Origin of the sequence: Ruminococcus sp. B05, from assembly GCF_003628495.1 — a bacterium.
Lineage (GTDB): Bacteria > Bacillota > Clostridia > Lachnospirales > Lachnospiraceae > Schaedlerella > Schaedlerella hominis.
Genome location: NZ_RBZR01000023.1, coordinates 1 through 51,407 on the forward strand (window position 1 = coordinate 1; position 51,407 = coordinate 51,407).

Sequence of the window (51,407 nt, forward strand, 5' to 3'; positions counted from 1 at the left end):
TTTTTCTCCTGATTTCCAAATAAATCCAACTGCACGGGAATATCATCTAACACAAGATCCGCAGCTCGGATTCCCAGGCTTCTAATGGGATATTCCCATTTGTAATTATCTTTAAATAGCTGAAATGCTGCAGTTACAATCTCGTTTGTAATATTCGTTGGCTGTCGTAAATGTATCTGTCTGGAAAAACTATACAATCCATTATCTCGAACTGTAATTTCTACTGTTTTGCATTTAAATCCATGTTTCCGCAATCGTGCAGCTACACTTTCTGCCAATGCTATTTGAATGATCCAGACATCCAGATCATTTTCCAGATCTCTCGGTGTTGTAGTGCTATTACCTATCGACTTTACTGGTGCTTCATATCCTTCCTTGCAAACCGGATCTTCATCCCAGCCATTTGCGAAAGCCCATAATACATTTCCTATTTTTCCAAAATGACTCTCTAACAACTTTTCGTCTGATTCCGCAAGTTGCCCGATTGTCCGGATTCCAAGTTTTTGCAATTTCTTATTTGTCTGTCTTCCGACATAAAGCAAATCTGACGCTGGAAGCTGCCATATCCTGTCTTTATAATTTTCTCGATTAAACTCTGTGATTGCATCCGGCTTTTTATAATCTGAACCAAGTTTCGCATAAATCTTATTCCAGGAAATTCCAATACTTACCGTTACACCCAGTTCGTATTTAATCCGATGGCTGATTTCTCTTGCAATCGTCATTCCGCTTCCTTTCAGATTTCTGCTGTCCGATACATCCAGCCAGGCTTCATCAATTCCATATGGCTCGATCTTGTCCGTATACTCCGAATAGATTTCTCTTGCCATCTGTGAAAATCTCAAATACAAATCCATCCGTGGTGGTACAAAAATAAGTCCCGGACAAACCTGTTTCGCCTGCCATAATGCCATTCCGGTTTTTACTCCTTTTTTCTTGGCAATATAATTTGCTGTCAGTACAATTCCATGTCTGGCTTCCGGATCGCCACCGACTGCCAGAGGCATTCCGGCAAATTCCGGATGATGTAGCATTTCTACACTGGCATAAAAACAGTTCATATCACTATGCAGGATCACACGCTCACTCAAACTTTTCACCTCCCAGCTGTTTTCTTCAACATAATGTCTTATCAATTTCTGTATGTTTAGTATATATCGACATTCCGGAGACAGTCAAGTGACATCTTGGTTGTATTTTCTCCATTTTGGAGATTATTGTTGATTTTATTTCTAACATACGGTATAATGCATATAGAAAATTCAAATAGAAATGAGGCGAACAAATGCGTGATTTCGGGGAAATATTAGCAGAAAATAGAAAAAAGAAAGGATACTCTCAATCAGATCTGGTAGACCTGCTTTCTCAGGAAGGTATTCAGGTTACTACAAAAGCAATCTCCAAATGGGAGACCAATGCACGAGAACCAGCTTTACATGTTTTCCTGACACTTTGCCAGTTACTTGATATCGAAGATATATACGAATCCTTCTTTGGAGAAAACCCATATAACATTATGAGTGGATTGAATGAAGAAGGCAGAAATAAATTGATTGAATTTGCTGATATTTTGAAAGCTTCTAAAAAGTTTTCTCCACTGTCTGCAAAGATTATCCCATTCCATCATCCTGTAGACATTACCTGGGAACCTGTTTCTGCTGGTACTGGAAATTATCTGGAAGATTCTGTAAAAGAAACCTATGACGTAGGACATCTTGCTCCTGAGCAGACTGACTTTGGTGTACGGATCTCCGGTGACAGTATGGAGCCACTTTATCACACAGGCGATGTCGCATGGATTCAGAAAAAAGATTCTCTTGCTAATGGTGAAATTGGAATCTTCTATCTCAACGGCAATACTTACATCAAGGAATTACACGATGAGCCAGATGGTGTTTATCTGATCTCTTTAAATCAAAAATATCGTCCTATCCAGGTTTTGGAATCTGACTCTTTTAAGATTTTTGGAAAAGTAATCGGGAAATGCAAAGGTGCAGAAATTCCGGGATTTCATTAGATTTCAACAGCAGGTTCATGATCCTGCTGATAACAATAAGCAAAGGAAGTGATTGAATGGCAATCAATAATACACTAAAAGATATTCGTGAAGAACGGAATCTCATTCAAGCAGATTTGGCTGAAGCCATAGGTTCCTGCAGCCAGACTATAGGCCGCATCGAACGTGGAGAACGTAATCCTTCTCTTGAGATTGCAATCCGGCTGGCACATTACCTGAAAGTGCCTGTAGAAGATATTTTTCAAATTGAAGACTGAAGTACAACAGCCAGAAAACCGAGGAGTAAAATCCCCGGTTTTCCTTTTTGCTCAAAAATTAGTGTAATCCTTTTACGAAGTCCACTGCGTTTTTCATATCTTCTTCATTAGGATGGTCTTTAGCAATACCTCCAACCAGTTTAAATGGTCCGAATGTGTCATATCCTTTGCACCCAAATTTTCCTATCACTTTAGAATGCTTCTTGTCCAAAATCTGCTCTAAGGATTTATAATTCGCACTTCCACCATAAGTACAAATCAGAAATATCTTTTTGTCATCCGGTAGGTTCTTCTCTGCAAATCCCAATATCGACTGATGAAATTTTGAAAAATAGATTCCTGATGCAAATCCAATCATATCATAACTGTTCAGATCTGCATTTGGCTGTTTTACAGCATCAATCAAATCGACCTGACACTCTTCTGCTATGCTTTTTACTAATTTTTCTGTATTTCCATGATGGACAGATGCATATACGATCGCTTTTCTCATTTGTTTTCCTTTCTGCCTGCTCCATCAATCAGGTCATAACTCATATCCAAAAAGTCCAGTATCTTTGCTTCACTGACCGAACCTTCCAGTAAAATCGTGATCCAGTGCTGCTTATTCATATGGTATCCTGGTAAAAATCCATAAGTCTGAATAATCATGCTGATCATTTCTGGATCGCACTTTACGTCCATGATGTCAACCAGATCATTTCCCTCTAATCCCAATTCCGATTTTTCAACCGTCATGATCACTGCATACCATTTTCCATTTTCATGTCGGAGTACTGCACTGTCCGGTAGTTTACTCCATAAATATTCCGGCATTGTGCCATACTGTTTCTGCACATATTCAAAAATTTCTTCTTTCTTCACAATCTATTCAACTCCTGATTCTTCTGATATCCTGCCCATAATCATACCACATTTTCGTATCCCGTACTACCTGCAAAATTCTTTTGCATTTTCCCGGTTCTCCTGACTTTAACTAATAGAGGGGTAAAACAGCAAGGACAGGAAGTGAGGATACACTTCCGGAAAATCCCAATTTAGGGTACCCTGCCCTAAATTGAAAAACGCTGAAAGCAGCGATACTACTGCCCTCTCAGAAAGGAGAAATTACCAATGGCTGAAAGAAAACGAAACAAAGAAATTCATTTTTATGTCACAGATGAAGAGCGGAAGCTGATCCGCAGGAAGATGATAGAATCAAAGACCAAAAACATGGGAGCTTATCTGCGGAAAATGGCAATCGACGGTTACATCGTCAACACCGATACCACTCCACTGAAGAAACAGTATGAGGAAATGCACAAGATTGGCGTAAATATCAACCAGATTGCGAAGAAAGTGAATACCACCGGAGATCTGTATCCGGAAGAAATGCAAGAACTGAAAGAGATGGTAAAAGAGATATGGCATATATTAAGATCTTCCCAATCAAAGTAACGGACAAAAAAGCTCTGGACTACATTACCAATCCTGATAAGACTGATGAAAAACTATTGATTTCTAGTTTTGGCTGTTCTCCTGAAACAGCTGATCTGGAATTTGCCATGACGAGAGAACAGACAAAAAAGAACGGAATGGATAAAGGTGATAATCTGGCATTTCATCTGATTCAGTCCTTTAAGCCTGGTGAAACAGATGCAGAAATCGCCCATCGCTTAGGACAACAATTTGCAAACGAAGTACTGAAAGGAAAATATGAATATGTGATCAGCACCCATGTTGATAAAAATCATATCCATAACCACATCATCTTTAATGCAGCAAGTTTTGTTGATCATCACAAGTATGTTTCCAATAAGCGGAGCTACCATAAAATCTGCCGGATCAGTAATCGCATCTGCCAGGAAAATGGACTTTCCACTAGTATGCCAACCGGAGAAAAAGGAAAAAGCTATAAAGAGAACATGGAATATCATCGTGGCACCAGTTGGAAAACCAAGCTACGTGTTGCAGTTGATAAGGCAATCTGGACTTCCATTAATTATGAGGAATTTCTACAAAAAATGCAGTTAGCCGGATATGAAGTCCGCCAAGGAAAACATCTGTCCTTCCGTGCACCGGAGCAGAAGAATTTCACTTATATGAAATCTCTCGGAAGCTATTATTCAGAAGAAAATGTCCGCATCCGCTTGGCTAAAAATCGTAACAAAGTGAAAACTCCAAAGCATCTGTCCAGAGAAGCTCGCCTGTATATCAATATCTCCACGTATGTTACAACCGGCAATCGAGAAGGATTTGAACATTGGGCAAAAATAAATAATCTAAAAGAGGCAGCCCGCACCTTCAACTATCTTTCCGAAAATAACCTGTTGAATTATGAAGATTTCAGGCAGCATGTATCTGACATTGAAGCTTCTGTGAAAGTTGCCGACCAAAGAATAGCACAAATCAACAGTGATCTGAGCACACAGAAAATCATTCAAAAACACTGTGATTCTTATCGGCTCTGCCGAAAAGTGATTGAAGATTGCAAATCTGCTAAAAATCCGAAAGCATACCGGACCAAACATCAAGCAGAATACCAACTGCACGATTCACTAAAAAAAGAGCTTCAGGATCTCGGTGTTACCAAAATACCAAGCTTTAATAAAATTCAGAAGCGTATAGAAAATCTTGAATCTGAACAGACTACTACTGTTCGGGAAAAACAAGAATTACAGAAAAAGCTGAAAACTCTGGAAATCATTCAGCAGAATTTCACAGCACTGCTCAATGCTCCGGAGATACAAATTCCTGTATCAGAGAAAGAGCCAACTCTTTAAAAAGAAGAGGTACCTATGTAACGGTGCCTCTTCCCTTTCCATCTAATCTGTTTTATTGTGGTAAAAACATCTAAAAATACCAAACACGTCTATAAAATTAATTTCGCCACCGCAGTAAACATATGCAGGGCATATCTCAAACACGGCGGTGATGAAACAGAGACCATGCTTCTCATACAAAAGTATCTGACACCTGTCAGGTACAATCGAAAATATCCTATCCACCTCAGTCCAAAGAGAAATAGGGATTTCATGTATCGGGTTGCATAAATCTCGTTACCATTATACTGCGTTATGAGGCAGATATGCAATCTGTCTTTTTGTCATACACAAAAAATACAGCATTTCTTAACTGAACAGTATTTTCAATGCATGAACGCATATGATATGCTGTTTTCATCATAAAAAACCTTATCTAAATGACATTGATTATCTAATTAACTACATTATTTTCTGTCTAAAATATCCATAAATTCGTCACCTGTAATTGTTTCCTTCTCATACAGGTACATAGCCAATTCGTCCAGTTTTTCCCTGTTTTCGGAAAGGATTTTTCTTGCTTTTTCATGCTCTGCTTTTACGAGCTGCACGACTTTTTCATCAATTTCCTTCTGGGTATCTGTGGAACAGGAAAGAGACGTATCGCCGCCAAGATACTGGTTGGTCACGGTTTCCATTGCCACCATGTCGAATTCATCTGTCATGCCGTAGCGGGTGATCATCGCTCTTGCAATTTTTGTTGCCTGTTCGATATCATTGGAGGCTCCTGTCGTGATCTCACCAAATACGATCTCCTCTGCCGCACGTCCGCCTGTAAATGTAACAATCTTATTCTCAAGTTCTTTTTTCGTCATCAGATATTTATCACCCTGCTCAACCTGCATAGTGTAGCCGAGTGCACCTGAGGTACGCGGGATGATCGTAATCTTCTGGACCGGTGCTGAATGACTCTGCAATGCAGCTACCAGAGCGTGTCCTATCTCATGATATGCAACAACCTTCTTCTCCTGATCTGAAAGAACCGCATTCTTCTTCTGATATCCTGCAATAACCACTTCTATACTTTCTTCGAGATCAGATTCATTTACAACGGTCCTTCCACTACGGACAGCACGTAATGCTGCTTCATTTATAATATTGGCAAGCTCCGCACCGGATGCACCGGATGCCATACGTGCAATCGTATGCAGGTCAACATCATCAGATGCTTTTATCTTCTTTGCATGAACCTTTAAAATTGCTTCACGGCCTGCAAGATCCGGCAGTTCAACCGGCACACGCCTGTCAAAACGTCCCGGACGTGTAAGTGCCGGATCTAACGACTCCGGACGGTTCGTTGCAGCAAGAATGATGACACCATTATTTCCTTCAAATCCATCCATCTCTGTAAGAAGCTGATTTAAGGTCTGCTCCCTCTCATCATTTCCGCCCATTTGTCCGTCACGCTTTTTACCAATGGCATCAATTTCATCAATAAACACGATACATGGTGCCTTTTCCTTTGCCTGTTTGAAAAGATCTCGAACCTTGGAAGCTCCCATACCGACAAACATCTCTACGAATTCTGATCCGGACATTGAGAAAAATGGTACATTTGATTCACCCGCAACTGCTTTTGCAAGCATTGTTTTACCAGTTCCCGGAGGTCCTACAAGAAGGACACCTTTTGGCATAGACGCACCTACATCGGTATACTTCTTCGGATTGTGAAGATAATCAACGATCTCTGAAAGGTTTTCTTTCGCCTCATCTTCTCCTGCAACGTCTGAAAAACGGATTCCCTCACTGGATTGCACATAAATCTTCGCATTGCTTTTTCCCATTCCAAAAGCCATCGAATTTTTTCCTCCGGCATGCTCCATCAGTTTCTTCGCCATATAATTTCCCAGTGCGATAAATAGGATCAATGGCAAAACCCCGGTCAGCAGGAAGCTGATGATCGGTGACATCTGCTTATCGATATCTTTTGCGAATACTGCTCCACATTCATATAGCCTGTCCGTCAGGTTCGGATCGTTCATCAGACCTGTTTTATAAATATTTTTTTGATCTTTATCTGTAAAGATGATCTGATTGTCCTTAACTTCTACTTCACCGATATTCTTCTTCTCGATCATGCTCATAAAAGTTCCATAATCCGTTTCCTTTACCTGATGCTCCATAAGGATTGGTGTGACAACCAGATTAAATACGATCAGCACTATTAACACAATCCCATAATAATATGCCAGTGGTTTTTTCGGTGTTTTAACTTCTTTCATGGTCTTTCCTCCTGTTGTTCTGCGATATGCTTTCTCCGTGCATTTTCGTATTATTTATTCTGCCATCTGACTTCGCCCTTGGACAGAAGCGGATAACAGATCAGCTGATCTGAATCCAGATTTTCCGCATGCATGTCAACCGCTGTGATCTGATGATTATCATAAGTCGTATAATAATAAATACCTTTTGCTGTATTACAACAGGACGTGTATATCGTGATCTCATATTTGCCTTCTGTCACCTCACAACATCCACGCTGCTGATCTACAGATCCTAAGATATGGAAGAACTGGCTTACACTCTCACCCTCTTCTTCACCGGAGATCGAATTTAATTTTGTAAAGGCAACTTTCACAAATCTTGACTGGCTGGAAAGATCTCCAGGTATTCCCATTCCACCCATTCCTCTGCTATATGCATCAAGCTGTAATACTCCTGCAAAAGTACTCTCCGGCTGTTTTCTGGATACTCCGGCATAATTATTCAGTGCAAACATCTGACTCAGGAATGGTGGATTATTGGTAAGCACTCCTACCGGATTATCATATACATGCAGCCCATCCTTCATAGACTCAACAACGATACAGGCGTCTTTGTCTGCAATGATCCAGTGAAGCTGTGCTGTCGGCAGCTGTTCACTGAATGCTGTGCCTGTCAGTCTCATTGCTGCCAGCTTCTCTCTCGCCTCTGCTACAGTAGCACACTGTGTAAGGATCCATGGGATGAACTCGAACTGTGCCACCTGGCTGACTTCTGTTTCATCTTCCGGCAAAGCCTCTTCATATGCCGCATTGCCGACAAAATTAAGACCTGCCATTCCAAGGCCTTTTTCATTAACAGCATCATAATAAAGCGGATAACCTCCTGCAACAAATGCCATTCCGATCAAAGCATAATGGCTTTTTATCTTCCCGGCAAACCGGAAATCAAATTCGTAATTTCTTGGCGTTATCGTGATCTGTTCCCCATAGGAAAATTCATAATCAAGCGTTCTGCCCATATAAAAATCTTTTGTTTTGTAAGTTGCTGCTGTACACATATCGAACACCTCTTCTTTCTGCTGCAGTAAACATATGCAGGGCATATCTCAAACACGGCGGTAATGAAACAGAGACCATGCTTCTCATACAAAAGTATCTGACACCTGTCAGGTACAATCGAAAATATCCTATCCACCTCAGTCCAAAGAGAAATAGGGATTTCATGTATCGGGTTGCATAAATCTCGTTACCATTATACTGCATTATGAGGCAGATATGCAATCTGTCTTTTTGTCATAAAAAACCTTATCTAAATGACATTGAATGATTTATTTTCTATCTAAAATTTTATTAAACCGACTAAAGACTCCATAGTTTGTGTGTTTGACTTACTGTTTATATCTATCTTCTCCTAAATATTTTTCTAGTCATTGCAATATAAAATTGCTTATACAGTCTCTCCCTTAAGCGTCCTGGTATTCTGGATAATATACAGAGCGACCGATATGACCATCATTATAGCGCACAAACCAATCAACAGATCTGATACCATCGGTGTAATTTGGAACCATATAATATCCCTATTTGGTATGTAACTTGCTTTTACTAATCCATGGCGTACCAGATCGGCAATCCACTCTGCATCTTTTACATCCGTCTTACGTCCGGGAACTCCTTTGATATGCTACGCATTCACAACCATGATCGGTATCTGTTCTTCTTCAAATATATTATATACAGGTTTCCAATAAGAGCCCGTACTTTCCATGGCAGCCATCTCACAATCTGTTTCTTTCAGCCACGAAACTAATTGGAGATCTTGCAGGCCTCCTGGATTCTATCGACCAGCTTTTTGGAAAATATAATGCTTTTTTATAATCTAATAGCTTTTGAAAATCTAATGCTGCTATTTTAAATCCGAAGAATAACCGGGTACGTTTTTTGCCATGCACAGGTATCTTGTCCACATGATATCTTCGACGAAGAAGAGAGGGAATTGCTTCTACTCCATTTCTAAATTTTGCATATTCAGAAAATTCTTCCGTCTGCATGTACTGTAATTGTTTTGCATGACCAACGGATTTCCAAGATACTTCCTTTCGAACTCGTGTTTTTAGAAAACGCGACTGACACCGTTCTTTGTAAGGACATCCTTCGCAGTCACTTATCCGAAAATACGCAACGGAACGCTCATTGCCCGGATCATAGATACAGTCTTCAGGTACACGATTATTCTTACATTTGATGAGATATTTTCCATCATCGGTAAAAACAAAATCAGCATATATTTCATCTGGTTTGCGTCCTGTGAAATTGGTTGTAACAAGTTTTAGATTATGTTCAGATGCTAAACGTGAGTTCTCTTCTCCGCTGTATGCCCCATCGGCAACAATAAAAGAACCATCAGAAAAATCTTTTTTCTCATTAAGATAATCTTTCATAAACTGATTATCTGCGTAGGTATTTTGCTGGTAATCGTAGACAATGACCAGACTGCTTTTTTCTCCGACAGCTTCAACTACGTTTCCAACGTATCCAAGATGTCTGCCACCTGCTTTATAGCGGAAAGTGGCTTCTGGATCAGAAGGATTAAGCAATACTTCTGAAGGATTTTCAACTTCCTCTTTTTTGTCGAAGCCGCCTTGAGCCACCATCATCAATGATTGTGCGTTCCTTTAATAGGCGAATAAGAAGCTGATATTCACTTGTATCATCAAAATCACCGGTTGAATCACAAATCTTTATCAAGATATCTGCATCTTTCATCACAACAACGTTTCTCTCAGTTGCATCCATATCCCGCTTGTGATAAATGCATTTATTATAATCATCTTTTTTAATATAATGATATTGTTCATCCGGAATTTTTGTTCCACGCTCATCCATTATTTTGCAAAGATTAGCAACACAAGTATAAAACAATTCAAGCAATGAGAGGTTTCTGATATTTGCAGCAACCATTAAACTGTCCATACGTTGTTTATCCGGAGTGATATCCATAAAATCAGATATTTCTTTTGCCATTTTTACAACACATTCATGAATAAGATCAACATCATGCTCTGTTTCCTCTTGCTCTAAACCTGCTGAGGGTTCTGTCACTAATTGGCTGCTCTTCAAAACTGGTTGTGTGCAGTGCATACTGATAGCGGATATCAAATGCCATAGCTTCAACGATCTCATTGTCAGTAACATTAAGAGCTTCTTTAAGAATCAGTGCCCCAACAATCACATTGACCGGAGTATTAGGTCTGGATGCTTTTTTACTGTAAAGAACAGAAAAAATATTTTCATCAATAGCAGGAAAAACTTTGTCTGCAAAAATTTTTGCCCATGATTTTTCTAACATTCGTTTTTCGCGTTCTGTAAGATTAAAAGTACTGTCTAAAACAGTAAGCTGTTGATTATCATTTTTAACAAAAGACATATAGATCACCTCATAAAATGCTACCTACATTTTACCAAAGAATCCAATGTTTTTACATATCGTGTTAAGTTTTCAAGGTACAAATTTATATCAAAGGCTATAAACCTTTTGACACCTTAATCTTTTATTTTATCTTCTCCGGAGCAGTTTTTTACACTGGCTTACAGGTGCATCCGATTCCCAGTCCATCCGGACCGATATGACAGGACAAACCGAAGGAAAGTTTATCACACATGACTTCCATTCCCGGGAAACTTTCTTTAATCTGGTTTACCCATTCTTCTGTCACTTCATCGGTACTGCTGGACGCCGCCATCAGGTACACTTTACCCGCAGCATATTCTTCTCGGAAATTCGTTTCCAGCTCATGCTTCATTGCATCGATCATAACTTTACGTGATTTCTTCATACCACGGCATTTCTGGTAGATATCAAGCTTTCCTGTGCTGAAATGCATAACAGGTTTGATATTCAGGACATCTGCTGCCAAAGCTGTCACAGAGCTGACTCTTCCTCCTTTTTTGAGATATTTCAGTGTGCTGAGCCCGATATAAATTGTCATTTTTTCTCTGGTTTCTTCAAGAATTTTCTTGATTTCGACTACACTGTATCCTTCTTCTGCCATTTCTACTGCATCAAGAACAGAACGATGCATCGGGGTTGCCACACGACCGTTATCTACGACAAACACCTTACCGGCAAATTCATCTTCATTTGCCATGGCTTCTGCTGTCATACAGGACCCACTTAAAGCACTACTAAGAGGAATATAAACAATCTCCTCATATTCTTTCAGCATCTCTTTCCACATATCCATAACTTCTGTTGGTGACGGCTGAGATGTAGATACATCTACGCCCTTTCGAAGCATATCATAAAATTCATCTCTGGAAAGATCTACTCCTTCACGATACACTTTCTCTCCGATATAAAAGGGCATCGGTAGTACCTTAATTCCGAGTCTCTGCGCTTCTTCGCTCAAAATTCCACTGTGGCTGTCTGTCATGATTCCTATTTTCTTCATAATATCTTCTTCCTTTGTAATCTATTTTTATAACGTCTTAATAATCGGCATTACACTTCATTTATATTTGTATCATCTCATTATTTTTCATTCGGCACAATAAAGGATGACGCAATTTCCTCCTCCGCATACTCTTCCACATCCGTTCTCGTTACTCGTTTTATATGTTGTTTTTTTAGGCGCAGATATACGAACTCCCGGAATATAGTATAAAATACCGATACAAGTGGAATGAAAATCAGCATACCTATAATTCCCATAAGATTTCCGCCGATTGTAACTGCCGCCAGTACCCAAATTGATGGAAGTCCTACTGATCCGCCAACCACATGAGGATAGATCAGATTACCTTCTATCTGCTGCAAAAGCAGAAAAACTATAATAAATAAAACTGCCTGTTTTGGATTTACCATAAAGATCAGAAAACTTCCCACGGCACAGCCAATAAAGGCTCCAAAGATAGGAACCAATGCGGTAAACGCGATCAAAATTCCAATTAAAAGTGCATATGGCATTTTTAAAATACTTAGCGTGATAACAAACATCATTCCGAGAATTACTGCTTCCAGACACTGCCCTGCAAGAAAATTTGCAAATGTCCGATATGTCAGCGAACATATGTTAAGAATTGCATCTGCTTTTTGTTTTGGAATAAAAGCGAAAATCACTTTTCTTACCTGTAAATGTAATTTTTCCTTCTGAAAAAGAATATAGCATGCAAAGGAAAACGAAATAAAAAAGGTCGCTAATCCACTGGCAATGGAACCTACTGCTGACATCGTCGTATTCATCATATTTCCGACTCCGTTTCCAAGAAGACTTATTCCCCATTTAATTGCCTGATCAGGCTGAAACTGCAGCTGATCTACCAATTTCATAATATCCTGATTATCATGTGAAAATTCTCGAATCCAGTTTTGCATCTGTGGAATAAAATCTGAAATACTCGTCATCAGATTTCCCATAGTCTGCGTAAGCTGTGGAATCACACCAAACATTACCAATACCATTACACCTGCTGCCAATATAATTGTAAGAAGCAGGCTTATCGGTCTCGCAGCCTTTTTTCCTATTTTATTGTTTTCTTTTATCTTTCCGAGCATTTTCTTTTCCAGGAAACTCATTGGTTCATTAATCACAAAGGCAATTACACCACCAAGCGCAAAAGGAAACACAATTTTCCATATTGACTTCAGCACTTCAATCACCACATCGAATTTCCACAAAGCAACTACAAGAAATGCCGTAAACACAATCAGTTCTCGAATTTTTTTCATAGAACATCTACTTAAGTCCACTATCTTTCCCCTCTTTTTCTTAGTTTCATACGTATACACTTAAGTAATTGAATAATCAGAAGGCTTGCAAAAGCATATAAATATACACATCCAAGCTGCATCAGATTCAAAGTTTCCACTTTAAATAAGTTATGGAAACCAGGAACCGTCAGTACTGTTGTAATGAGTACTGCACCTAACACAAATGCTCCCTGAAGCCACTTGTTATGAAAGAGACCTTTTGTAAAAATGACCGGATGATCTGATTTGCAATTATATCCATGAAACAAACGTGCCAGACAAAGAGTTCCAAAAGCATACGTGCTTCCAAGCAATGTACCATTCTGGTTGTATCCTGTCAAAAAACTGATCATTGTCATTGCTCCAATTACCAAACCTTCCAGACCGATTTTGCTAAGAAAATCTTTTGTCAATATCGACTCATCTGCCAATCTCGGTTTTTCACTCATCACTTCACTTCTATCCGGCTCTAAGCCTAACGCAATTGCCGGAAGACTATCCGTCAAAAGATTAATAAAGAGTAAATGTACTGGTGCAAATGGCACCGGAAGTCCTGCAACCGATGAACAAAGAACGGTTAAAATTGCTCCGAAATTTCCTGACAAAAGAAACTGTATCGCATACTTGATATTCTGATATAAGTTTCGTCCATTTTCCACTGCTTTTACGATTGTTGCAAAGTTATCATCTGTAAGTACCATCGCTGCTGCATCTTTCGCAACTTCCGTTCCGGTCATTCCCATTGCAACACCAATATCTGCCTGCTTTAATGCCGGTGCATCATTGACACCGTCTCCTGTCATTGCCACAATCATTCCTCTTTCCTGCCATGCCCGAACAATGCGAATTTTATGTTCCGGTGACACTCTTGCATACACAGAAATATTTGAGACAAATTCTTTGAGTTCCTCGTCACTCATATTTTCTATATCTGCCCCTTCACAGGCTTCCGATAAATCATGTAATATGCCAACTCTCTTTGCAATTGCTGCTGCTGTAATTTTATGATCTCCGGTGATCATAACCGGTCGAATTCCCGCTTTTATACATTCCGCTACCGCAGCTTTTGATTCTTCTCTCGGAGGATCCATCATCGCAATCAAACCAAGAAATACTAAGTGATCCTCATCTTGTATCGTTAATGTGTGATTCTTAGGAATTTCACGATAGGTAAAAGCCAATACTCTTAAACCTTCCATCGAAAATTCCTGATTTTGACGTTGTATTTTTTCTTTATCTTCCTCAGTAATTTTTCGAATTCCCTCTTTCGTCCAGATTTGCTCTGTACGTTCCAGGAGCTTGTCGACTGCACCTTTTACAATCATTTGATTTTTACCATCTATCAGGTGAAGTGTTGACATCATCTTTCGATCACTGTCAAATGGCAGTTCTCCATTTCTTGGATAAAGCTTTCTTACGCTTGCCGCCTCTATCCCATATCGACTTCCAAGATTAATCAATGCTGTTTCTGTTGGATCTCCAATTTCTACTCCATTTTCATTTGTCGAATCATTACATAGAATACTGTAATTTAAAAGACATTTTTGTGCCTGATCTGATATATCAATTGCCTCTGCTGAAATTCTTTTTCCATCTATATAATAATCTTCAACCGTCATTTTATTCTGTGTGAGCGTTCCTGTCTTATCCGAACAAATAATAGAAACACTTCCAAGTCCTTCTACCGCCTGTAGTTTACGAATGATTGCATGCTCTTTTGCCATCTTCTGTGTTCCGAAAGAAAGTACAATTGTCACGATAGAACTTAGCGCTTCAGGAATTGCTGCTACTGCAAGTGCTACTGCAAACATAAATGCACTGCTGATCTTTTCACCGCGGAACACATTTATTGCAAATAAGAGTCCACAAAATACCAGAATCATAATAGAAAGCTTCTTTCCAAAGACTTCCAAACTCACCTGAAGTGGTGTCTGTTTTTCCGAAGTTGACTTCAAAAGTCCTGCAATCTTTCCGACTTCAGTCTGCATTCCTATATCCGTTACAACAGCTTTCCCACGCCCATACGTTACAAAACTACCGGAAAATAACATATTTGTCCGATCACCAAGTGGCGCTTCCGTCAATATTGTATCCATGTTTTTCTCAACTGCAAGACTTTCTCCTGTAAGAGCACTCTCATCAATCTTAAGACTTGCATTTTCAATCAGTCTTCCATCAGCCGGAATCATATCTCCTGCTTCAAGCAGTATCACATCTCCAACAACCAGTTCTCTTGCCGGAATTTGAACGACTGTACCATCACGCAATACTTTTGCCTCCGGGCCAGAAAGATTCTTTAAACTCTGCAGAGATTGTTCTGCTTTTACCGTCTGTATTGTTCCCAAGATTGCATTGATCGTAATAACCGTCACGATAACTGCCGCACTTTCCACATCTCCAAGCATACCAGATATGATTGCTGATGCAATTAGAATCAGTACAAGAAAATCCTTATACTGTTCAAAGAAAATCTGCAGGATACCTTTCTTCTTTCCTTCTGTAAGTTCATTCCACCCACACTTTTCTCTGGATCTTTTCACCTGTTCACTCGTAAGCCCAGATTTCTTGCCATTCACCCTTTCAAGAACCTCTTCTACCGTCTGCTGATAAATTTCCTTCATCACTTCCGCCTCCTCGTTCTCCTAAATATTTTTCTAGTCATTGCAATATAAAATTGCTTATACAGTCTCTCCCTTAAGAGTCCTGGTATTCTGGATAATATACAGAGCGACCGATATGACCATCATTATAGCGCACAAACCAATAAACAGATCTGATACCATCGGTGTAATGTGGAACCATATAATATGCACCGCTGCAGTTCCATATAATAAAAAGGTTACTATCTTTCCATGCCAGTCTGCACCATGTACTTTTCCTGTCTTTCGTATCACAAGACATCCACTGACTACCATATACAGCTCCTTACCTGCCATTATTACGATTAAAAGAAGCACATGCGGAAAACGAGTAAACAGACAGATTAACATCGCTGCCTGTGTCAGCTTATCAGCCACCGGATCAAGTATTTTTCCTAAATTACTAATCCTATGGAATCTTCTTGCGATATATCCATCAGCAAGATCCGTAAGACCAGACAGCAATAAGATTTCACCAGCTAACAGAGGATTATTCTTTACACAATAACTCCATATAATTACCGGAATCAGACAAAGCCGAAAAAAAGAAAGAAGATTAGGAACCGTAATAATTCTATTCAAATTTTCTTCCTGATTCACTTCACTCTGCATGTACAGTCACTTCACTTTCCTTTTTTTTAGACATAAACCAATAAAATATAACACAAAATGCTAAAGCAAACACAACACCAAAAACATTTTGAATCACTCTAAGACTAACCGCTCCTTGTAGTCCATAAGTCTCTGCAGCAATGGCTAAAGCACCAAATGTGTTAAATACTGCCTGCCAGCCATATTGTGCTGAAAATCCTACACCGATTCCACCAAGAATTCCTATATATGCATAGATTGACGAAGGAAGCAGAAAATATAATACTGTAAAACATATAACACCTGCAATATTTCCGACAATCCTTTTACGGACTCTGTAGTGCATATCTTCCATAAACGGCAAAATCGCGGACATGGCCGCAATACCAGCCCACATTGCACGTGGCATATTACAAAGTTCTGCAATGCAAAGGACAATCGGTACGCATAAAATCTGACATATCTGCCATTTTGTTCTGGAAGAAGTGATATCAAATTCTTGTATCAAATCTTTCAGATTTCTTTTATAAGTTCTGTTTTTATGATTTCGATAAAATACGAAGCAGGTAAGTGCTGCACCTAAAGCCATTCCGACTAATCGCATCTGATAGCTTTTTCCCGTAACATCATAACCATATAGCAGCAGATACCCAAGAACCAATGTAGATTGATTAAACATGAATGGATTATGGCATCCGAACAGAATCAACACAGCCAGTGCCGCAATATTTAACAGCATTCCCAATACCGGTGAAAACTGATTTGCTAAATGCGGACATACAGTCATAATTACAAAGAACAAAGCCAAAAGCATCGTAGATTGTCCGGTGTGGATCCCCAGATCCGCATTCCGAAATACCATAAGGCATAATAAAACTACTACACCCACAATACTATTCTCATTTCCAAATAAGATACTGAAAATAGTAACAAATAAAAAACAAAATGCCATTGTAACGGCTATCTTTACCAAATATACCAGTATATGATATGATTTTTCTTTCACTGTTTCACTCTTTTTCAACAGATTTTTAGAACCTGCCTGATTTAACTGCAATTCCTGATAAAATGTCATGTAATTCCTCCTCTATCTGTTTTTCTTAAACTTATATGGCCTCATCTTTCTGTATCGGAAGCTCTACAACAAATCTGCATCCACCATATTCACGGTTTTCTGCTTTGATTGTTCCTCCGGCACTATCTACAATCCGTTTTACAAGTGCAAGACCCAGGCCATTTCCTTCTGCTTTATGAGATCCATCTACCTGATAGAACTTGTCAAATATTCTGGATTTTACATCATCCTCTATTCCTGGTCCTTCATCTTCCAGAATGAACTTAACAGAATCCTGTTCTTGTTTCAGAAACATCGTAATTGTCCCCTTTGAAGGACTGAACTTAATCGCATTATCCAAAAGATTTATCCAGATATGCATAAAAAGTCCTTCATTCCCAGTATATTTAACTTCCTCCAATTCTACCTGAAAACCAATTTCTTTTTCTGTCCATTTTGTTTCCAATGAAAGAAATGCCTGGCGGATCTGTTCATCCAGACGATATTCTGTTTTTTTCATTGGTATATTCTGATTCTCTAACTTGGATAACAGCAAAATATTACCAACCAATCCGGAAAGTCTTTGGGTGTTAAATAAGATTTTTTCTACATATTCCTCTTGATCCGGAGACAGTTCTTCTCCCTGAAGCAGCATTGTATATCCTTCAATGGCATTAATCGGGGTCTTAAACTCATGAGAAACATCAGATACAAAATCCATCTGCAGCACCTCTGTTGCACGAAGTTCTTTTGTCATAACGTTAAAACTTTGATAAGATTCTCCAACTTCTGCTATACGGCTGTTCGTTTCCAAATGCTGTTCAAAATCTCCCTGAGAAACTTCCTTCATTGCTTTACTAAGTCTGGTAATTGGTTCCAGTAACTTTGCATTGATAAAGGAAGTGATCAGCCCTGCAATCAATGTATTGAAAATCAAAAGCCAGCCAAGCACAGGTATGCTGCCCGGCAGATTAAAAAAATGATTCAAAAAAGCAAATAATAAAGCAGATATGACTGTTGAAAATACAAGTGCCAGCCAGATTGCACCAGTCAGACAGGATCGGATCCGCAATCCTTTTTCTTTCTTTTGTTCCATTATTTTTTCACCACCTTGTATCCAATTCCACGCATTGTTACGATTTCAAAATCAGGGTTATCTTTAAAACGCTCCCTGATCCTTCCTATATGTACCTCTATCGTATGTGGGTCTGCCTCCGTCTCGTATCCCCATACTTCATCCATCAACTGTTGTTTTGTAAATGTTCTGCCTGGCGAAGCTGCAAGCTTATATAAAAGCAGGAATTCTTTTTTAGGCAAAACAAGACTTTCCTTATCAGTTGTAACCGTCATTGCATCATAATCAAACTCTGTTGAACCGATCACAATTTTGTGTTCATTCAGTATCTGTGCACGGCGAAGCAGTGCTCCGACTCTTAAAACCATTTCATTCACATTTACCGGTTTTACCATATAATCGTCACTTCCCGAAAGAAATCCCTGGCGCATATCATCAAAGGAACCTTTCGCAGTGATCATAAGTACCGGTATCTGATATCCTGCTGAACGGAGTTCCGACACCAGTTCATAACCATCCATAACCGGCATCATAATATCAGAAATGATCAGATCAATATATTCCTTATCCAATACTTCTAATGCCTGTGCTCCATCCGATGCACTTTTGACTTGATATCCATTCTTCTCAAGCACTTTTTGGAATAGCTGGCTTAATTCTTTATCATCTTCTACAATCAATATTTGAAACACGTTTTCCTTCCTCCTTATTAAAACAGATACCTTGCCCATCCAAGCAGATGCTGTACCAAAAGTATGTTTCTCTGACGTTTCTTTGTTAATTCGATTGGCTCTACATGATATGGATCACGATAGGTTCCATCTTCCAATACCTGGCGGGACACTCTTTCATATTCCATCATGCCCTCTTCCAACTGTTTATTAATATCTTTACTGCGAATTACAAGCATCAGTTCCGTATCCAGATATGCACTTCTCATGTCCATATTAAAGGAACCGATTACAGACAGATCATCGTCAATCAGAATACTTTTTCCGTGGTATGAATAACCGCCTTCATATTCCCAGATATTAATTCCTGTACTTAAGATTCTATTTCTGTTTTTCGCATAATCGGCAGCCCCAAATGGATTCCCATTATTCGCAACTGAATTTGTCATGATAGAAAAATCTGAAACGTTCTCTGCAATCTCCTCCCATGTATTATACATCATATCATTACAGATAATATATGGCGTGTGGATCTTCACACGATTTTTTGCATTTTTCATCAATTCTCCCAACTGATACCACACTACTGGTTCTTTGGAACCTGTGTGAATAGGATTTGACACTAATGCAATCTTTTCTGTCTCAAAAGTTTCGTCCGTGTAATCGGTATCGCAGATTCTTTCCTTATTCTCTTCAAAATATTTCTGATAGCCGTTCTGCAGCTCTAAAACTGCGTTCTTTACAGATTTTCTATTTGCCAGTTTTTTATTGTCATGAAAATAACCACTGTCTTCTTGTTCCCATATCGTTTCAAAATACTCTAACAACTGGTTAACTGAATTTTTTTTCTCAGGTTCATCGCAAACCACTAACACGTCTCTGTCATAGTTCTTATGTCCCGGAAAATCACCCAGGAAATAATTGTATGTATTTCTTCCCCCAAGAATATATCTCTTTCCATCTGCAATCAAATATTTATCATGCATTCTACCCATCATCTTCCATGGTTTCAACGGATTGGCCTTATTATATAGTTTAATTTCAACATTCTCATGAGAAGATAATCCATAGAAATACGGATTTCCTTCCATATCAATCCAGCTCTCCATTCCATCTACTAACAGACGAATATGTACACCTCTGTCTGCCGCATCATGCAGTGCTCCTAAAATCAATTTTCCACTTTCATCGGATTGAAATGCAAAAGTAGAAAGAATAATTTCCTTTTTTGCATTCTTGATCAAACGCACTCTTTGTAAAAGCGCTTCTGGATTCTTTTCTATGATTACTGCCCGTTCTGTATTTTCACTGCATTCATTCCATGACCCATTTTTTGTTTCTTTTTTGGTTGTATTGGACACTTCCGGCTGCTTTTTATATGCAACGCAGATTCCGAGCAATTCATAAAAAGCCACACATAAAAAAATTGCCAGTATAACAAGAAGAATTTTACATATTTTATGCTTTTTCATTGTACATCACCTGATTCCTTTTTATTTCATACTTATACAATACAAAGTCAATCTCAATTTAACCTCAACAAAATTTATTTTTCATAAAAAAATATGACAGGCTTCTTTTTAAAGAAACAGTCATATTTTTATTCTAATATATGAAGGAGCTTTTCTTACTCCGTTGTATTAATCACTATTTTATTTCTTCCATAAGCTGTCGGATTTTTCTCAATGTACACCGTGTAACTGCCAGGTCATCTTCTTGTATATTCGATATGATTTTTTCATAAGCTTCTATCATTTTTTCTTTCTGACAATTACTTAATTCAATTGCCTTGTTCGTCAAAACAAGGTACGTTCTTTCTTTTTTTTCATCTAATTTCCAGATAATATATCCTTTATTTTCAAGACTTTTTACCATCTTAGATGTTTCTGGAATCGATAATTTCATGTATTCTGCCACTTCTGAAAGATATACTCCTTCATGACAGTCTGATTTTTCAACACATTCCTTTATACTATAAAGGAACAAATAATCTGTTCTTTCAACAAATTCAAATATACTTTCAACATTGATGCTCTTTAAAAAAAACTCCTCTGCACTGGTTCCTGCTCCCATATTATCGTTCCTCTCTTTCTATATATTCTTTTTTGCTGACTAGACTCTTATATGCCGGGCGAATGATCTTATCTGTAGTTATCAATTCTTCCAGGCGATGTGCACTCCAACCAGCAATTCTTGCTATCGCAAATAATGGCGTGTACAATTCTCTTGGAATATTCAACATGTCATACACAAAACCACTATAGAAATCTATATTAGGACTTACTCCTTTGAATATCTGACGCTGCTTTGCAATCAACTTAGGTGCAATCTTCTCAATATTGTTATAAAGGGTCATATCTTTCTCACGTCCTTTATCCCTTGCGAGTTGTTCTACAAAGCCTTTGAACACCCTTTCTCTCGGATCTGAAATAGAATATACAGCATGTCCCATTCCATAAATAAGTCCTTTCTGATCAAACGCCTCTTTCTTCAAAATCTTACTCAGATATGATGCAATTTCCTCTTCGTCTTCATAATCTTTCACATGACTTTTAATATCATCCATCATATTCATTACCATCAGATTTGCACCGCCATGTTTTTTTCCTTTTAAGGATGACATTGCTGCTGAAATAACAGAATAAGTATCTGAACCTGAAGATGTTACTACCCGTGTAGTGAATGTAGAATTGTTACCACCACCATGTTCCATATGTAACAATAATGCTATATCCAGTACTCTTGCTTCCAGTTCTGTGAATTTTGTATCTGGTCTTAATAGGCGCAGGAAATTTTCAGCAATAGATAAATCTTTTTCAGGTCTATGAATATACATACTTTCGTTTTTTTCATAATGACAATAAGCATGGTATGCATATACTGCTAACATAGGAAATGCTGCGATCAACTGCATACTCTGCCTTAGCACATTCGGAATTTCAAGACTTTCTTTCTCTTTATCGTAAGAGCCCAATGTAAGAATACTTCGAGTCATAGAACCCATAATATCTGATGTAGGTGCTTTCATAATGACATCTCTGGTAAAGTTAGTCGGTAGTTCCATACAATCAGATAGTCTTCCCTGAAATTCCATTAACTGTGTATCAGTTGGCAATTCTCCGAATAAAAGAAGATATGCTCCTTCTTCAAAGACAAACCTTTTTCCTTTACTTCCTGTTACTAAATCTTTTATATTATAACCACGATAAGATAACTCGCCATCACATGGACTCTTTACTCCATCACGATATTCAAAAGCTTTTATATCAGAAATATTTGTAAGCCCCGTCAACACACCTTGGCCTTTTTCATCTCGTAAGCCTCTTTTTACACCATACTCTGAATACAGATTCTTACTAATGCTATCATTTTGTTCACAAAAAATTGCTTGCTGTTTCATATAATTTTCCAAATTGCTCATTTGAATCGCTCCTTTCATTCTGTTACGAACTTACATACTATACTCAGATATTCTTGTTTCCAGAGCATTCAGCATTGTCTGTTCTTATTCTTATTCTTATTCATTAGCAATACAATACAATACAATGAAAAACTCAATTTAACCTCAACAAGGTTTGTTTTTTCATCCATGCAAAATCTTCTTTGTACAACAGACTGTTAGATATAGCAAAAACGGCCTTTCAAAAACAGTTAACTTCTAAATCAACTGTTTTTTGAAAGGTCGTTTCATCAGATTCTTATAGCAATCCAGCAAATAATCTCATAAATAATTGTCCCAGTCGCAAATATGCACTTCGTCCGGTTTGATATTGGTCTGTCACATCACGACATTCTCCCATCGTTCTTATCAGATCATTTTTTATTTCCACAACTGCCTGACAATCTGCCATAAAACAGCCGTTTTCAAAATGGTGATATAAACTTCGATAATCCAGATTAATTGTTCCACAAGTTGCCATACAGTCATCTGCTACACTCATTTTTGCATGACAGAAACCAGGAGTCCACTCATAAACACGAACACCATGTTTAACTAATCCATGATAAAAAGAACGAGTTATATTATAAATAAATTTTTTATCAGGGATACCAGGTGTGATAATTCTTACGTCTACCCCTCGCTTAGCAGCCAGACATAACGCATGCGTCATTTCATCTGTTATGATTAGATATGGAGTCATAAACCAACAGTATTTTTCAGCTTTATTTATCATACTGATATAAACTTCTTCTCCTACTTGCTCATTATCCATAGGGCTGTCTGCATAAGGTTGAACAAACCCAGTTTGCTGTGCCGCATAATCATAGTGGAAAAGGTATTTACTAAAATCAGAATCATTAGCATCCTTATCACTTACTGCATTCCACATTTCCAAAAATGTCACCGTAAGCGACTGAACAGCATCTCCTTCTAAACGAATACCTGTATCTTTCCACTGTCCATACGGGTGTGTGTAATTAAAATATTCGTTTGCTAGATTATATCCACCTGTAAATCCGACTTTTCCATCAATAACTGTTATTTTTCTATGATCACGATTGTTCAAAAACAGATTTAAACCTGGCATAAACGGATTGAATACACGGCAATGAATTCCTATTGCCTCCATCTTTTTCACAAAATCTGTGTTAATAAAGCCTATAGAACCCATATCATCGTAGAATACTCTAACTTCCACACCTGCTTTTACTCGCTCTTCCAGAACATCTTGAATCTTATGCCATGCTTCAGCGTCTTCTATCGCATGATATTCCATAAAGATAAACTTCTGTGCTTTCTCCAAATCCTTAATCTGTGCCTCTAATCCTTTCACTGCTTCATCAAAATACACAATATCCGTATTCTGATAGATTGGATACTGCGAATTTCTTTGTATGTAACTTGCTATATTTCCTGCTTTCGGAATTGTTTCTTTTATTCTGCTCAAACACTCCTGACTGTCCGGAAGCATTGGTAACAATTTGCTATCAATTTCTGCATATCGCTCACGCATTTTATGTGTGCCACCATTCAAACCAATCAACAAATACAGGCCTACACCCATAATTGGGAAGATTAGAATTAAGATGACCCAAGGCATTTTCATAGAAGAGGTCTTATCTGATGCGTACAATCCCAAAACCAAGATTCCACTCAAAATCCTTGTAAATAAATTTATAATTTCTGCATATTCATTCAAGCGTGTTACGATAGTAATAATAAAAATTACTTCCAGAAGAATGCAGACTATGGAAAAACACAGCCGTTTTACCCCATTTTTTGTTTTTGCTTTGCCCTCTAAAGTATCTTGCTTCATATATATTCCACCTTCCTACTTGCTCAGTTTTCTGCCTAAATTTCATGAAACATACCAATTTTGTCTTTTATTCTCTGCATTTCATTATCCGCTTCAATGATAGCTCTTGCAGAATGAAGTAATTCTTCACTTATCTCATCATAACCAGGCATTTCTTCAATTCCTTTTTTATAGCGAAGTTGATGTTCCAATGTTGCCCAGAAATCCATACCATTGGTTCGGATCTGTAATTCTACACGCATAGGTGTTTTACCCTTAGCAAAAAATACTGGTATTTCAACAATCATATGATAGCTTCGATAACCATTTGGTTTTGGATTTTTTATATAATCTTTTATTTCAATAACTTTAATATCATCCTGTTGGGTAATCAAATCTGATATCATATAAATATCGTCAATAAACGCACAAACTATTCGAACGCCTGCTACATCATTTAAATATGTCTGTATATTTTCTGTTGTAAAATCATGTTCCATTTTCTGCAATTTATTGTAAATACTATTGGGCTTCTTAATCCTTGTTTTTATAAAAGAAATAGGATTTCGATTGTTCTCAACTGAAAATTCATCATCCAAAACCTCAAGTTTAGTTTGTATCTCCCGAATAGCACAACGATACATCATCATTAAATTATAAAATTTTGTAGCATTATTTAAAAACTGTAGTGATTCCGGACTGTCCATCCAGAGTTTTGTTACTTCATCCTTTGTCATGGTACTTTCCTTTCTACTTCATCTTTAATTGACATATAGGTATATCCAAGTCTTGTGAAGTGCACAAGCGCTGGAATCTTCACTCTGGAATCTTCTGGTCTTCCCATAAGCATTATAACCTCCAATACGTCATCTGTTTTTCTTTCGAGGATCTGTTGGCTTTACCGCATCTTTTGGTATTAGCCAAGTCTTTCCCTTTTTCTCTGCTCCAGGCACTCTTCCCTGGCTACATAAAAGAGAAATTCTTCTAGATGAAATTCCCCATATTTTTGACATTTCGATCGTTGTTATATAATCCATAATTTTCCTCCAAATGATACAACAAGCCTATTATAAGTATATTCTTTTATCGGAATAGTTTCAACCAAAATTAAGTTTTCTTCTAGGTTGTTTGATTTGTTATTGTTTTCTAAGATTTTCACAAAAACACCTGGTAAATAATCTTTTAAAATCATCTACCAGGCTTTATTGTTTATCTTACACCCAAATCAGCCCCTCTCTCCAGCTTATCTTTTCCCTGCTTTTCCTGGATAATTTTCTTATTGATTTCCAATCGTTCATGGATTGATGGTTTCTTCTCTTTTCCCGTCATTGCTCTCTTTTGTGCTACTGGCTTTCTTTCAGCTTTCCCTGCGTCCTTAACTGCTGTATTTGCTTCAACGCCTGCTCTTGACACAGCTTCTCTGCTCTCATTTTTCTCTGTCACCTGCTGTTCTCGTCTCTCCTTCACACCTTTTTCTTCCAGACTGCAAAAACTCTGCAAATACGGCAGAACATGATTCTGCATATCCGTCAGATCTTCCATATACTTCTGATACTCTTCATTACCTTTTCCTTGCTGATAACTAATCCAGCTTTCATCTGTCAATTTCATTTCATTCTGCATCTTTAACTGACTGATGATACCACCGTTTCCGGTACCAATCTCTATCTTACCTTGAAAATGGTGCAGCATCTTATCACCCTTCTCAGCATAATATACTGTAAAAAACATCTGTGCTGTCGTTTTTGGTTCGTTGGTGTTTGGATCACGGTCAGCATACCAGGCTTTGTCCTGTTCTACGGTTTTGGAATCCAGATCAGATAACTTTTGACATCTTGGACTCCCCAACTCACTTTTCTCACAATAATTCACATACACCATCGGCTCCATATCTTTTGAAAGCTCCGGTTTATAGGCTTTCAGTCTTTCCATCAATACACCTGCACGAACAGACAGGTCGCATTCTTCGTCCACAATATCCTTCAGATAAGAAATATAAGAATGTGTATTGCCACTCTGCAAATCCAACATCACCTCTTGTACCGTATTTTCTCCCGGCTCCACATTATCTCGATACTCATACGGATCAAAAGCTTCTGCAATCTCATCCAATGCCTCTGCCAGCTGTTCTGTGGTCATCTTCTCTGGATACATTGCTTCTCGAACATCTCGCATCGGTACATACTTGTAGTCCGGCAATGCTTCATGAATTTTCTCAATTCCTTCCCGTACCAGTGCAAGCTCCTCATAAAACCGAACATCATCCATCAGATTCCCAAATACGGTATTTCCTTTTACGATTGCAAATTCGGCTTCATCATAGTAACTGTCTTCCGGATCACGATAGATAATTCCCATTGAGCATCCGAGATAAGCTGTTTCTGGATTCTCCCTATATTTTTCATAGACTGCAGCTATCTGATTAACATCGGTACTTTTTTCATAAGCTCCCATATCATGGAACTCATCGCATTCTGCCGCAAAGTATTCCAGATACGGTTCTTTCTTCGGCGGCATATTATTGAGGACATTATCAATCATGTTATAATTCACCTCTTCCAGTTCCTCCACCTTTGCCAACGGCTTATATTCTCCCTGGCTGTTCTGAATCTCCGCCATTACAACCTCATCCATTTCTTCTACTTTTTCCATCAGCTGATCATAATCTCCACGGATGCGTTCTCCAGTCCAGCCTTCGTCTTCCAGAAGTTCCTCTGCCGCTTCTTTAATAGAAATTTCATCATTTTCATAGACGCCACCATCCATCAGACGGAAATCTTCATCGTAAAAGGAATAATCGTATCCTTCTTCTGTTCTCTGAATAGCAAAGTAACGTTCTCCTACCTCATATGCCAGTTCACTAAGAACCTGTTCTTCCAGATTCAGGAAAGAATCCAGTTGTTCAAAACTGATACTGTCTACAAAATGAGCTGTTACTTTTTCCCCGTCATTCAGAACTACGATATCACTGACAGACAGGGAATGTCCTCGGAAGTCTTCCGGTCTGTCAATGTTGAACCTTTCAAAAATATCTTCCAGTGACATATTTCCCGATAAGTCTCCAACATAGACCAGCTTATAATCTTCTTTTTTTATCTGCATACCATGACTTTCAATAAAGCGCATATTCATAAATGCATAGTTTTCGCCCGGTGAATCATCCTTGATCTGATAAATACCAAAGGTTCGCCTAGTTCCTAACAACAGGTTTGCCTCTTTCAAAGACTGAATCTGTGGATATTTCTGCATTTCCCATTCCAGGTTACGGAAACGCTCCAGTTCTGCCATGGACATCTGATAATGCTCCGGTCCTCGTTCAATTTCCATGCGTTCCGTGACATAGATCGGTGACGAAAAATTAGTGATCAGATAGATATCTGCTCCGGCATCGTATAATTTCAGTGCTTCTTCCTGATCAATGACACTCATAGGCTCCTGAAATGCTCCAAAATCTTCATCTGCATAATCCAGATCCTGATCCCTTATCCGTTCCCACATCTGTAATTCCATGCCAAACAGCCCTTCGTGTGCCTGTATCATTTCTTTACTTGCATACTCTCCCTTACCGCCATCGCTGCCCAGGCAATAAATCTTAGAACCCATTCTGTGATAATCCAAAGCTGCTTCTTTTCTGAGCGGCACCATGTCTTCTGCTGTATATCCATAATCACGTAATTCCAGCTTACCTATGGTTGGATCTGGTAGGTCCTGAATATCCATTTTTGCATCATCCAGAAGTTCCTCTACTTTATCTTCATCTGCCTGATTGATTGCATCTGTCAGATTTCTTACCAACGTCCTTACTTTCTCTTCCTCGCCAATCAGATTTGCATATTCAAAAATCTGTTCCTTTACATCCGCTGGAATCTCTATTTCCATGTGTTCTGCACGGTCTATCTGTTCCTGCGTATATTCCTGCATTTTCTGCGTTTCTTTTCCTGATATCATATTTCTCGCCATTCAAATTCCTCCTGTGTTCTAAAAAATGGCATAACCGGCAGAACCTTCTTCTACCAAATTATGCCATCTTTCCTGTTTACTTATTCCAAACCGAAGTCCCGTTTTCTGGTTTCCTTGCCAGTTTCACTTTCCCGTTGACTCTTTTCTTTATAAATCTGCAGTTTCTCATGGATAGAACCTCGTGCCGGTCTTTCTTCTTTCTCTTTTGATTCCGACTGCTCTGTTTCTGTATCTTCCCGCTCATCCATATTGAGAAGTGCATTTAACTCTGACAGTCGCTCCAGTTTCTGGTTCAACTCCTCTTCTTTTGGAAATGGCTTCCCGACTTCCTCTTTGGCATTTGCCATCTGCTCCTGTACCGTTTCCAGCCGTTGTTCTGCTTCTGCCAGTTTCTCCGGATAACTTTCTAAAAGATTATTGATACGAGTGATATTTCCCAGGGCATCGGCTCCCAACCGAACTTTAGCTACCGATTCATGCTTTACAGACAGGATAAACTCTTTGCTCCAGCTGTCGAATTGGATTCTCATGTTAAATCCCTGATAACTTCCAATGTCCATAGCTGCATCTACAGACTTAATGTCTTTGCAGACCGCCAGAAGTGCCATACCTGCCTCTTTCTTTTCTGTGAACACTTTGCCACTGATTTCCATAGAAAACTGCTCTGGATCTGTGATTTTATGCTCAGAAAAATGAGCGATATCTGCCTTGTAGCTGGCAATAATCTCCGTCAGTTTTGCAATCTGTTGCGGAAAATTCCTTGCAATGTCATCTTCCAGGCGGTACTGGTTATTCATGTGATTAGCTTTTAAAAGCTTTAATTTTGCCACATCCACATCTAATGCCATCTTCTCTTTTACTGCCGGATTTCCGGTTGCAAGTGCTTTGACCTCTGCATAGGACAGCGCCGCTTCGTCCACATCTTCACAACTTCTGACCGGTGCTTTGCTCGTCATAATCTGGGAAATGAATTTCTGCTTGTTCTCGATCAACTGCCACATATAACTGTCGAAAGTGGATTCTGTTACATACCGGAAGATATGAACCTTTTTATTATGGTTTCCCTGACGGATAATACGTCCTTCCCTCTGTTCCAAGTCAGATGGTTTCCAACCAATATCCAGATGATGCAGGGCAATCAAACGATCCTGCACATTGGTTCCTGCACCCATCTTTGCTGTTGAACCAATCAAAAAACGAACCTGCCCGGATTTCACTTTTCCAAACAGCTCCGTCTTCTTTGCTTCTGTATTTGCATCATGAATAAAAGCAATCTCTTTTTCCGGTACACCTTTCTCCATCAGTTTTTGCTTCAAGTCATCATAAACATTGAAACTGCCATCACCTTTTGGTGTGCTCAAATCACAGAAAATCAACTGTGCGGATTTCTGTGCTGCTGTGTCTTTCCATATTTCATAGCTTTTCTCTGCACAAACTGATATTTTACTTTCTGGATTATCTGGCAATAATTCATTCACCAAACGCTGGTCCAATGCTAACTTTCTTCCGTCATTGGTGATTTTTAGCATATTATCGACCGAGGCATCTACCCTTCCGTTTCTGACAACTTCTGCACGTTCTCCCAGACTTTCTACGATTTCTTTCTGCTGTTCCGTTGGTTTTAACACCACTGTTTCATATTCCGCTTCCGGCACTGGAAGCTTTAATTGATCGGAAGTCTTGATATCTGCAATCTCCTTAAACATATTCATCAGTTCCGGGATATTATAGAATCGAGCAAACCTGGATTTTGCACGATACCCTGTCCCTTCCGGTGCAAGTTCGATGCTCGTGACAACTTCTCCAAAAGTGGAAGCCCAAGAATCAAACAATCCAAGTCCCATATTCTGCAGTTTGCTGTTCTGCAGATACCGCTGCATAACATATAATTCCGTCATGCTGTTGCTGATCGGTGTGCCCGTAGCAAAGGTAATGCCTTTTCCTCTGGTAATCTCATCCAGATACTGACATTTATTGAACATATCTGCCGACTTCTGTGCTTCGTTCTGTGCAATCCCGGCTACATTTCTCATTTTTGTATAAAGAAACGCATTTTTATAGCTGTGTGCTTCATCTACATACAAATGATCCACGCCCAGTTCTTCAAACGTAACTACCTGATCTTTCTTCTCTTTCTGATTCAGTTTTTCCAGCCTTGTCTGCAGTGTCTTTCTGGTCTTTTCAATCTGTTTGACGGTATAACGCCCACCGTCCTGTTCATACCTTGCACTCTGGATTGCCATTTCCAGATCATCAATCTGCTTCCGCAGCATAGCTTCCTGCCTCTCATCAGAGATTGGAATACGCTCAAACTGGGAATGTCCAATGATAATGGCATCATAATTCCCCATAGCAATTCTGGCACAGAATTTTTTTCGGTTTGCTGGTTCAAAATCTTTCTTGGTTGCAACCAGGATATTGGCTCCCGGATATAACTGTAGGAATTCTGCACCCCACTGCTCCGTCAAATGGTTTGGCACGACAAAGAGATTCTTCTGTGATAATCCCAGTCTTTTACTTTCCATTGCCGCCGCTACCATTTCGTAGGTCTTCCCAGCTCCTACTACATGTGCCAGAAGCACATTGTCTCCGTAAAGCTGGTGTGCAACTGCATTTTTCTGGTGCGGACGAAGTTCTATTTCCGGATTCATTCCTGGGAAAGTCAAATGACTGCCATCATATTCACGGGGACGGATGCTATTAAATCGTTCATTGTACACCTTTACCAGTCGTTCACGCCTCTGCTGATCTTTAAAAATCCAGTCTTTAAATGCTGCTTTCATGGCATCCTGCTTCTGCGATGCCAGCATGGTTTCTTTCTTATTGAGGACACGGATTTCATCACCATTCTCATTGACACTCTTATCATAGATGCGTACATCTTTCAGGTTCAGGGTATCTTCCAGAATCTTATAGGCATTTGCTCTCTCAGTTCCATACGTTGCATAGGCAAACGCATTTCTTGGACTGTCGGCATTCTTTCCTGTAATCCTCCACTCACCATTTACCTCAGAGAATTTTACCTGTATTTCCTTCTGTGCAAGATACCATGGCGTATGAAGCAGTTCTACCATAAAATCCTGATAATCCGAAGGTTCAATCCATGTGGCTCCAACACGTACCTCAATCTCAGATGCTTCCAGATCTCTCGGCTGAACCGCCTCCAATGCACGGACATTCGGTGTAAATTCCGGGTGACTCTCGGCAAAGGTTCTCGCAGTGTTTAATTTATCCCTGACATTTCCAGATAAATACTCATCTCCACTCTCCCACTGGTCTGTCAGTGGATTCTTAAAGATAACTCCAACCAGTTCCTCCGTGATTTTTTCTTCTGTCTTTCCAGTCAGCTGTGCCATATAGGTCAGATCCACCTTTGCTCTTTCATTCAAAGATAATGCTAACGCTTCTGTCGCTGTTTCTACGCTGGTTACTGCTACTGCCTTTTTGATGGTTCGTTTTGTAAACATATCTGCTTTTCGCTTCAATGTTCCATCTTCGTTCAGATCTTCCAGAGAACACAATAGGCAATAAGAAGAGTCATCAGAAAACGCCCGTTTGTTGGCATTACTTCCAATGACTCCATACTTTACCGTGTAGGTATCATATACCTAATTCAGTTTTTCCTGCTGTTTCTGGATTTCTTCATCTGTGACGTTTTCCTCCATCTGCAAAGCGATCAGCTCTCGGACAGTATCACGGATTGCAACCATCCCTTTTACACGTTCTGCAGTAGCGGCAGGCATTTTCACCTGATTCATCAAAGAGTTGACACGGTAATATACCTGATCATCTACCACCGTATAACTGTAATTTCGCACATTTGGATCTGCTGGAATACTCTCTGGCATCTCATCCAGTTCTGTCTCCACATCTACTGCCGGTGCCATGCTTCCCTTGATGTGTTTTACAGCTTCTTGTAACTGTAATTCCAAATCAGCTCCTTCCATTGGAGCACATGTTGTTTCCATACCATACGGACCGGACTCTTCTTTCATCTCACCCAGAATCATTTCCGGATGCTGAACAAAATACTGATTGACTGTAATGCCATTGACATCACTATCCAGATTTATCCATTCCGGCATTTCTTTCGTAAGGCTTTCCCTCTTTTGGAAAAACAAGATATCAGCACTGACTTCTGTTCCCGCATTTGCCTTAAAAGCTGTGTTCGGCAGTCGGATTGCTCCCAACAGATCTGCCCGCTCTGCCAGATATTTCCGGACTTCCGGTGACGCCTTATCCATAGTTCCCTTTGTTGTGATCAGTGCCGCCACACCACCTGGACGTAACTGATCTATCGTCTTGGCGAGAAAGTAATCATGGATCATGAAATTGTAGCGATCATACTGACGGTCATTGACCTTGTATGCACCAAATGGCACATTTCCAATCGCCACATCAAAAAAATCATTAGGATAATCTGTCTTCTCAAAACCTTTGATCTGAATATTGGCATCTGGATAGAGTAGCTTTGCAATTCTACCGCTGATACTGTCCAGTTCCACACCATAGAGTTTGGACTGATTTAGATTTTCTGGAAGCATTCCAAAGAAGTTCCCGACTCCCATAGACGGCTCCAGGATATTTCCTTTTGTAAATCCCAGATTCTCCAACACCTGATACATACTTTCAATCACAATCGGCTGTGTATAATGAGCATTTAACGTGGAAGCTCTGGCTGCAGCATATTCCTCTGGTGTAAGAACCGTCTTTAATTCCAGATATTCTGTCTCCCATGCAGCTTTTGTCTCATCAAATGCATCTGCAAGACCTCCCCAGCCGACGTACCTGGATAAGATTTTCTGTTCCTCTGATGTCGCATTGCGGTTCTCATCCTCACATTTCTTTAACAACTGGATAGCCATGATATTGGCTCGGAATTTCTCCTTCGGTGTTCCCTGTCCAAGTTCATCATCTGTGATACGGAAGTTCGTTGCTTGAATCGGTTCTGCTATTCCGTTAATCTCTTCCAAAGATTCTTTTTCTTCCGATACCTCAGCTTCTCCCGATAATTCTTTTTCTTTTTTATCATAATCTGTCCACACACGTTGAGAAATAGCAGTAAAATACGAGGACTCTTCCTCCATAATTTCTTCCCTGATTTCCCGTAATTCATCTAAGGTATCCGCATTTACAGTTTTGTTGTGATAATGATAATAAAGTACTTCTTGTCCGAGTTTTACATCCAGACGTTCCAATTCTTGTGTTGACATTCGATTCCAAATATCATCTTTTTCCGTATGAATCGTGAAACCTTCTCCATCATCATGATATTCTAATGTGTATTGAAGTCGATTCACTTCTCCCTTAACTTTGCAATCAAAATCATGGATTCTTGTTCTGGTACCGGACATATATTCTGAATCAACTAATCTCAAATCAGTTATATCTTCCGCTGTCAAAGTATCCTGCTCCAGCTGTTCTCCTAACATCTGCTGTGCTTCTTCCAAATCTGCCAGTCTCTGTGCTTCCTGCCGCTCTTCATACTTTTCCAATTCTTCCGGTGATAAGAAATCATCGGTGCGGATCAGCTGACGGACACGTTCTGCAACCTTATTCCATTTTAATAGAATTTCTACTTCTGGACTGCCAATCTTTCCTTTCGCAAGTTTTAATCCTTTTGCATCATGGGATGCGTCGGAAGCATCTGCTCCTAGTATTCCGGGTGAAGAACCACCTGTTCCATACTCATTTTTCAGGAACTCAGCTGCATCTTTCATATCATGATGTTCCATGAAATACTCATAGATTCGGTTACGTCCTCCTGCAGTAATGCCGCCTCTTCTTAACACTGCGTCAATTTCATCCTGTGTGATAAAGGATAGTGCCGGTCGCTCTACCTTGAATTGCTGATCCACCCAGGAACGCTCCCTCTGGAGATCTTTATAGCGCTGGAAATATTCCGGATTATGCTGGATTTCCCAACGATGGTAATCTTCTGGATTCTTTTCCATATCTTCCTGAAGCCATTCAAAACGATAGGCTGTCGCAGCTGCTTCTTCCGGATCTATCCAAGCCGCCCCCACTACATCCTGCCAGTCAGAATAGGACAACCGTTCTTCTCTGTTTCTGCTCGTATCACGGAAATGGAGTGCCAGAAGATCTGTCATTTCTTTCTGTTCCTGCTCGATAGCATTATTGGAGATAAGATTATCAACATAATTTCCTTCCTCATACATATCCTGGATCCTGTCAGCAGCTTCTTCCCACGTAACGATACGGTCAAAATTTCTTCTTGCTGAGTCGCCTCGTCGGATACGGATACCATCGTTGTCGTACCAGATACTGATTTTCTGCCCATCTATGGTAAATCCTTTTCCTCCAGTGCCATATTCCTCTTTCAGGAAGCTTTGCATTTCTTCATTATCCAGACCTTCGATCAATCTTGCAGTAATGTGAAACAGTGTATTTTTCTGTCCGCTTCCTGTTCTGAGAATATCGTCTACCACTTCATCCGAAATAAGAAAAGCGGCTGGCTGTTCTAATGCAGCTGCCGCTTTCCTTATTTCTCCTAACTGTTCCTCTTCTGTTGGGAACAGGCTTAACTGTAAATAATCTCCCGAATTACCAGTTCCTCTGCCTGTGCCTTGATCTGGTTCATGTGTCTGGTCCATGCCATCCCGTCTGCCATCTTGTCCGGTGCCGGATCTTTCTCCAGAAGTTCGTTCATCAGGTTGTCTACTCTCTGCCTTGCCTGACTGTCGATCTCCATCAGATGACTGTCCAGACGGTTCTGCAGTGTCAGAATATTGAACCTGGCTACCTTGTGGTTTCTCAGATACTCTTTCCTCATCATTCCATATTTCCCGATCGTTCCTCTCGTCTCTTCCAGGCTGATATCTGGAATCTGATACTCTCCGTTCTGGCTGTAACTGATCTCTCTCATAGTCTGTTTCCTCCTTTTTTTCTTCTCTATCTTCTGTATTATCTGTGTTACTTTCACGAATTAACGTGTTAAACTCATTATAAGCTACTTCTTTTTCTTTTGCAACCGTTTTCAGGTCATTTTCCAGATCATTCAGAACATATCGTCCAATCTGCATCAGGACTGGTCTGCTGATCTCGTTGACTGCACTTCCCAGATGTCCTAACACTTTCAACTGATTGAAGTCCGTTATATGCCGAAAATCCTCTGCATCCAGATATTCCTGTACATCCAGTCCACACCTGTTTAGTAATACACACCAGACACTATTGGTCATCAGTTCTCGGAATTCTACTTCCTGATTCTGTTCGTCCAGTTCTTCCAAAAATGTCCCTGTCACATCCAGTCTCAGTTCTTCCAATGCATCTGGAAGCCATTCCTGCATACTCTCCTTCGCTGCCTGATGCAGACTTTCAGCAAGTCCTCCTTCTGTATCTTCCAGTGATAACTGCTCCTGCAGATAATCTGCCACCAGATGTTCTCCTTCTACTGGAAAATTCCATAACTGAGGATCCTTTCCAAGATTCCGCACTTTATAAGTGTCCTGCACATCAAATACATACCGAAGTTTTGTTTTCGGTCCGGAAGTATTGTCAATCAAGGCAATCCCCTTAGATCCCTTTTTGATCCATCGGTACATCTTCTGATTCCAGATTTCCATGGATGCTACGGCAGTTGCTTCCGGCCGCTGTGCATAAATTAAAAGCTGTTCTGGAAAAGTGTATTTGTACAGTCTGGATGCAGTGTTTAGGAACCGCATCCATTCCTGCGGACTGGCAGCTACATCTTTTGCCACCTCTTCCGTCAGCTGTTCCATTACATATAATTTATTTGCCATGTGCTACTCCTTTTCATAAAATCAGGGACTGCTTAGCACAGTCCCCTTAAAATCATCGTTGCTTCTCTTTATAATGCTGTGGCAAGATCTTTTGACTTATTCTTCGGCACTTTCTCTGCTTCTTTTGCCTTGATCTCTGCCTTGGCTTTCTCCAGCTTTCCGTGGATTCCACCTTTTACTTCTGCTTTTTCAGCTGCTTTTTCTTTTTCCAGACGTGCTTCCCTACGTTCAGCATTTTCCATGACTGCTGTCTTTCCATCACAGAACTGAACCTTATCTGACAGCTGTTCCTCTCTTTCTACCTGTGTCTCATTGACTTCTTTTACCATCGCATTTAATTCCGGGACCTGAAAAATTCCGTTATCAGGGATAATCAGCACTTCATGAATGGAAGATGGGATGACAAAGTAATCACTTCCCAGGCATTCCCCAATCTGTTTTCGGATGTCTTCCTGCAGTAACAGGGAAGCTCCATTCATCTTAGCTTTGTTTGTCAGACAGAACATTGAGTTTTCCATGGCTTCCATATCCATTTTTTCATTCAGCAGGTTTTCTGGTTCTTCACCAAAAATCATAGATTTGATAATCTCATTCATATCCATAAGTGTGACACCACGTTTTCGGTCTGCCGTCATTGCATCCGCTTGAATCTGTTCGGCAGATACTCCCCACTCGTTCATCAGAGAAACAGTTACCGGAATACTGCTGATCCCTTCTCCATTTTCCTCCAGATTTACTGCATAATAAGCTGCAAAATCTCCGTGTTCTGTGACTACTTTATCAGCAAGACGATCGGTATTCCATTCCTTGTCACAGATTCTCACCTGCAATTTTTCCTTCATTTTTTCATAATCAAAAACGTCCGGAACTCCCATATCAAAAAATTCTGCTTTACCCTGTGCTTCAATACGCATATCAGCTACATCACCAACACAAGAATCTACATCTTTCCCATTGATATATTCCTGATAGAGAGAATCCAGATAGACTGTCGGTACGATTCTCTGATCTCCATTTGGAATTGTAATGCCAGTAAGCTTCAGCCCATTGTTTTTTTCTACTTCTTGAAGTTTAATTTCTGCGTCCTTGTAAGACTCTGGCAGATACTCCTTTACATTGTCTTTGACATATTCATAAAATTCTTTTCTGTTCATCATACGCTTTTACCCCTTTCTGATCATGTGATGGTTCATTCTTTTTCTGCTGACCATCTGCTCGGCTTTCTTCTGATAAGCCATCATTCTCTTTAAAGTTTTCTCCTGGTTTTTTCGTGCTTCCTGTCTTTTTTCCATTGCTTTCATCATAGTTTTCTGTTCCTTTCTGTGATTTTTTTGTATGAAAAAGGGAGCCTCACATAGAAGCTCCCAATCATAACCGTTGGTTTCCTTATTTGCTTTTCCTTTTTCTGCAGATATAAAGTCCTGCCATACCTCCTGTGGAGATTACCAGAAGCAGAATCGGCAGCCAAATATTCGTGCTGTCACCTGTTTTTGGTGCATTTGATACCTTTGTCTCTTCATGGGACTGTGGTGTATTCGGTGTTTCTGGAACTTCCGGTTTCTCATTTGTCAGATTGAAAGTAACTTCCACGACTGGTATACTGTCATTCGCATAAGCAAATGTCACTTCATGCTTGGTCTGATCCAGTGTGTATCCATCCAGTGTTTTTGTTTCCACCAGATAATACTTGATAGCGGTATCATATTTGCCATTCTTAAATGTGGCAATCTCATACAGCTTGCTTTCTGCATGACCGGCAGCATCTGTCTTTAAGGTTTCCAGAACTTTTCCTTTGCTGTCACGGAGTTCAAATTCTACCCCTTTCAGCGGTTCTCCTGATGATTTATCTGTCTTATTGAGAATCACTTTTCCCTTGGCAGTATCATCTTTCATAGCCACTTTCTGGATTTCTCCGTTATCTTTCACCTCAAATGTCACATCGGCTGTCAGAAGATATCCTTTCGGTGCCTGCTCTTCACGTAAGGTATATTTACCGATTGGCAGTTTTTCGATATAGTGTGCTTCCTCTGTGGAAGTCCAGCTCTCTACTACCTGATCATCCTTATCGAGAATCGTCAGTTTCGCACCTGGAATCTCAGTTTCTCCTGTGATATCAGTCTTACTGATCTCTACTTTTGTCACATCATCTTTCATCTCATGCTTCTGAACCTCTGCTGTATTCTCTACTGTGAAAGTAATACTTTCTGCAGTGACATATCCATCTGCCGGTTTTGTCTCTGTCATGGTGTATTTCTTACCAACAACCAGTTCTTTGATCACATGGGATTCTTCCGTAGAAGTCCATTCATCTACTGTATTGCCATCTGAATCCGTTACTTTCAGGTGTGCACCTGGAAGTTCTTTACCTGTTGTCAGGTCTGTTTTGGACAGCTCCACTGTGGTTGGCTGATTTTCAAAAGTAAAGTCGTAGCTTACTTCTGCCTGGTCTTCTCCGGCATATTCAAAGGTAAATTCCTGTACTTCTTCTGTTGTAACAAATCCGTCCGGCGCAAAGATTTCTTTCACATAGTATTTTCCATCTACCGGAAGATCTGCCGTAAAAGTAATCTGTCCTTTTTCATCCGTTACTCGCTGCTCGATCAGACTGTCTTTCTCAAGGAGTACCTCGCCCTTTACATTTTTGATATCTTCACTGGTATAAAGACCGAAGACACCACCTGCAAGGACACGGTCTGTATCTTTTTCTTTCTTCACAACCGTAACCTTTACTTTCTGACGGGCATTCTGCCATTTCTCATCATAAGTAATGACTGGTGTGTCCTGATCACGGTAGGAAAGATCAACATATCTCGGCTCTCCGTCCAGCATATAACCATGGGCAGTTTTTACTTCCTTCACATAGTACTTGCCAGCCGGTAGATCTCCCATCTGTGCAATACCATTGGAATCCGTAGTAATGGTTCCCACTTTTTCATCTGCTTTGAAATAATCTTCGCTGACACCATCTGCCGCTTTGATATCTTCCGCAGCAAATACATCGAAAGTTACATTTGAAAGGCTTCCGGTTACATACTCAAAGAGATGCTCCACAGTACCTTTTACATTGTCCAGAAGTGTCACTTTATCCAAAAACTCTCCATTTTTGTTAATGATCAGAAGTCCTGTTGGAACTTCATCTTTCATCTCTACTTTCTGAATCTCTGCGGTATCTTCCAGCGTGAACTTCACATCCGTTGCTTTCAAATAACCATAAGGTGCCATTTCCTCACGAAGGGTGTATTCCTCACCAACTGTCAGTCGTTTGATCACATGTGGCTGATCTTTTACAGAAGTCCACTGATCCACAACATTTCCTTCTTTATCGAGAACGGTGAGTTTTGCCCCATCCAGTTCCACACCTGTTGTTACATCAGATTTTGTGATTTCAACTGTTGTTGGCTGGTTCTTTTTCACAGTTTTCAGTTTTACTGTCTTCACATCCTGTCCCCGATAATAAGCATCCAGATTCAGCACTTCATCAGAGGATACAAATCCAGCCGGTGCTTTTAACTCTTTCACATAATACTGTCCAAGTGGCAGATCCAGCGTACATACTGCAAGACCATCATTATCAGAAGTCATTTTCTGTAAGAGTGTATCTGCTTTCACAATCACTTTTCCATCTGCCTTGATATCCTCTTTGTTATAGATACCAAAGACAGCCCCTGCTACGGTTGCACCATTCTCTGCATCCTGTTTTTCTACCTGGATTGCAACTTTCTGTCGGTCATCGCCAACAGTCACTTCCTGTTCAATCACAGGTGTATCCTGATCGGCATAGACAAATGCGACTTCTGATCTATCATGGTTTAGAACGAATCCTTCCGGTGCAATCTTTTCTACCACATAGTACGAACCAAGCGGCAGATTCTCTGCAACTGCTTTTCCGTCTTCCCCGGTCGTAACAGTTGTTACCAGTGCATCCTTCGCATAGATCAGCTGCCTGTTTCCGTTTTCATCTTTCTGATAATCCGGTGTAAAGATATTTTCGGCTGCATAGACATTAAATGATGCACCTTTCAGGTATCTTTCTTCATAAACAAAATCCTTTTTTAATCCGGTCAGCATCTCACCTTTTTTATAAATCGTCAGCTTTCCTTTTACCGGATGGTTCTCGTAATCTACCGTAATAATGGCATCTCCGCTCTCAGAATCCATCTGATATGCTGTGTTTGCATCCACCGCAATCTCTACATAGTTCTTGTTAATTGTGTACCCTTCCGGTGCGTTGACTTCCTCAATCCGGTAATGTCCGATCTTCAGATTCTTCGGCATGATCAGATATCCCTGGCTGTCCGTAAAATAGGACTTGTGAGTGGTTGTCACTGGGTAAGTTGTTACCTGTTCCACATACTTTTTGTTGTCCAGGTCATATACCTTAAATTCTGTTCCTGCAATCAATACGGATTTCTTTGTTTCATCGTCTTTTTTCACGATTTTCAGTTTTGCCTTAAACTCTTCATCCAGAAGCACTCGCCAGATCTGTGGCTCATTTGGATGATGCTCTGTGATATTCACTTCAAAATCATCGACCGGCTTGTAGTTGTGCGGTGTTGTTGTCTCACGCACGATATAGCTTCCAAATGGTAATGGAATACTGCAGGCATACCCTTTTTCATCTGTGAAAATCTCAGTAGCTCCATTTTCGCCACTCACTACTGGTTTGGCAGAATCAAAATCATAGCTTCCATCTGCTTTCTTTGTAAGGGAAGATTTCAGATAAACTGTAAATCCAGCTCCGGATAACAGATCTGCATCGGTCTTTCCATTGTTGGCTGCTTTGATGATCTGGAATGGCTGCTTGATGACCTGCTCACTGGAAGTGCACTCTCTTTTCACTTCTGCTGTCATATCTCCTTCATAACTGCACACAAGATCATGCTCTTCAGTATCTGCCAGGTATCCGGTCGGCGGTGTGATCTCTTTGATATAATATTTGCCAAGATATAAGCCATTTACAGAAGACTGTCCTTTGTCATCTGTTGTAAGAGAAGCTACCTGTTCTCCTGCTTTATAAATAGTTCCAGTTGCTCCATCCGGATGCACGATATCTTCACGGGCATACAGACCATAAACTGCACCTTTCAGTGTGGCATCTCCCTGTGGTACTGCTTTTCCTGTTTCTTTATCAACTTTGAATAAATTGATCTTTGCTGTCACACGGTCATTGCTGAAGGTATGGGCAAATGATACGGTTGCTTCTTTATCATTGGTGTAAGAAAACTTGAACGTATACACATCTTCTGTATTTCTTACATAGCCTTCCGGCGCCTGATCTTCTTTTACAGAATAGGAATATCCGATTGGCAGGTCTACTGTGAATTTTGCAGTTCCGTCTGCGCCAGTAGTTACTTTCTCAATCAGCGTTCCTTCTTTCACAACAACGCTTCCGTCTGCATTTCTGATATCATCGGATGCATACAGAGCAAAAATACCGCCTTTCAGTGGTTTCTTGGTGTCTTTATCCTGTTTTACTACGGAAACATCTGCTTTCTGTCTCTCGTTGTTAAAAGTCACATCTGCAAATACAACTTCTTTGTTCTGACCAGCATAAGTTAGAGTCACTGACTTTTCTTCGCTACCGTTATAGAAAGAGTCCGGTGCTTTTGTTTCTTTTACCACGTAGGTTCCAAGATGCAGGTTTTTCAGTGTGACAGAACCATTCTCACCTGTTGTCAGGTTTTCTTTTACAAGGTCACCTTTGCTGTACATTTTTGTGCCATAAGTTGTTACGATATCTGCCCCGGCATACACGTTATACACTGCATTTTTCTGTCTGCGGTTTTCATACTGAAATACCGTTCCATTTTCACTGACATCTGCTCCGGTAAGAACCTGTCCTTCTTTGTAAATGGTAAGCTCTGCCAGCTGTTCCTTATTTTCCACGGTTACAGCTGAGGTCTTACTTGCTACCAGTTTTACATTTGTTGCCGTTGCATTTACTACATATCCCTGTGGTGCTGTGATTTCTTTCAGATAAACGGTATCCTGTGTCTTGATAATCGTAACAGATGATTTTCCATTTTTATCTGTTGCAGGCATCTGAGTGATCAGCTTTGTACAAGCCTCATCGCTGTAAACGCCGAATACTGCACCTGCAAGATTGACATCCGCTGTATCGTCTTTCTTTACGATTTCGATCGTAGCCTGTTCAATCCAGGACACCTTTAAGCTTACATATTTTTCATCAGCAACACCTTCTCCAAATACAAATGCCAGATCCTGAACACTTGCATTCGTAGTCAATTTATATGCTGAATAATCTTTTGTAATACTTCCCTTCATTTTTGCAGAAAAAGTAGCACTTACATCGCTTGTCTGTGTCAGAGGAGCTGAGAGATAAAACGTGGTTCCTCCTCCAATTGTTACGCTTGCACCTGTCGCACTTACGGTTCCAGTAGATACATTATGGAGCTTTACTCCCTTTGGTAAGTCCATTGTGATTTTCTGCTGGGAAGATGCGTTGAACTGAATGTTCTCCGTTCTCTGAACATTTCCATCTACATAAGCCTTTACATTCGGCTTTGAAAATGACATCGCTACATCTGGTATTTCCGGCTTATTCACACAATAATTATAAAGCTCTTTTGCCAAAGCCTCGCCTGTAGCATTTGTTCCATAGAATGCATCACTGCTTCCATTGGCATAAGATGCAGCCATGTGAATAATGATGAATCTTTTTCCTTCTGAGAAATCCGTGTGTTTATTCGCAAAAAAGCTTTCGCTCCCTGCGGCATCTGTACCGTAATAACACACTTTTGCTAACGCCTGATTGTCCCCAATCTTTGTGATTGTATAATTTCCGGATCCTGGTCCAGGTTTTGCTGGCTGTACACAATACGCAGTTGCTCTGACGCTTCCGTAGCTGATATAGTACGGCTCTGTCAGATAGGTTCCAAGATTATAATCTGCATATCTATACAGAGGTCCTTTTTCGATTGTTACCTGCTGTGTACTTCTTGCTGAATAAGCCGAAACTGCTTCAAATGTTGCAATCTCTCCTTCTTCCATAGAATCAAGATCCACACCTTCGTCTCCTGCCTGTTCCAAAACATCATGAAGCTCTAACCCTGATTCTTCATCATAGGTATCCTGATTCTGTGCCTGCTCTACCAAATCATCAAATTCATCAGCGTCAATATCGGTAACCTCCGAGTCTGCTTCGGAATCCTCCGCTTCCTCTGTCTGCTGCTCACTTACAGCTGTTTCGGATTCGGTCACTGCTTCACTCCCTGCCACCTCTGTCTGAGCTTCAGTTGCTTTCTCACGCACAATCAGTTTTCGGCTGATCTGGTACTTCGGATGCTCCTGATTTACCGGTTCCACATAATAGACCGCTTTGTAAGTGTCCGCATGATCTGTCGTAAAATCCTCATCCTTGTCATTCTTTGCTTCCTCAAATGTGACTTTTACCTTGTTATCATCCTTGATTTCCAGTCCGGTATAATCCGATTTCACATCAAATACACTGCCAGCTTCCATTTCATAATCTTTGGCAGTCACTACCTCATCTTCATCCAGAAGGTCTTTCACTTCCTCATAAAGTGGCGGTTTTTCCTCTGGCTGGATCTCCGCTGCATATGCTGTCATCGGAGATAACACTGTACTAAGCATTGTCATGCCTGCCAGCAAGCCAGATACTACTTTTCTAAAATTACCTTTTTTCTTCATGCTAAGGTCCTCTCTTTCATATATTTGTATTAAAACAGACAGTCCTTAGACTGCCTGCAATACACTACTTATCGTTGTGGAAAAATCAGATTGAACTGTACATTTCCCTCACCGGGATCGACCATCTCCACGGTTGCTTCATACTGTCTCCCTGTTTTTCTTGATACCAGATCCTTATAATGGATTTTTCCTTTAGACAGGAACTTCTTTGCTGTCGCCTTATCCATCTTTTTCCCTTGGCTTGCAAGAAATTTATCATTCTTCCATAAGGTAAAAGCACAGTTCCGGTCAGAACAGTAAAAGTTTACTTTCCCTTCCCTGACATCTGCTCCACAGCGGGGACATTTGCCAATGACTTCTCCTTTTGCCTTTCCCTGAAACTGATTTTTCTTCTCTTCTGAAATCCCCTGATATCTGGCAACCAGTTCCTGCATCAGCTCTGTAATCCCATTTAGGAATTCATCTGCTGTCTCTGTATTCTGGGCAATATGATTCAATGCCATTTCCCACTCTGCGGTCATCTTCGGAGATTTAATCTCATCCGGTAGAACCGTAATCAGCACATTCCCATCATCTGTCGGCACCAGATTTTTCTTTTCCCTTTTCACAAAGCCAGACTGAATCAGTTTTTCAATGATTGCTGCCCTTGTTGCAGGAGTACCAAGTCCTTTCTTTTCTGTATCTTCGGTCAGCTCTTCATTCCCTGCACGTTCCATCGCAGAAAGCAGGGTATCTTCTGTGTACTGTTTCGGTGGCTGTGTAAAATGCTCCGATACAAAAGAATCACAGGGACCATAATGCTTGCCTGCCCAGATATCCAACTCCGGCTCTTCTTTTTCTGCAATGATTCCAAAGAACTGTTTCAGTTTTTTCTCAATTGTCTTGAACCCTTCCTGTTTTGTTTTCTTTGCATTGAGATAAAACGTATGATAATTGCAGGTAATCTGACATTTATGACTCTCATAAATATAAGGCTCTGCAGTTGCTGTCAGAACCCTGGCACTGATCAAATACAAAATCTTGCGGCTTCGTTCTTTCAGTTCACCAATATCTGCTTTGGCTACTTCCATGGTTGGGATAATCGCATGGTGATCGGATACTTTCTTTGAATTTAATACCTTACTCACGTCCAGTTGATATTCCAGACCTTCAGCATAAGGCATTTTCCCAAATAACATCTGAATCAGAGTTTCTGTGCTTTCTCCCATCTCATCTGTCAGATACTGGCTGTCTGTTCTCGGATAAGTGACAAGCTTCTGCTCATACATCTCCTGCACAGCATCCAATGTCTGCTGTGCGGTATAGCCAAACATTCTGTTAGCTTCCCTCTGCAGGGTGGTCAGATCATAGAGTTTTGGAGGGCGGACCGTTTTCTCTTTCACATCATCCTTCTCCACTTCGCACATCCGCTCCAGGCAGTCCGCAGCCACTTTATCTGCATCTTCTTTTTTCTGAAAATGCTCTGTGACCGCATCCATATCGTCAAACTTGATATGAGCCATATAATATTTTTCTTTGGTAAATTCCTTGATCTTCTGATTTCGATCCACAATCATGGCAAGTGTTGGTGTCTGTACTCTTCCAACTTTCAGATTCTGGTTATACAGAACGGAAAAAAGACGGCTCGCATTGATTCCCACCAGCCAGTCTGCCTTTGCCCTGCAAAGTGCTGACTGATAGAGACTGTCATAACACGAACCGTCTTTTAATGACGAAAATCCATCTTTAATTGCCTGTTCTTCCATGGAAGAGATCCAGAGTCGCTTCATCGGCTTTTTACATCCTGCCTGCTCATACACCAGACGGAAGATCAGCTCACCTTCACGTCCTGCATCAGTTGCACAGATCACTTCATCTACTTTGGAATCTCTCATCAGTTTCTTTAAGATTCCGAACTGCTTTTTTGTGCCCTCCAAAATCTTGTGTTTCCAACATTCCGGCACAATCGGCAGATCTTCATATCTCCATTTTTTATATTTTTCATCGTATTCCGATGCATCACATAATCCAACCAGATGTCCTACGCACCAGGAAACGATATAACCGTTTCCCTCCACGTAGCCATCTTTTCTTGTTCTGGCTCCAAGCACGGAAGCCAGTGCCATCGCAACCGATGGCTTTTCTGCAATCACTAATTTCATTTACTCCTGCTCCTCTTCTTCATCTTCCAGCACATTATCGTCAAAATCTTCATCTCTCAGGATTTCCGGTTCTGTACTTTCTTCCTGCTCATCTGCATCGTCTACTTCCCGCTTTTCAGACTCTGAATCTTCGGATTCCTCTTCATCCTCTTCCATCTCATCCTCGTCATCATATTCATGCTTCGGTTTATAGACTTTGAAGTAATATCCTCCTGCCGCAGCTCCGACTGCTACCAGTGCAATCAGAAGATACGTTCCAAATGGACTTTTATCTTCAGGCATCTGAATATCATCCTCTACCTTATCTTTCTCGGCTGTCTCTGTCGTTTCCGTCTTTTCTTCCTCTGCTTTTTTCTCTGGTTCTGCATAAACAGTATCTACTTCCGGAAGTGTCACTGAATCAGAAAGCGTGAAGTTCATCAGATCTTTCTCACTGACTTCGGTAAGGAAATACACATTATCCTGAGATTTTGAATTATCAATAATCAGATAGAAAATCTTACCACTCTTAGTTGAAATGGTATAAAACTCTTTTGTGCCTTCTGTAGCTGTTTTAGTAACAGAATCTGCTGTCTCACCTTCTTTATTAAGCTGTTCCTCGATACCTGTCACTGTCCGATCATCCACGGTTCCTTTTGCATCTGTTGGCTCAGAAGCCTGTGCATCCTGCGGAAGTGGTGAAGTCGTTGTTTTCTCAGTCCCAGTTTCATCTGCACTGGTCGTAGTTGCCATTACGCCATTACTGTCACTAGAGGTTTTCTGTTTCTCTGCCTGCTTCTTTGCCCATTCATAATAAGGATTCTGCAGTACATATTTCTCAGAAGTATTTCCGGCACCATCCGTTACCGTGATTTCAATCTGTTTTGTTGTAAAATCTTTCTGTGTCAGTTGCACTCTCAGCATTCCATCCTTCAGATCTGTATAAGTGGTGCCATTGACTGTTACTGCAGTAATCCCGGATACTGTATCATTCCCCTGAATCGTCAGCACACCATCTGTCAGGGAAGCAGAGAGTGTCGGCTTTTCCGTGTCATAACACTTAATAGAGCGATTCTGCTCATAGACCTTCCCCTCACCATCAGTCACCCGCACGTACACTGTCTGATTTCCAGTGATCGTGATACTTCCACTTCCTGTTACATCCTGCCAGCTTCCATCTTTTCCTGCTTTTGCTTCAATCTTTGCTATAGAGAAACCTTCCGGCATATGGCTGGCATCTACCGTAACAGCAATGGTTGTTTCTCCCTGTTTCCAGCCATCCGGCTTCTCAATCGTGATTGCAGGTGTAGTATTCTCAGCTGCATAAGCAGTCTGTGTCTGGAGCAAAGGTGTTGTCAGGCAAAGAAATGTCGTTGCTGCAAGCAAGCTCTTTTTTACCCTGCTTTTAGTAATTGTTCTCTTCTTCTGTTTCATTTTTTCCAGATTCATCATCGGCTTTTGTTTCCTCCTTCTGTATTTCTACCCTGCTGGGCAGTTCATTTTTCATTCTCTTTTTGAAAGCTTCCAATTCCGGAATGCTCATATCCATTGCACGGATAATTCTTACAATTTCCAGATTTTCCGCTTCTGTTTTTGCAATCTCCGCAGCCTTGAACCGCTTTAAATCTGCTTCATATCTGGCTTTGGAGGCTTCCATTTTTTCCTTGGCTTTCTCATAATCTGCCGTTGCTTTTTCAAGACTTTTCATCGGTTCTCCTTTCCGGACGGCTGATGCAGCCGCCCTTTTTTCTTACCATCGTCCGAATCCATAGAAATGACTCTGCCAGTATGGGGAATTGATGGACGTATACTGCACCGGATGTCCACAATGGATCATCTGACCATTGCCTACATAGATTCCGATATGCGTTACCGGCTCCCCTGCGTCGTAAGTTCCAGTAAAGAAAATCAAATCTCCCGGCTGTGCCTCCGACTGGGATACTGGTGTACAAATGTTGTACAGTCCCTGTGCTGTTAGTCTTCCTGTATTCCTTACACCAGAGTTTGTCAGACAGTAGCTTACAAATCCGGAACAATCGAATCCACTTGGGGAATATCCACCCCACACATACGGTGTTCCGAGATATTTTGCCGCTTCTTCTAGTAATCGCTGTGCCGCTTCACTGGTGTATTCATTGCCGCCAAAACTGGAACCTTCTCCTGTTTCCAGATAAAAGATCGGGTTCAACCGTTCTCCATTTTTTAACAGTTCAATATGAAGATGGCTTCCTGTCGAATTTCCAGTGTTTCCTACCAGACCAATTTCATCACCTTTGCTAACAGATGCTCCTGCAGATACGCTCCGGCTGCTAAGGTGTGCATAGCGAAGCTCATAACCTTTGCTGTCTTTGATAATGACGTAATTTCCATAGCTGTCATTATAACCAGAAGTCGTAACAGTTCCAGTCAGTCCTGCCATCACTTTTGTTCCTTCCGGTGCACCAATATCCATACCATTATGAAGCTGATTTGCTCCTGATATTGGATGAATCCTGTATCCATAATAGCTGGTCACACTGGAATACCAGTTAAAATCAACCGGTGTTGCAAACATCTGTAAATTGCCTTTTGTATCGTTGTAGGCACTGAACAGTTCTTTCTGGAAAAATCCCAGCCTGTCCTGACAGATTGACATCAGGTTTCCACTATTTAAGGTGACATTCAGCACATCTACATCTCTTGTCCTGGTCACTTCCACTTCATTGCTTCCATTATCATCTGCCAGATAACATTCCCATGTTTGATGTCCATGTGCAGATGCTGCCGCATGACTGTCATAATAGACATCAAACTGTACACCGTATCTTGCGAAAGCTCCGGTATCTTCTACCGTATATTCGACACCATTCATTACCACCTTTGTCCCCATTGGAACAAACGGATTGGAAGCATCTACTGCTAAGGTATGATTGGCTGTTGGATATGCTCCACTGGCAGTCGGTCCTCCGCTCCAAATACCACAACAGATCGGACAGTTACAATATCCACTGGTCACTACTTGTCCCAAAGATTCTCCAACTCTTACAGTTGCTGTCTCTGTCACAGTCTCATTGACTGCTTCTGTTTCTAACTGATACTGCAATGCAAAAAGAGCATCCAGTTCCGGCTTGACCTGTTCAAAGGTAAACTCTTCATACTTTGCTGACAGATAACTGATCAGGATAAACGGATCATGCTCAATAGGTCCGATGTTATATCGATATTCCTCATGTCCCGGTTCTTCAGATTCCATGTTGTTGATCCGCTCCTGCAGATTAGCTTCCAGCTGTGTATAATACAATTCTGCTTCCCTAATTGCCTGATCTGATGACAGATAACTGGTTCCCGTGTAAGTGATCACATTTTGTAAAAACACCGCAGAGCATGATGTGATATTTGTTATGATTAGAAACATCAATCCGATCAGAACTGCTACACTGATATACACCTTCCGGTTTTCTTTAAAGAAGTTAGTGACTTTGCCGCCAATCTTCTTAATATAATCAATCGTACCTTTTGCAGCTGTTCCTACTATCTGTTCACTTCGCTTCGCTTTGGCATAATCCCGTTTGATCTGTTGCTTCTGAATCTGTTTTTTTAGTTTCTTCTGCTCCTGACGGGCTGCCGCCTGTGTCTGTTTCTCTTTCTGTCTCTCCAGTCTGCTTCTCTTTCTGGATGCCCTCTGTTTCCTGCGTCTGGCACTTCTCTGTTCCAGCCGGTAAATACCTTCGCCGCCTTCTTCCAACTTATGGGCACCTTCCACTGCCGCATTGTCGTCTTCATTTTTACTGATCTCACGATGCAATGCTGCGGAAGTTGCACTTCCTGCTTTCTTGACAACAGAAGCTTTTTCTGTTTTTACAGATTCCCCTTCGCCAAACTTCAGGCGGGATTTCTTCTTTCCAGGAGTTTCCCCTTCATTTGCCCGATAGACCTGTGCCTTCTTGGAATGCTGCTTAGCTTCCTTTTTCTTTTTGGCTTCCTCATAAGAAAACTTTTTGGCTTTTTCCTTCTTTTTTTGATGGCGGAAATTGACTCCATCCGTATCCATCTGGTTCAATTTCTCCATATTTTTGTCATTTTTCACAGAAGCACCAGTTTCCTCATAAGCAAACTTCAAACGCTGTTTTTGTTTTGGCTTTTTGCTGCCGCCGGTCTGATTTCTCCGGCCGTCTCCTCGGTTTTCTGATAGATCAGCACGTTTTTCTTTCAGTCTCCCTAACTGTCCGGATTCATATTTTTCTGCAAGTCTGGATTCTTTTCCGACTTCAGCACGAATCCTTTTCCGGTTTTGCTGCTTTCTATTTTGTCCAAAATCCTCACTTTGCTTCTCTGTCCGTATCAGTTCCGGTGCATCTCTGGATTTTTGCACAGAGGGACGAATATTTTTCCCACTCCGTTCAGACTGGCGGGAAGACTTATCCACAAGGCTTAATTCTTTTTCCCCCTGTTTTCCTCCCATCTGCACATCACTGGCACGGTTACTGACACGAACAGAAGATTTATCCGTCAGGTTTTCTTCCACCAGACCATCCTTGGTCATCTTTTGGACTTTCTTGTCCCTGACTTTCATTCTCTGTTCTGCCACTACTTACTCCTCCTTCTTCGGATACCCTTTCCCTGCCTGTAATAAGCAGAGAAAAGCGATGCCAAAAACAGCACCGCCACTAAAAGTTAATACATATGAAATTGCTCGTAACATTGTTTTCTCCTTTGATTTACCCTGCTTCAGAAGTTTCCTCCAAGCGGGTTGTCATGATTTTATAGAGGGAATTCTTCGGGAATCTGTCTACGAATGGGATAATGACATTTCCATAGAACAGAAGTCCTTCCCCCTCATTACTGTTGGTTACATAGGACAGCTGGGTTGGTGAGATATTCAGCTGTTTTGCCAGAATCTGCCTGTCTCCGGAAGCCTGGTTGAGCATATAAATGAAATCAGAGTTTTCAAAAATATTCTCGATTTCCCTGGAAGCCAATAAATCTTTGATATTCTGTGTTATCTGATTGTTATTATCAGGCGGCTTTTTATCCACCTCTCTGGGGCTTTCGCCCATTTTCATCAGCGTGTCATTTCACGCTCAGCATAGCATATCTTTTTACCACGATTATATCGTACCGGCTGGCAATGCGGCCTCTTGGAGCTGTTATATTCTGCTTATGCAGGTTCAAGCTCTATGCGTTGCGTGTGGCTATTCTATTATGAATAGCCTTCCACTCGGATTAGGTCGCTACCCCTTTCCCGTTTTTTTCCGCATTGATACTTCTGACTTACTTGCCGGTTTCAGTCAGAACGGCGATAGTTTGCACTTTAAGCGACTAACAAGTAACAAACCAGTTCACCAGTTGGAATACCTCCCCATTTACGGAACCTCTTCCAAATTTCCACACTGTAAGCTGCTGTCTGCTCTTCTTTTAATAGAAGATGGAATTCATCCACATAGTAACGGGTAGATTTATGAGCGGAACGATTGATAGTCACTCGGTTCCATACCTGATTGTGATAGGTAATCCGCCGCTTTTGCCATATCTCCCGATATGGTAGTCAGGACGGATTTTCCCCCACGTCGCACCGTGCGTGCGGCTTTCGTCGCACACGGCGCTCCATCAATACGGATT

The 51,407-nt window shown here is 40.5% G+C and carries 34 protein-coding genes and 4 pseudogenes; 4 read left to right on the forward strand and 34 right to left on the reverse strand.

Translation table 11 applies throughout. From position 1 onward, the window contains the following. The coding region (gene dinB, locus D8Q48_RS13725) for a DNA polymerase IV (protein WP_121056858.1) at positions 1-1,091 on the reverse strand (1,091 nt) is incomplete at its 3' end. Between the two features lie 194 nt (positions 1,092-1,285). Between dinB and D8Q48_RS13730 the strand changes: the two genes are divergently transcribed. Further along, complete coding sequence (locus D8Q48_RS13730) at positions 1,286-2,017, forward strand: XRE family transcriptional regulator (protein ID WP_121056860.1); 732 nt, start codon at positions 1,286-1,288, stop codon at positions 2,015-2,017. A 56-nt stretch (positions 2,018-2,073) separates the two neighbouring features. Beyond that, positions 2,074-2,274 carry a helix-turn-helix transcriptional regulator gene (locus tag D8Q48_RS13735; protein ID WP_008688136.1) on the forward strand — a complete coding sequence of 67 codons (201 nt, stop codon included), beginning with the start codon at positions 2,074-2,076 and terminating at the stop codon, positions 2,272-2,274. Between the two features lie 58 nt (positions 2,275-2,332). Here D8Q48_RS13735 and D8Q48_RS13740 read toward each other — a convergent pair whose 3' ends face one another. Then, positions 2,333-2,767, reverse strand: coding sequence for a flavodoxin family protein (locus D8Q48_RS13740; protein ID WP_121056862.1), 435 nt, complete (start codon positions 2,765-2,767; stop codon positions 2,333-2,335). Further along, positions 2,764-3,138: an MmcQ/YjbR family DNA-binding protein gene (locus D8Q48_RS13745; protein WP_121056864.1), complete on the reverse strand. Its 375-nt coding sequence runs from the start codon at positions 3,136-3,138 to the stop codon at positions 2,764-2,766. The genes D8Q48_RS13740 and D8Q48_RS13745 overlap by 4 nt, the downstream gene beginning before the upstream one ends. A 249-nt stretch (positions 3,139-3,387) precedes the next feature. Here D8Q48_RS13745 and D8Q48_RS13750 point away from each other — a divergent pair, with 249 nt between their 5' ends. Next, positions 3,388-3,711, forward strand: a complete 324-nt coding sequence (locus D8Q48_RS13750; RefSeq protein ID WP_117594111.1) for a MobC family plasmid mobilization relaxosome protein — start codon at positions 3,388-3,390, stop codon at positions 3,709-3,711. After that, positions 3,678-5,036: a relaxase/mobilization nuclease domain-containing protein gene (locus D8Q48_RS13755; protein WP_121056866.1), complete on the forward strand. Its 1,359-nt coding sequence runs from the start codon at positions 3,678-3,680 to the stop codon at positions 5,034-5,036. Before D8Q48_RS13750 ends, D8Q48_RS13755 begins: the two co-directional genes overlap by 34 nt. Before the next feature lie 446 nt (positions 5,037-5,482). Here the strand turns inward: D8Q48_RS13755 and ftsH are convergent, their stop codons facing one another. The 31 genes and pseudogenes from ftsH to D8Q48_RS13910 all read right to left on the reverse strand — a co-directional run. Continuing rightward, positions 5,483-7,297 (reverse strand): ATP-dependent zinc metalloprotease FtsH, encoded by a 1,815-nt coding sequence (ftsH, locus tag D8Q48_RS13765; protein WP_121056868.1) that lies wholly within the window; start codon positions 7,295-7,297, stop codon positions 5,483-5,485. Positions 7,298-7,347: 50 nt separating this feature from the next. After that, positions 7,348-8,337: a choloylglycine hydrolase gene (gene bsh, locus D8Q48_RS13770; protein ID WP_121056870.1), complete on the reverse strand. Its 990-nt coding sequence runs from the start codon at positions 8,335-8,337 to the stop codon at positions 7,348-7,350. Between the two features lie 389 nt (positions 8,338-8,726). Then, positions 8,727-8,855 (reverse strand): annotated as a pseudogene (locus D8Q48_RS13775) (CDP-alcohol phosphatidyltransferase family protein); the annotation flags it as partial. Between the two features lie 9 nt (positions 8,856-8,864). Continuing rightward, positions 8,865-9,050: pseudogene (locus tag D8Q48_RS17640) on the reverse strand (transposase); the annotation flags it as partial. A 7-nt stretch (positions 9,051-9,057) separates the two neighbouring features. After that, entirely contained in the window at positions 9,058-9,936 is an 879-nt protein-coding gene (locus tag D8Q48_RS13785; RefSeq protein WP_121056872.1) for a transposase, read from the reverse strand. After that, the gene (locus tag D8Q48_RS13790) at positions 9,893-10,381 is read right to left on the reverse strand and encodes a hypothetical protein (RefSeq protein ID WP_040446298.1); all 489 of its coding nucleotides are present in this window, start codon (positions 10,379-10,381) and stop codon (positions 9,893-9,895) included. Before D8Q48_RS13790 ends, D8Q48_RS13785 begins: the two co-directional genes overlap by 44 nt. Further along, positions 10,335-10,706 carry a transposase gene (locus D8Q48_RS13795; RefSeq protein ID WP_121056873.1) on the reverse strand — a complete coding sequence of 124 codons (372 nt, stop codon included), beginning with the start codon at positions 10,704-10,706 and terminating at the stop codon, positions 10,335-10,337. Before D8Q48_RS13795 ends, D8Q48_RS13790 begins: the two co-directional genes overlap by 47 nt. 151 nt (positions 10,707-10,857) lie before the next feature. Beyond that, entirely contained in the window at positions 10,858-11,730 is an 873-nt protein-coding gene (locus D8Q48_RS13800) for a DegV family protein (protein WP_005360251.1), read from the reverse strand. Positions 11,731-11,810: 80 nt separating this feature from the next. Beyond that, entirely contained in the window at positions 11,811-13,007 is a 1,197-nt protein-coding gene (locus tag D8Q48_RS13805) for an AI-2E family transporter (protein WP_121056890.1), read from the reverse strand. Positions 13,008-13,027: 20 nt separating this feature from the next. Then, positions 13,028-15,649: a cation-translocating P-type ATPase gene (locus tag D8Q48_RS13810; RefSeq protein WP_005360247.1), complete on the reverse strand. Its 2,622-nt coding sequence runs from the start codon at positions 15,647-15,649 to the stop codon at positions 13,028-13,030. A 57-nt stretch (positions 15,650-15,706) separates the two neighbouring features. Continuing rightward, complete coding sequence (locus D8Q48_RS13815) at positions 15,707-16,279, reverse strand: CDP-alcohol phosphatidyltransferase family protein (protein ID WP_121056875.1); 573 nt, start codon at positions 16,277-16,279, stop codon at positions 15,707-15,709. Next, on the reverse strand, positions 16,269-17,333 hold the full coding sequence (locus tag D8Q48_RS13820; protein ID WP_118237443.1) for an FUSC family protein: 1,065 nt from the start codon (positions 17,331-17,333) through the stop codon (positions 16,269-16,271). Before D8Q48_RS13820 ends, D8Q48_RS13815 begins: the two co-directional genes overlap by 11 nt. Positions 17,334-17,364: 31 nt before the next feature. Continuing rightward, positions 17,365-18,408, reverse strand: coding sequence for a HAMP domain-containing sensor histidine kinase (locus tag D8Q48_RS13825; RefSeq protein ID WP_117502258.1), 1,044 nt, complete (start codon positions 18,406-18,408; stop codon positions 17,365-17,367). Next, positions 18,408-19,118, reverse strand: coding sequence for a response regulator transcription factor (locus tag D8Q48_RS13830; protein ID WP_003693048.1), 711 nt, complete (start codon positions 19,116-19,118; stop codon positions 18,408-18,410). The genes D8Q48_RS13825 and D8Q48_RS13830 overlap by 1 nt, the downstream gene beginning before the upstream one ends. After that, positions 19,097-20,530, reverse strand: coding sequence for a phospholipase D family protein (locus tag D8Q48_RS13835; protein WP_121056877.1), 1,434 nt, complete (start codon positions 20,528-20,530; stop codon positions 19,097-19,099). Before D8Q48_RS13835 ends, D8Q48_RS13830 begins: the two co-directional genes overlap by 22 nt. A 175-nt stretch (positions 20,531-20,705) precedes the next feature. Continuing rightward, positions 20,706-21,131 (reverse strand): MarR family transcriptional regulator, encoded by a 426-nt coding sequence (locus tag D8Q48_RS13840; protein WP_006858455.1) that lies wholly within the window; start codon positions 21,129-21,131, stop codon positions 20,706-20,708. Between the two features lies 1 nt (position 21,132). Continuing rightward, positions 21,133-22,497 (reverse strand): citrate/2-methylcitrate synthase, encoded by a 1,365-nt coding sequence (locus D8Q48_RS13845; protein WP_172679323.1) that lies wholly within the window; start codon positions 22,495-22,497, stop codon positions 21,133-21,135. A gap of 259 nt (positions 22,498-22,756) precedes the next feature. Continuing rightward, the gene (gene cls, locus D8Q48_RS13850) at positions 22,757-24,316 is read right to left on the reverse strand and encodes a cardiolipin synthase (RefSeq protein WP_118342018.1); all 1,560 of its coding nucleotides are present in this window, start codon (positions 24,314-24,316) and stop codon (positions 22,757-22,759) included. Positions 24,317-24,351: 35 nt separating this feature from the next. Continuing rightward, positions 24,352-25,032 carry a GTP pyrophosphokinase family protein gene (locus tag D8Q48_RS13855; protein WP_121056879.1) on the reverse strand — a complete coding sequence of 227 codons (681 nt, stop codon included), beginning with the start codon at positions 25,030-25,032 and terminating at the stop codon, positions 24,352-24,354. 129 nt (positions 25,033-25,161) lie between these two features. Continuing rightward, positions 25,162-25,332 carry a helix-turn-helix domain-containing protein gene (locus D8Q48_RS13860; protein WP_008371604.1) on the reverse strand — a complete coding sequence of 57 codons (171 nt, stop codon included), beginning with the start codon at positions 25,330-25,332 and terminating at the stop codon, positions 25,162-25,164. 172 nt (positions 25,333-25,504) lie between these two features. Continuing rightward, the gene (locus D8Q48_RS13865; protein ID WP_121056880.1) at positions 25,505-28,255 is read right to left on the reverse strand and encodes a YodL domain-containing protein; all 2,751 of its coding nucleotides are present in this window, start codon (positions 28,253-28,255) and stop codon (positions 25,505-25,507) included. Between the two features lie 80 nt (positions 28,256-28,335). Next, positions 28,336-36,018: pseudogene (locus D8Q48_RS13870) on the reverse strand (DEAD/DEAH box helicase family protein). A 68-nt stretch (positions 36,019-36,086) separates the two neighbouring features. Then, on the reverse strand, positions 36,087-37,175 hold the full coding sequence (locus D8Q48_RS13875) for a DUF5688 family protein (RefSeq protein WP_121056882.1): 1,089 nt from the start codon (positions 37,173-37,175) through the stop codon (positions 36,087-36,089). A gap of 6 nt (positions 37,176-37,181) precedes the next feature. Then, entirely contained in the window at positions 37,182-37,322 is a 141-nt protein-coding gene (locus D8Q48_RS17280) for a hypothetical protein (RefSeq protein WP_005344203.1), read from the reverse strand. Between the two features lie 82 nt (positions 37,323-37,404). Then, positions 37,405-43,689, reverse strand: coding sequence for a SpaA isopeptide-forming pilin-related protein (locus tag D8Q48_RS13880; RefSeq protein ID WP_121056884.1), 6,285 nt, complete (start codon positions 43,687-43,689; stop codon positions 37,405-37,407). Positions 43,690-43,757: 68 nt separating this feature from the next. Next, positions 43,758-45,830, reverse strand: a complete 2,073-nt coding sequence (locus tag D8Q48_RS13885) for a DNA topoisomerase 3 (protein WP_121056886.1) — start codon at positions 45,828-45,830, stop codon at positions 43,758-43,760. Then, positions 45,831-47,261: a CD1107 family mobile element protein gene (locus D8Q48_RS13890; RefSeq protein WP_330514744.1), complete on the reverse strand. Its 1,431-nt coding sequence runs from the start codon at positions 47,259-47,261 to the stop codon at positions 45,831-45,833. It lies immediately after the preceding gene. Further along, positions 47,215-47,517 carry a DUF4315 family protein gene (locus tag D8Q48_RS13895; RefSeq protein ID WP_121056888.1) on the reverse strand — a complete coding sequence of 101 codons (303 nt, stop codon included), beginning with the start codon at positions 47,515-47,517 and terminating at the stop codon, positions 47,215-47,217. The genes D8Q48_RS13890 and D8Q48_RS13895 overlap by 47 nt, the downstream gene beginning before the upstream one ends. Positions 47,518-47,559: 42 nt before the next feature. Beyond that, positions 47,560-50,331, reverse strand: coding sequence for a peptidoglycan DD-metalloendopeptidase family protein (locus tag D8Q48_RS13900; RefSeq protein ID WP_347562305.1), 2,772 nt, complete (start codon positions 50,329-50,331; stop codon positions 47,560-47,562). A 48-nt stretch (positions 50,332-50,379) separates the two neighbouring features. After that, entirely contained in the window at positions 50,380-50,490 is a 111-nt protein-coding gene (locus D8Q48_RS13905) for a hypothetical protein (RefSeq protein WP_008688066.1), read from the reverse strand. 16 nt (positions 50,491-50,506) lie between these two features. Beyond that, positions 50,507-50,791 (reverse strand): annotated as a pseudogene (locus D8Q48_RS13910) (conjugal transfer protein TraE); the annotation flags it as partial. Positions 50,792-51,407 lie beyond the last annotated feature (616 nt).

Coding starts and splice junctions, on each gene's coding strand:
- D8Q48_RS13730 (WP_121056860.1), top strand. CDS start 1,286: ATGCGTGATTTCGGGGAAATATTAGCAGAAAATAGAAAAAAGAAAGGA.
- D8Q48_RS13735 (WP_008688136.1), top strand. CDS start 2,074: ATGGCAATCAATAATACACTAAAAGATATTCGTGAAGAACGGAATCTC.
- D8Q48_RS13740 (WP_121056862.1), bottom strand. CDS start 2,767: ATGAGAAAAGCGATCGTATATGCATCTGTCCATCATGGAAATACAGAA.
- D8Q48_RS13750 (WP_117594111.1), top strand. CDS start 3,388: ATGGCTGAAAGAAAACGAAACAAAGAAATTCATTTTTATGTCACAGAT.
- D8Q48_RS13755 (WP_121056866.1), top strand. CDS start 3,678: ATGGCATATATTAAGATCTTCCCAATCAAAGTAACGGACAAAAAAGCT.
- ftsH (WP_121056868.1), bottom strand. CDS start 7,297: ATGAAAGAAGTTAAAACACCGAAAAAACCACTGGCATATTATTATGGG.
- bsh (WP_121056870.1), bottom strand. CDS start 8,337: ATGTGTACAGCAGCAACTTACAAAACAAAAGATTTTTATATGGGCAGA.
- D8Q48_RS13785 (WP_121056872.1), bottom strand. CDS start 9,936: ATGATGGTGGCTCAAGGCGGCTTCGACAAAAAAGAGGAAGTTGAAAAT.
- D8Q48_RS13795 (WP_121056873.1), bottom strand. CDS start 10,706: ATGTCTTTTGTTAAAAATGATAATCAACAGCTTACTGTTTTAGACAGT.
- D8Q48_RS13800 (WP_005360251.1), bottom strand. CDS start 11,730: ATGAAGAAAATAGGAATCATGACAGACAGCCACAGTGGAATTTTGAGC.
- D8Q48_RS13805 (WP_121056890.1), bottom strand. CDS start 13,007: ATGAAAAAAATTCGAGAACTGATTGTGTTTACGGCATTTCTTGTAGTT.
- D8Q48_RS13810 (WP_005360247.1), bottom strand. CDS start 15,649: ATGAAGGAAATTTATCAGCAGACGGTAGAAGAGGTTCTTGAAAGGGTG.
- D8Q48_RS13815 (WP_121056875.1), bottom strand. CDS start 16,279: ATGCAGAGTGAAGTGAATCAGGAAGAAAATTTGAATAGAATTATTACG.
- D8Q48_RS13820 (WP_118237443.1), bottom strand. CDS start 17,333: ATGACATTTTATCAGGAATTGCAGTTAAATCAGGCAGGTTCTAAAAAT.
- D8Q48_RS13825 (WP_117502258.1), bottom strand. CDS start 18,408: ATGGAACAAAAGAAAGAAAAAGGATTGCGGATCCGATCCTGTCTGACT.
- D8Q48_RS13830 (WP_003693048.1), bottom strand. CDS start 19,118: ATGGGCAAGGTATCTGTTTTAATAAGGAGGAAGGAAAACGTGTTTCAA.
- D8Q48_RS13835 (WP_121056877.1), bottom strand. CDS start 20,530: ATGAAAAAGCATAAAATATGTAAAATTCTTCTTGTTATACTGGCAATT.
- D8Q48_RS13840 (WP_006858455.1), bottom strand. CDS start 21,131: ATGGGAGCAGGAACCAGTGCAGAGGAGTTTTTTTTAAAGAGCATCAAT.
- D8Q48_RS13845 (WP_172679323.1), bottom strand. CDS start 22,497: ATGAAAGGAGCGATTCAAATGAGCAATTTGGAAAATTATATGAAACAG.
- cls (WP_118342018.1), bottom strand. CDS start 24,316: ATGAAGCAAGATACTTTAGAGGGCAAAGCAAAAACAAAAAATGGGGTA.
- D8Q48_RS13855 (WP_121056879.1), bottom strand. CDS start 25,032: ATGACAAAGGATGAAGTAACAAAACTCTGGATGGACAGTCCGGAATCA.
- D8Q48_RS13860 (WP_008371604.1), bottom strand. CDS start 25,332: ATGGATTATATAACAACGATCGAAATGTCAAAAATATGGGGAATTTCA.
- D8Q48_RS13865 (WP_121056880.1), bottom strand. CDS start 28,255: ATGGCGAGAAATATGATATCAGGAAAAGAAACGCAGAAAATGCAGGAA.
- D8Q48_RS13875 (WP_121056882.1), bottom strand. CDS start 37,175: ATGATGAACAGAAAAGAATTTTATGAATATGTCAAAGACAATGTAAAG.
- D8Q48_RS17280 (WP_005344203.1), bottom strand. CDS start 37,322: ATGATGAAAGCAATGGAAAAAAGACAGGAAGCACGAAAAAACCAGGAG.
- D8Q48_RS13880 (WP_121056884.1), bottom strand. CDS start 43,689: ATGAAGAAAAAAGGTAATTTTAGAAAAGTAGTATCTGGCTTGCTGGCA.
- D8Q48_RS13885 (WP_121056886.1), bottom strand. CDS start 45,830: ATGAAATTAGTGATTGCAGAAAAGCCATCGGTTGCGATGGCACTGGCT.
- D8Q48_RS13890 (WP_330514744.1), bottom strand. CDS start 47,261: ATGATGAATCTGGAAAAAATGAAACAGAAGAAGAGAACAATTACTAAA.
- D8Q48_RS13895 (WP_121056888.1), bottom strand. CDS start 47,517: ATGAAAAGTCTTGAAAAAGCAACGGCAGATTATGAGAAAGCCAAGGAA.
- D8Q48_RS13900 (WP_347562305.1), bottom strand. CDS start 50,331: ATGACCAAGGATGGTCTGGTGGAAGAAAACCTGACGGATAAATCTTCT.
- D8Q48_RS13905 (WP_008688066.1), bottom strand. CDS start 50,490: ATGTTACGAGCAATTTCATATGTATTAACTTTTAGTGGCGGTGCTGTT.